Annotated in this window: 42 protein-coding genes and 1 rRNA gene (1 of these 43 cut by a window edge); 31 read left to right on the forward strand and 12 right to left on the reverse strand. The window is 66.1% G+C overall.

Features of this window, described 5'->3' with window-relative positions:
• The 4 genes in view from J2S97_RS12700 to J2S97_RS12715 are tightly spaced (at most 58 nt apart) and all read left to right on the forward strand, a layout consistent with a single transcriptional unit that may run on beyond the window.
• Positions 1–124: the 3' portion of a hypothetical protein gene (locus tag J2S97_RS12700; RefSeq protein ID WP_307050023.1), read on the forward strand. The gene continues 17 nt to the left of window position 1, outside the view; 124 of the gene's 141 nt are visible here — the last part of the coding sequence; the start codon falls outside the window, past its left edge; it ends in the stop codon at positions 122–124.
• 55 nt (positions 125–179) lie between these two features.
• On the forward strand, positions 180–926 hold the full coding sequence (gene priA, locus J2S97_RS12705; RefSeq protein WP_307049904.1) for a bifunctional 1-(5-phosphoribosyl)-5-((5-phosphoribosylamino)methylideneamino)imidazole-4-carboxamide isomerase/phosphoribosylanthranilate isomerase PriA: 747 nt from the start codon (positions 180–182) through the stop codon (positions 924–926).
• A 13-nt stretch (positions 927–939) separates the two neighbouring features.
• The gene (locus J2S97_RS12710) at positions 940–1,860 is read left to right on the forward strand and encodes an SseB family protein (protein WP_307049906.1); all 921 of its coding nucleotides are present in this window, start codon (positions 940–942) and stop codon (positions 1,858–1,860) included.
• Positions 1,861–1,918: 58 nt separating this feature from the next.
• Entirely contained in the window at positions 1,919–3,217 is a 1,299-nt protein-coding gene (locus J2S97_RS12715) for an MFS transporter (RefSeq protein ID WP_307049908.1), read from the forward strand.
• Between the two features lie 84 nt (positions 3,218–3,301).
• Here the strand turns inward: J2S97_RS12715 and J2S97_RS12720 are convergent, their stop codons facing one another.
• Positions 3,302–3,700 carry a DUF1844 domain-containing protein gene (locus J2S97_RS12720; protein WP_307049910.1) on the reverse strand — a complete coding sequence of 133 codons (399 nt, stop codon included), beginning with the start codon at positions 3,698–3,700 and terminating at the stop codon, positions 3,302–3,304.
• Between the two features lie 387 nt (positions 3,701–4,087).
• On the opposite strand from J2S97_RS12720, the gene infC reads away from it, so the two are divergent.
• From infC to J2S97_RS12740, 4 genes are all read left to right on the forward strand, one after another.
• Positions 4,088–5,131: a translation initiation factor IF-3 gene (gene infC, locus J2S97_RS12725; protein ID WP_373460553.1), complete on the forward strand. Its 1,044-nt coding sequence runs from the start codon at positions 4,088–4,090 to the stop codon at positions 5,129–5,131.
• A 113-nt stretch (positions 5,132–5,244) separates the two neighbouring features.
• Positions 5,245–5,439 (forward strand): 50S ribosomal protein L35, encoded by a 195-nt coding sequence (gene rpmI, locus J2S97_RS12730; RefSeq protein ID WP_009358635.1) that lies wholly within the window; start codon positions 5,245–5,247, stop codon positions 5,437–5,439.
• A 119-nt stretch (positions 5,440–5,558) separates the two neighbouring features.
• Positions 5,559–6,074: a 50S ribosomal protein L20 gene (gene rplT, locus J2S97_RS12735; protein WP_307049914.1), complete on the forward strand. Its 516-nt coding sequence runs from the start codon at positions 5,559–5,561 to the stop codon at positions 6,072–6,074.
• Positions 6,075–6,123: 49 nt separating this feature from the next.
• Complete coding sequence (locus J2S97_RS12740) at positions 6,124–7,020, forward strand: TrmH family RNA methyltransferase (RefSeq protein ID WP_307049915.1); 897 nt, start codon at positions 6,124–6,126, stop codon at positions 7,018–7,020.
• Between the two features lie 109 nt (positions 7,021–7,129).
• On the opposite strand, the gene J2S97_RS12745 is transcribed toward J2S97_RS12740, so the two are convergent.
• Positions 7,130–7,399 (reverse strand): GlsB/YeaQ/YmgE family stress response membrane protein, encoded by a 270-nt coding sequence (locus J2S97_RS12745; RefSeq protein ID WP_307049917.1) that lies wholly within the window; start codon positions 7,397–7,399, stop codon positions 7,130–7,132.
• Positions 7,400–7,633: 234 nt separating this feature from the next.
• Here J2S97_RS12745 and J2S97_RS12750 point away from each other — a divergent pair, with 234 nt between their 5' ends.
• On the forward strand, positions 7,634–8,551 hold the full coding sequence (locus J2S97_RS12750) for a cation diffusion facilitator family transporter (protein ID WP_307049919.1): 918 nt from the start codon (positions 7,634–7,636) through the stop codon (positions 8,549–8,551).
• 62 nt (positions 8,552–8,613) lie between these two features.
• Here J2S97_RS12750 and J2S97_RS12755 read toward each other — a convergent pair whose 3' ends face one another.
• Positions 8,614–9,825 carry an MFS transporter gene (locus J2S97_RS12755; RefSeq protein WP_307049921.1) on the reverse strand — a complete coding sequence of 404 codons (1,212 nt, stop codon included), beginning with the start codon at positions 9,823–9,825 and terminating at the stop codon, positions 8,614–8,616.
• 210 nt (positions 9,826–10,035) lie between these two features.
• On the opposite strand from J2S97_RS12755, the gene J2S97_RS12760 reads away from it, so the two are divergent.
• From J2S97_RS12760 to J2S97_RS12770, 3 genes are all read left to right on the forward strand, one after another.
• Entirely contained in the window at positions 10,036–10,488 is a 453-nt protein-coding gene (locus J2S97_RS12760) for a (deoxy)nucleoside triphosphate pyrophosphohydrolase (RefSeq protein ID WP_307049923.1), read from the forward strand.
• A gap of 160 nt (positions 10,489–10,648) precedes the next feature.
• Positions 10,649–10,948: an ATP-binding cassette domain-containing protein gene (locus tag J2S97_RS12765; protein WP_307049925.1), complete on the forward strand. Its 300-nt coding sequence runs from the start codon at positions 10,649–10,651 to the stop codon at positions 10,946–10,948.
• Positions 10,878–11,279: a MetQ/NlpA family ABC transporter substrate-binding protein gene (locus J2S97_RS12770; protein WP_307049927.1), complete on the forward strand. Its 402-nt coding sequence runs from the start codon at positions 10,878–10,880 to the stop codon at positions 11,277–11,279. The genes J2S97_RS12765 and J2S97_RS12770 overlap by 71 nt, the downstream gene beginning before the upstream one ends.
• 264 nt (positions 11,280–11,543) lie before the next feature.
• Here J2S97_RS12770 and J2S97_RS12775 read toward each other — a convergent pair whose 3' ends face one another.
• On the reverse strand, positions 11,544–12,713 hold the full coding sequence (locus tag J2S97_RS12775) for an Rv2578c family radical SAM protein (RefSeq protein WP_307049929.1): 1,170 nt from the start codon (positions 12,711–12,713) through the stop codon (positions 11,544–11,546).
• Positions 12,714–12,793: 80 nt separating this feature from the next.
• On the opposite strand from J2S97_RS12775, the gene pcp reads away from it, so the two are divergent.
• The gene (gene pcp / locus J2S97_RS12780; protein ID WP_307049931.1) at positions 12,794–13,444 is read left to right on the forward strand and encodes a pyroglutamyl-peptidase I; all 651 of its coding nucleotides are present in this window, start codon (positions 12,794–12,796) and stop codon (positions 13,442–13,444) included.
• 45 nt (positions 13,445–13,489) lie between these two features.
• Here pcp and J2S97_RS12785 read toward each other — a convergent pair whose 3' ends face one another.
• Positions 13,490–14,134 (reverse strand): SIMPL domain-containing protein, encoded by a 645-nt coding sequence (locus tag J2S97_RS12785; RefSeq protein ID WP_307049933.1) that lies wholly within the window; start codon positions 14,132–14,134, stop codon positions 13,490–13,492.
• Between the two features lies 1 nt (position 14,135).
• Positions 14,136–14,657, reverse strand: a complete 522-nt coding sequence (locus J2S97_RS12790; RefSeq protein ID WP_307049935.1) for a DUF4157 domain-containing protein — start codon at positions 14,655–14,657, stop codon at positions 14,136–14,138.
• A gap of 283 nt (positions 14,658–14,940) precedes the next feature.
• On the opposite strand from J2S97_RS12790, the gene pheS reads away from it, so the two are divergent.
• Genes pheS through J2S97_RS12805 form a run of 3 tightly spaced genes read left to right on the forward strand, consistent with a single transcriptional unit; the run spans position 14,941 to position 19,259 of the window.
• On the forward strand, positions 14,941–16,002 hold the full coding sequence (pheS, locus tag J2S97_RS12795; protein ID WP_307049937.1) for a phenylalanine--tRNA ligase subunit alpha: 1,062 nt from the start codon (positions 14,941–14,943) through the stop codon (positions 16,000–16,002).
• Positions 16,003–16,004: 2 nt separating this feature from the next.
• The gene (gene pheT / locus J2S97_RS12800) at positions 16,005–18,548 is read left to right on the forward strand and encodes a phenylalanine--tRNA ligase subunit beta (RefSeq protein ID WP_307049939.1); all 2,544 of its coding nucleotides are present in this window, start codon (positions 16,005–16,007) and stop codon (positions 18,546–18,548) included.
• Between the two features lie 30 nt (positions 18,549–18,578).
• Positions 18,579–19,259: a 4'-phosphopantetheinyl transferase family protein gene (locus tag J2S97_RS12805; RefSeq protein ID WP_307049941.1), complete on the forward strand. Its 681-nt coding sequence runs from the start codon at positions 18,579–18,581 to the stop codon at positions 19,257–19,259.
• A gap of 30 nt (positions 19,260–19,289) precedes the next feature.
• Here the strand turns inward: J2S97_RS12805 and J2S97_RS12810 are convergent, their stop codons facing one another.
• From J2S97_RS12810 to J2S97_RS12825, 4 genes are all read right to left on the reverse strand, one after another.
• Positions 19,290–20,657, reverse strand: a complete 1,368-nt coding sequence (locus tag J2S97_RS12810; protein WP_307049943.1) for a M1 family metallopeptidase — start codon at positions 20,655–20,657, stop codon at positions 19,290–19,292.
• A gap of 56 nt (positions 20,658–20,713) precedes the next feature.
• Positions 20,714–24,667 carry a Pls/PosA family non-ribosomal peptide synthetase gene (locus J2S97_RS12815; protein WP_307050021.1) on the reverse strand — a complete coding sequence of 1,318 codons (3,954 nt, stop codon included), beginning with the start codon at positions 24,665–24,667 and terminating at the stop codon, positions 20,714–20,716.
• Between the two features lie 166 nt (positions 24,668–24,833).
• Entirely contained in the window at positions 24,834–25,799 is a 966-nt protein-coding gene (locus J2S97_RS12820) for a quinone oxidoreductase family protein (RefSeq protein WP_307049945.1), read from the reverse strand.
• 153 nt (positions 25,800–25,952) lie between these two features.
• Positions 25,953–27,041: a fatty acid desaturase family protein gene (locus tag J2S97_RS12825; RefSeq protein WP_307049947.1), complete on the reverse strand. Its 1,089-nt coding sequence runs from the start codon at positions 27,039–27,041 to the stop codon at positions 25,953–25,955.
• A 185-nt stretch (positions 27,042–27,226) separates the two neighbouring features.
• On the opposite strand from J2S97_RS12825, the gene argC reads away from it, so the two are divergent.
• The 10 genes from argC (at position 27,227) to J2S97_RS12875 (ending at position 37,335) form a co-directional block, all read left to right on the forward strand.
• A complete protein-coding gene (gene argC, locus J2S97_RS12830; RefSeq protein ID WP_307049949.1) occupies positions 27,227–28,258 on the forward strand; it encodes an N-acetyl-gamma-glutamyl-phosphate reductase in 1,032 nt (343 codons plus the stop codon).
• Entirely contained in the window at positions 28,255–29,421 is a 1,167-nt protein-coding gene (gene argJ / locus J2S97_RS12835) for a bifunctional glutamate N-acetyltransferase/amino-acid acetyltransferase ArgJ (protein ID WP_307049952.1), read from the forward strand. Before argC ends, argJ begins: the two co-directional genes overlap by 4 nt.
• 30 nt (positions 29,422–29,451) lie before the next feature.
• Entirely contained in the window at positions 29,452–30,411 is a 960-nt protein-coding gene (gene argB / locus J2S97_RS12840; protein WP_307049954.1) for an acetylglutamate kinase, read from the forward strand.
• The gene (locus J2S97_RS12845) at positions 30,408–31,676 is read left to right on the forward strand and encodes an acetylornithine transaminase (RefSeq protein WP_307049956.1); all 1,269 of its coding nucleotides are present in this window, start codon (positions 30,408–30,410) and stop codon (positions 31,674–31,676) included. The genes argB and J2S97_RS12845 overlap by 4 nt, the downstream gene beginning before the upstream one ends.
• Positions 31,673–32,668 carry an ornithine carbamoyltransferase gene (gene argF / locus J2S97_RS12850; protein ID WP_307049958.1) on the forward strand — a complete coding sequence of 332 codons (996 nt, stop codon included), beginning with the start codon at positions 31,673–31,675 and terminating at the stop codon, positions 32,666–32,668. The genes J2S97_RS12845 and argF overlap by 4 nt, the downstream gene beginning before the upstream one ends.
• Entirely contained in the window at positions 32,668–33,198 is a 531-nt protein-coding gene (locus J2S97_RS12855) for an arginine repressor (RefSeq protein ID WP_307049960.1), read from the forward strand. The genes argF and J2S97_RS12855 overlap by 1 nt, the downstream gene beginning before the upstream one ends.
• Before the next feature lie 43 nt (positions 33,199–33,241).
• Positions 33,242–34,447, forward strand: a complete 1,206-nt coding sequence (locus J2S97_RS12860) for an argininosuccinate synthase (RefSeq protein WP_307049962.1) — start codon at positions 33,242–33,244, stop codon at positions 34,445–34,447.
• A 5-nt stretch (positions 34,448–34,452) separates the two neighbouring features.
• A complete protein-coding gene (gene argH / locus J2S97_RS12865; protein WP_307049964.1) occupies positions 34,453–35,880 on the forward strand; it encodes an argininosuccinate lyase in 1,428 nt (475 codons plus the stop codon).
• 147 nt (positions 35,881–36,027) lie between these two features.
• Positions 36,028–36,567: a pyridoxine/pyridoxamine 5'-phosphate oxidase gene (locus J2S97_RS12870; protein WP_307049966.1), complete on the forward strand. Its 540-nt coding sequence runs from the start codon at positions 36,028–36,030 to the stop codon at positions 36,565–36,567.
• 30 nt (positions 36,568–36,597) lie between these two features.
• On the forward strand, positions 36,598–37,335 hold the full coding sequence (locus J2S97_RS12875; RefSeq protein ID WP_307049968.1) for a maleylpyruvate isomerase family mycothiol-dependent enzyme: 738 nt from the start codon (positions 36,598–36,600) through the stop codon (positions 37,333–37,335).
• Between the two features lie 21 nt (positions 37,336–37,356).
• Here J2S97_RS12875 and J2S97_RS12880 read toward each other — a convergent pair whose 3' ends face one another.
• Both J2S97_RS12880 and J2S97_RS12885 read right to left on the reverse strand, forming a co-directional pair.
• Complete coding sequence (locus J2S97_RS12880; RefSeq protein WP_307049970.1) at positions 37,357–37,851, reverse strand: methylated-DNA--[protein]-cysteine S-methyltransferase; 495 nt, start codon at positions 37,849–37,851, stop codon at positions 37,357–37,359.
• Between the two features lie 45 nt (positions 37,852–37,896).
• The gene (locus J2S97_RS12885; RefSeq protein ID WP_307049972.1) at positions 37,897–39,417 is read right to left on the reverse strand and encodes a DNA-3-methyladenine glycosylase 2 family protein; all 1,521 of its coding nucleotides are present in this window, start codon (positions 39,415–39,417) and stop codon (positions 37,897–37,899) included.
• A 94-nt stretch (positions 39,418–39,511) separates the two neighbouring features.
• Here J2S97_RS12885 and J2S97_RS12890 point away from each other — a divergent pair, with 94 nt between their 5' ends.
• The 5 genes from J2S97_RS12890 to J2S97_RS12910 all read left to right on the forward strand — a co-directional run bounded on the left by J2S97_RS12890 (position 39,512) and on the right by J2S97_RS12910 (position 46,650).
• Complete coding sequence (locus J2S97_RS12890) at positions 39,512–40,165, forward strand: DNA-3-methyladenine glycosylase (RefSeq protein ID WP_307049974.1); 654 nt, start codon at positions 39,512–39,514, stop codon at positions 40,163–40,165.
• 60 nt (positions 40,166–40,225) lie between these two features.
• A complete protein-coding gene (locus tag J2S97_RS12895; RefSeq protein WP_307049976.1) occupies positions 40,226–40,783 on the forward strand; it encodes an adenine phosphoribosyltransferase in 558 nt (185 codons plus the stop codon).
• A 146-nt stretch (positions 40,784–40,929) separates the two neighbouring features.
• The gene (locus tag J2S97_RS12900) at positions 40,930–43,158 is read left to right on the forward strand and encodes a HelD family protein (protein WP_307049978.1); all 2,229 of its coding nucleotides are present in this window, start codon (positions 40,930–40,932) and stop codon (positions 43,156–43,158) included.
• A gap of 122 nt (positions 43,159–43,280) precedes the next feature.
• Positions 43,281–44,600: a tyrosine--tRNA ligase gene (gene tyrS, locus J2S97_RS12905; protein ID WP_307049980.1), complete on the forward strand. Its 1,320-nt coding sequence runs from the start codon at positions 43,281–43,283 to the stop codon at positions 44,598–44,600.
• 526 nt (positions 44,601–45,126) lie between these two features.
• Positions 45,127–46,650 (forward strand): 16S ribosomal RNA (locus tag J2S97_RS12910).
• The last annotated feature ends 52 nt before the right edge of the window (positions 46,651–46,702 follow it).

Consider the following 46,702-nt stretch of genomic DNA (forward strand, 5'->3'; position numbering starts at 1 on the left):
CCTGGTTGGCGGGGCGTTGTCCTTCAGGCAGCAGCACAAGCCGCTCTGGACCCAGATCGTTTTCTACGTACTGGCCGGAATGTCGCTGCTGGCTGCCTCCCTGCTTACCCTGCCGGCGAACTAGCCCGGCCGGCACTTCCCGATCAACGCAGCTCTACTAACAACCTGAGGACCCGAAGATGATCACCGAAACGCCGCTGCCCGTATTGGAACTGCTGCCCGCCGTCGACGTCGTGAACGGCCAGGCGGTCCGCCTGGTCCAGGGCGAAGCCGGCAGCGAGACGAGCTACGGCACCCCGCTGGAAGCCGCGCTGAACTGGCAGGGACAGGGCGCCGAGTGGGTGCATCTGGTGGACCTGGATGCAGCCTTTGGCCGCGGCTCGAACGCCGAACTGCTCCGCGAAGTAGTGGGCCGGCTGGACATCAAGGTGGAGCTCTCCGGTGGCCTGCGCGATGACGAGTCACTGGAAAAGGCCCTGGACCTGGGGGTTGCCCGAGTGAACCTGGGGACTGCCGCCCTGGAAAACCCCGAGTGGACTGCACGCGCCATCGACCGCTTTGGCGACCGGATCGCCGTCGGCCTCGACGTGCGCGGGACCACTCTGGCGGGCCGCGGCTGGACCAAGGAAGGCGGCGACCTGTGGGACGTGCTGGGGCGGCTCGAAGAAGCCGGATGCGCACGTTACGTCGTCACCGACGTCACCAAGGACGGCACGCTTCAGGGGCCCAACGTTGAACTGCTCCGCCAGATGGTGGAGAAGACCGGCAAACCGGTCGTGGCCTCCGGCGGCATCTCCAGCCTTGAAGACCTCAAGGTCCTGCGCTCCCTCGTCCCCCTGGGCGTCGAAGGCGCAATCGTCGGCAAGGCGCTATACGCCGGAGCCTTTACGCTGCCGGAAGCGCTGGACGTAGCAGGCCGCCGCTAGGCCGGCAGCCACCATGGATCAGCGACCTTCATCGCCTGCCGGCGGCCCGTCCGAGCCAGCACCGCGGCCGTCCCGCCAGCTTCCGGGGCACATCGCCGCCGCGCTTGCCGGGTCCGGCGGCGCCACGGATTCCGCCGGTCAGCCCTGGGCCGGCCGCAGCCTCGCCGGTGAAGACGCGAAGATCCACAACTTCGAGGACGACGACGGCACGGCCGACGCCGGGTACGTCGCCGCTGTTGCGGCTCTTCGTTCGGCTACAGGCGACGAGAGCGCCGTGGTCGCGTCGCTGGCTGCGGCCCGGGTATTCGTTCCGATCGTTGCCCAGCTTGCCGAGGAAGGCGAAGCCGCGGCAGCGCACACTGACACGCTCCACGGTGACAAGCAGGCGGATATGGCACTCGTGACGCTCAAGGCCCCGGACGGACGGACGGCGATGCCGGTGTTCACATCGGCGGCGGCGTTGGAATCGTGGCACCCGGAAGCCCGGCCGGTGGCAGTCTATGCCGCGCGGGCGGCGCTGTCCGCGGTGGCCGAAGGAGCGGAACTCCTGGTGGTGGACCCCGGTTCGGAGTACACGTTCGTGGTCCGCCGGCCGGCGGTGTGGGCCCTTGCCCAGCAGCGCGACTGGCTGCCGTCCTACGCGGATCCCGAGCTTGCCGAGGCCATGGGCGAGGCGACGGCGGGCTATCCGCCGGTACGGCGCGTGGAACTCGAACCGGGCGGCGGCGTGGCCTCGGCTACGGCAAGCGGCGCCGTCGTCCCCGGCGGCGGCCCTGGCCCGGAGCTCAGGGTGGTGCTGTATTTGGAAGACGGCCTCGATGCTTCCGGTGTCCAGTCCATCGTGGCAGGACTGAACGCCGAGTGGTCCCGGAATGCGGTGTTCGCCGAGCGCGTTGACTCGATCGAGGTAAAGTTGCAGCGCGCAGCAGAATAGCTGACGGTAAGGGGGACACGTCCTCGCCTTGCCGCCGGCAGGATGAAGGACGTAACCCGTGAATTTCGCTCTCTACAAAGAGCTCCTGGCCATCAAGCCCGTACGGCGGCTGCTGGTCGTGGGAATGATAGCCCGCATACCGCACTCCGCGGCGGGCGTGCTGCTGACCCTGCATATCGTCCTCACCCTGGGTGAGGGATATGCCGCAGCCGGCGCAGCTGCCGCCGTCATGACCATCGGCATCGCCGTGGGCGCGCCGTGGCGCGGACGCCGGGTCGACACCGTGGGCCTGCGGAGGGCCCTGATTCCCTCCGTGATATCCGAGGCGGTCATCTGGTCCGTCGTGCCGCACGTTTCGTACGAGTGGCTCCTGGCGCTGGTGTTCGTCGGTGGACTCCTCACACTGCCCATCTTCAGCGTGGTGCGCCAGTCCCTGGGCGTACTCGTCAACGGGGACCAGCGGCGTACGGCATTCGCCCTGGACGCGATTACCACGGAACTGGTCTTTATGATCGGCCCGGCTGCCGGCGCCATTGTGGCCACGACCGGATACTCCGTCATCGGGCTGACCGTGGTTGGCGTGTCCACATCAGTGGCCGGACTCTTCCTGATGTGGTTCAACCCTCCCACCCGCAGTGCGGCGGCGGATGCAGATTACGAAGCGGACCAGCAGGAAGGCGCTGAAGTGGCAGTGGTTGCAGCGGCGCCGGCGCATCTGCAGGAAGCTGCGGCAGAGCTCGCCCCCGTGGCGGCCGGCGGGCTACGGCGTACGGGACTGCGGGACAAGGCGGCGCACAACTTTGCCTGGTTCACTGCAGCGGTGGCCGCGGTATTTGCCGTGGCGGCCGGCGCCGGGATGGTGCTCAGCGGAACGGATGTGGGCATTGTGGCCGCATTGGAGATCGGCGGGCATCAGGCGGAAATCGGCCTGGTCTTCATCTTCTGGTGTGCGGCTTCAGTGGTAGGAGGGCTGCTCTACGGCGCTATGCACCGGCCCGTTTCCCCGATTCTCCTGCTGCTCGGCATGGCCGCCCTGACTATCCCGATGGGTTTTGCCCAGGACACCCTGACCCTGTGCCTGCTTTCGCTGCTACCCGGGCTGCTGTGCGCGCCGGTCCTGTCCTCCGCCTCGGAAAAGGTGGCGGACCTGGTGGAGGAGGACCGCCGCGGCGAGGCCATGGGCTGGTACGGGTCCGCGCTCACTGCCGGAGTGGCACTCGGTGCTCCGCTGGCCGGCGTGTTCATCGACGGCATCGGGCCTTCCGCCGGGTTTGTCTCGGTGGGAACCGCCGGCGTCGTCCTCTGCCTCGTGGGCCTGGTGCTGCAGTACCGACGCCGCCGCCGGATTGCCGCCTGAAGGCGGTCCTGAGACCGGCCCAAACGACGACGGCGGGCGGACCTTCGTTGGTCCGCCCGCCGTCGCGTTCTGCCTGTGAATCGTTTAGTTGACCGGACCCGTGTACTTTTCGCCCGGTCCCTTGCCCGGGGCGTCCGGGATGGTGGACTCTTCCCGGAACGCCAGCTGCAGGGAGCGGAGTCCGTCGCGCAACGGACCGGCGTGCTGGGAACCGATCTCCGGCGCGGCAGCGGTCACGAGTCCGGCCAGCGCCGTGATCAGCTTGCGGGCCTCGTCCAGGTCCTTAAGCTCTTCGGCGTTCTCCTCGGCGGCGAGGCCGAGCTTAACGGCCGAGGCGCTCATGAGGTGAACAGCGGCGGTGGTGATGACCTCGATGGCGGGGACCTCGGAGATGTCGCGGATCTGCTGCGACACCTGTTCCTGCCCGCCGCCCTGGCCGGTCGAGGGCTCGAAAACGTGTGAATTACTGTCTGAAGTGCTCATACTGGTAAGCTTGTCACAGACCGACTGAATGTCGTTATTTTGCTATGTGAAACTCGTGGCTGCCAATGTGCAGCATTCGGGGTTTCTTCTGTAGAATTGATTTTCAGTTTGCAAGCGGAGTTCTCTCCCACCCGCGTCAGCCGTTTTCCCAGGATGCAATTCCCATGGAAGCAAGGTTGCCGGGTACCTGGTCGGGCATTCCACGGCGGCGTCAGCCGGGTGGAACGCGTACAGCCTCCCCGGAGGCGCCGTACATCCGATCTTCGAGGCCTTCGATTGCTCCGGCAATTGGGGGCCTTCTCTATTTGCCGGTGGAATACTCACCTCAACCACAGGAGTTCTAACATTAGCGAGCCAAGAATCAATGAGCGTATCCGCGTCCCCGAGGTGCGGCTGGTCGGCCCTGCAGGCGAACAAGTAGGAATTGTCCGTATTGAGGACGCCCTGCGTTTGGCTGCCGAGTCCGACCTTGATCTCGTTGAAGTTGCACCGCAGGCCAAGCCTCCGGTGTGCAAGCTGATGGACTTCGGCAAGTACAAGTACGAAGCCGCCGTCAAGGCACGCGAGGCCCGGAAGAACCAGACCAACACGGTTCTGAAGGAAATCCGTTTCCGGCTGAAGATCGACACCCACGACTACGAGACCAAGCGTGGCCACGCCCTCCGCTTCCTCGGTGCCGGGGACAAGGTCAAGGCCATGATCCAGTTCCGAGGCCGCGAGCAGCAGCGTCCGGAAATGGGCATCCGCCTGCTCCAGCGCTTCGCCGACGACGTCGCCGAAGTGGGAGTTGTCGAGTCCAGCCCCCGCATCGACGGCCGCAACATGGTCATGGTCGTGGGTCCGCTGAAGAACAAGGCTGAAGCCAAGGCCGAAGCACGCCGTGCGACGCAGCGCGCTGAAGCAAAGGCACAGAACGAAGCCAAGGCCACCGGCCGGGTGGATGTCAGCCGCGACCAGCCCGCGATGACGCAGTCCCTCGCGGACCTGCTTCCTGAGGGTTATGTTGTTTCGACTGAAGCGGCATCGCCCGAGGCTGACGCCGAGGCCGCTACGCCGGCAACGAGCGTCGAGGCACCTGCCGAAACGGTCTCTGCACCGGAAGCCGAGGCTCCGGCCAAGGAAGCTCCGAAGCAGGAAGCCCCGGCTGAAGAAGCACCCAAGCAAGAAGCTCCCAAGCAGGAGGCTCCGAAGGCAGCGAAGCAGGCTGCGCCGAAACGCGAAGCCCCCAAGGCTGCAGAAGCACCGCGTCCCGCGGTCAGCAAGCCGGTGGCCAAGGCGCCTGAAGCGCCGAAGCCCGCTGCGGCCGCCCCTGTGGCGCCGAAGCCAGCTGGCGTTCCCGCGCCGCCGCCCAAGCCGGTAGCACGGCCCGCCGCGCCCAAGCCTGCAGCACGGCCGGCCGCTCCCAAGCCGGGCAGCAAGAAGACCAACTAGTTCAAAGCTGCGCGAAGTGCCTTCACGCAGCAAGCAACCAGCACGCCGCCCGCAGGGGTGGCTGCACGAAAGACTGCAGACTTGTCTGCGGATACGTAAGGAGATCGGTTCCCATGCCGAAGATGAAGACCCACAGTGGTGCTAAGAAGCGCTTCAAGCTGACCGGCAGCGGCAAGCTGCGCCGCCAGCAGGCCAACCGCCGCCACTACCTCGAGCACAAGTCCTCCAGGCTGACCCGTCGCCTTGCCGGCGACAAGATCGTCTTCAAGGGCGACGCCAAGGTCATCCGGAAGATGCTCGGCATCTAAGTTCCAAGTTCTCTGACTGTTAGCCACCTGGCAGCAGTCAACTACCAAAAAGGCTTCTCAGGCCAGCCGGTTGTTCCGGCAGTAGTTGCTTGGGATCAGAATTCTGAAGGAGTACGCACGTGGCACGTGTGAAGAGGGCGGTCAACGCCCACAAGAAGCGCCGGGTTATCCTTGAACGCGCAAAGGGCTACCGTGGACAGCGTTCACGCCTGTACCGCAAGGCTAAAGAGCAGCTGCTGCACTCGTTTGTGTACAGCTACGGCGACCGCAAGAAGAAGAAGGGCGACTTCCGCCGCCTGTGGATCCAGCGCATCAACGCTGCATCCCGCGCCAACGGCCTGACCTACAACCGCCTGATCCAGGGCCTGAAGGCCGCTGAGGTCGAGGTCGACCGCCGCATGCTGGCAGAACTGGCCGTCTCTGACGCCAACGCATTTGCCGCCCTGGTGCAGATTGCCAAGGACTCGCTGCCTGCTGACACCTCCGCTCCGGCCGTCGCTGCCGAAGCCGCTCCGAAGGCAAAGGCCCCGAAGGCTAAGGCTGCCAAGGCCGCCAAGGCAGAGGAAGCTCCGGCTGAGAAGGCCCCCAAGGCCAAGGCTGCTAAGAAGCCGGCCGCCGAAAAGGCTGCCGAGTAGCATCCCCTCCCGTTCAAAGACTGGTGGCAACAGCCACTAAAGTTCTTATATGAACGAAACCGGGCGCCCGCAAGACTTTCCACTTTCCAACCCCCGAGCTGATCGGGTAAGGAAGGTGGCACAACTTGCCGGGCGCCCGGCCCGTTTAAAACGCCGCGAGTTCCTGGCGGAGGGTCCGCAGGCCGTACGCGAGGCCCTGACACTGCATCAGAAGCGGATTGCCGCGGGGGATCCCGGCATCGTCTATGAGGTCTACGCGAGCGAGTCGTGCCTGGACCGGCACCCGGACCTCGAGACACTCGCGGAGGGCACCACCGCCTACCTCGCCACCGACGAAGTGCTCGCCGCTATGGCGGACACGGTTACCCCGCAGGGCATTCTCGCGGTCTGCGGTTTCCTGGACGTGAGCCTTGAGCAGGTACTCGACGCCGGTCCGCAGCTGGTTGCCGTCCTGTGCCAGGTCCGCGACCCCGGTAATGCAGGAACCGTGCTCCGCGCGGCCGATGCCGCCGGCGCCGACGCCGTCGTCCTGACCGCGTCCAGCGTGGACATCTACAACCCCAAAGCTGTCCGCTCGACGGCGGGATCCCTCTTCCATCTGCCGATCGTCCTTGGCGCCGACGTGGCCGAGCTGGTAGCACGGTGCAAGGAACGGGGGATCGGGGTCCTCGCTGCCGACGGTTACGGCCAGCTGAACCTGGACCGGCTCCAGGACGAGAACGCGGCCCGCCGTCTGGGGGACTCCGCCGCGGAATCGATCTACGCACTGGAGAAGCCCACAGCGTGGCTCTTCGGCAACGAGGCCCAAGGCCTGTCCGAGGATGAAATCGCGCTGGCCGACCACCGCGTGGCCGTACCCGTCTACGGGAAAGCGGAGAGCCTGAACCTCGGAACCGCCGCCACGGTCTGCCTCTACGCCAGCGCCCGCTCGCAAAAGCACAGCTGACCAGCCACCACAACCACGACGCAAAGGCGGGGGCCCACCTTCCGGTGAGCCCCCGTCGTCGTATCTTCACCATGGGGCGCCTCTGCGCCCTCAGCGGTGGTGAGTGTAGTTATGTGGTGGTCTTGTTACGGCCGGTGATGAAGCCGTAGATGCCAGCTACGACCAGGCCGCCGACGATGGCCAGAAGCCAGGAACCGAGGTTCCAGAATTCCATCCTGCCGCCGCCAAACAGAAGGTCACCAATCCAGCCGCCGACGATGGCGCCGACGACACCAAGCACGAGGCTGGTGACCCAGCCGCCGCCGACCGATCCAGGCATGATTGCCTTGACGATTGCTCCTACAATGAGTCCGAGAATGATCCAGCCAAGAAAGCCCATGTCTCCTCCTACATATTCGTCGGAACTCACTACGGGTCCCGATTATGGCTTCAAGCTAACACACGGTGCGTTTCCTTGTCAGCAGGCTTAGTTTCATTGTTTTTGGTGTCATCCGCCGTGACGTGTGGTGCAACCGGCGGCAGCGGGCGGGTACGGTATTCATTGCGGGCATCAGCGTTGTGCGGTGATCGCACGTGCAAATTTTCCGGCAATCCCTGAAGAGGTGAAGCTCACTTGGCTGCAAATGGCGGTACCAAGGCGATCGTCGCGGCTCTGGCTGCAAACCTGACCATCGCTGTACTGAAGTTCGTCGCTTTTATCCTGACGCTGTCGTCGTCAATGCTGGCTGAGGCGATCCACTCTGTTGCCGACTCCGGCAACCAGATCCTCCTGCTGGTGGGCGGCAAGCGCGCCCGGCGTGCCGCGAGCCCCGAACACCCGTTTGGCTACGGACGCGAACGGTACATTTACGCGTTCATCGTCTCGATTGTGCTGTTCAGCGTGGGAGGCCTCTTTGCGCTGTACGAGGCATGGGAGAAGATTCAGCACCCCCACGCCATCGAAGGCGACTTCTGGTGGGTTCCGCTGGCAGTACTGATCGGGGCAATCGTCGCCGAATCGTTCTCATTCCGGACGGCAATCATCGAGTCAAACCATGTGCGCGGTAAGCAGAGCTGGGTGCACTTCATCCGCAACGCCAAGCAGCCGGAACTCCCCGTCATCCTGCTCGAGGACCTCGGCGCGCTGCTGGGCCTGGTGTTCGCATTGTTCGGCGTGAGCCTGACCCTGATTACCGGAGACGGCATCTGGGACGCCATTGGCACCGCGATGATCGGCTTCCTGCTGGTGGTCATCGCCATCGTGCTGGCCCTGGAGACCAAGTCGCTGCTGCTGGGCGAATCCGCCACGAAGGCTGACTCCGAAAGGATCAGCACCGCCCTCGAGGCCGACGGAACAAAAATCATCCACCTGAAGACCCTGCACCTCGGCCCCGAGGAACTGCTGGTCGCGGCCAAGATCAGCGTCGGCGCCGCCGCCACCGGCGCGGAGATCGCCAAGGTCATCGACGACGCCGAAAGCCGCATCCGCGAGGCTGTGCCGATGGCGCGGGTCATCTACCTGGAACCCGATGTGGAGCGCGCGCACGTCTGATCCAACCCGCCGGGCTGCCATGCCCCGTCGAAGGCCGCTGGACCGAACCTGCTTGAGGCAGGCTAGGAAACCAGCGGCCTTTTGCGTTCCAGCAGGCCGCTGATGACGGCCACACCGAGGCCCAGGATTGCCAGGACGGCACCCACGAGGGCCGGCGCAACAAAGCCCCAGCCCCAGGCGATGACCAGGCCGCCCAGGAAGGCGCCGAGGGCGTTCGCCACGTTCAGGGCCGCGTGGTTGAGCGAGGATGCCAGGGACGGGGCATCGGGGGAGGCGTCCAGCAGCCGCGTCTGCAGGGCCGGGACAAGGAGGGAGCCTGCCCCGCCCACCACAAACACCATCACAAAGGCAGACCACGGCCAGTGGACCGCCACTGCATAGACGACCAGCGCGACCGCGATTCCGGGCAGGACCCAGTAGATGGTGCCCATGACTGACTTGTCCGCAATGCGCCCGCCGACGATGTTTCCGGCCACCATGCCCAGCCCGTACAGCGCGACGACAAGCGGCAGCCAGGCCGCGGGGATGCCCGCTACGGACGTCATGGTGTGCGCGATGTAGGTGTAGGTGGCGAAGAAGCCGCCGAAGCCCACAATGCCGATAAGGATGGCGAGCCAGACCTGCACCCGCTTCAGGGCACCGAGTTCCCGGCGGATGCTGGCGTCAGGGTGCGCTGGCTGGAACGGGACAAACTTCCACAGCATGGCGAGAGTCACCAGCCCGATCACGCCCACGAGCACGAACAGCAGGCGCCAGCCGAAGGCCTGTCCAAGCCACGTGGCGAACGGAACCCCGATGACATTCGAGATGGTCAGCCCGGCCATGACCATGGATATCGCCCAGCCCCGTTTGGTCGGCGCGACCAGCGACGCCGCGATCACCGCGGCCACACCGAAGAACGCCCCGTGAGGCAGGCCTGCCGCGAACCGGGACAGCAGCATGGTGCCGTAATCCGGTGCGATGAACGACGTGAGGTTGGCCAGGCTGAAGAACAGCATGAGGCCAAGGGCGAGATGCTTGCGGGGAAGCTTGGCGCCGACGGCTGCCAGGAGCGGCGCCCCGATGACGACGCCGAGCGCGTAGGCGGAGATGAGGTGGCCGGCTTCCGGGGTGCCGATGTTCAGGCCCTGCTCCACCTCCTTGAGCAGTCCCATCATGGTGAATTCAGTGACGCCGATGCCGAAACCGCCCATCGCTAGGGACACGATGGCCAGGGCGAGGTGCTGTGTTACGGCCTTCGGCTTGGCGGGGCTGAGGGTGGGCGTGGAGGTCATTGGCCTGCTCTTCGAAAGTCTTGGTTCTGGCGGGTCCGCTTCAGGCGCTCAGCGTTTCCGCGGTGCGGGCAACCCAAGAGAGGGCCGAGGCGCGATTGAATAAATCTGATTACTGTAACGACGGGGGGAGTGGTCCGTATTCCGGTGCGACGGCCATTTCGGGGCTGCGGGGGAATCGTCCTGAACCATTGTCCCCCATAGACTGTTGCGGTGACTGGACTCATCAATGTTGTGGGGGGAGCTGTTGTGGACTCCCTGAGCGCCCCTGCCCGGCTCCTCGTGGCGCGGCGGACGGCGCCGCCCCAGTTCGCCGGGATGTGGGAGTTCCCCGGCGGAAAGGTGGAGCCCCTGGAATCCGCGGAAGGCGCCCTTCACCGCGAACTCCGTGAAGAGCTGGGCATCGGCGTCCGGCTGGGCGCTGAGTTGCAGGCGGAAGGCCCTTCCGGCTGGCCGCTCAATGCCAAGGCCTCGATGCGCGTCTGGTTTGCCGAGATTGCAGATGGCGAGCCCCGCCCGCTGGAAGACCACGACGAACTGCGCTGGATCAGCCTGACGGAAAGTGACGAAGCTCTCACGCTCCCCTGGATCCCTGCCGACTTCCCGATTGTCCGGGCCCTGCTGGCTGCCGTTGCCGGATCAGGGCGGGTTGCGCTCGAAACGTAAAATTTATCCGAGTGGTGAACCCCGTTTCGGCGGGACAAATTCGGATTGGCGGCTCTCTGTGGGTTCTTGGCAGAATTCCTAAGTTGGGTGCGGACGATGTCCGCGCCCCGCTTTTGCGGAAAATCGTTCCGCGAGGATTTGAGCCACCACAGGGAGCCCCATGATTTCCGTAGACCGGGTGTCGAAGAGCTATGGCTCCGGGGAGACAGCGGTCCGGGCACTTGACGACGTTTCGCTGACCGTAGGCCGCGGTGAGATTTTCGGCGTTGTGGGCCAGAGCGGTGCCGGCAAGAGCACCCTGATCCGGACCATCAATTCGCTGGAACGCCCCGACTCCGGATCTGTCACGGTGGACGGCCGAGACGTCACACCTTCCCGACGGCGCTTCGGTGGCCATCCCCAGCGACCCCACCAACGAATCCCGCGCCCTCAAGCTGCTGGCGTCGAAGGGACTCATTGAAGTCACCGATAACCCGATCACGCTCAAGGACGTCAAGGCGAACCCGAAGAACCTCAAGTTCACCGAGATCGAGAACGCCAGCCTGCCGCAGGCGCTCAACGACAAGGATGCCGCGATCGTGACGCTGGCATTCGCCCTGCCCGCCGGGCTGAGCGCCGACAAGCAGCTGCTCGTGGAGGGCAAGGACAGTGCGTACTACAACGTCCTCGCCGTCAAGGCTGAAATGAAGGACGACCCGCGCGTGCAGAAACTGTTCAAGATCCTGACCTCGCAGGAGATGAAGGACTTCATCAACACCAAGTTCAAGGGCCCGGTCACCCCGGCCAGCTAAGCGCCAGCTGACGGCACCAGTATGCCCGGCCAACCAATCCGGCCAACCAATCCGGCCAACCAATCCGGCCAACCAATCCGGCCGGGAACCCTGGCCGCGAACTCCGGTTCCGGTCCTGCCCATGGCAGGTGCCGGAGCCGGTGTGGTTAAGCCGCTGCTGTAGCAGGCGTGCTAAGCCGGAGTTCTTAAGCCGGTGCCCCTAAGCCGCCCGGGATCCGAGGGCTGCTACCTGCGGACTCATTCGCCGAGCGTCAGACCCGAGCGTCAGAACAGCGTGGGCTGGGCGGAATCCTCAGTCGAGGCATGGCCTGCGCTGCCAGCCGTTGCTGCGGCGCCCCGGGGGCCCGGTGTTCTCCCGGGGCCCGTTCCCACTTCGGGCATGCTCCCGGCGGGATACTGCGCTTCTTCTTCCCGGGGATCCTGGGCCAGGTCACGGTGGCTGAAGCCGTGCGAACCGGCAAAACCGTGCCGGGACTTGAAGTAGCGGATCCGCCCCGCGAGCCATTCGCGGTACTCCTTGGACGCGTAGGAACCGGTGCCGTACAGCCGGCGGTAACGGCCCGCCAGTTCGGGGTGGCGGGCAGCGATCCACTGCATAAACCATTCTCGCGTACCCGGCTTCAGGTAAAGGGCGCCCGCCGTGACACCCGTGGCGCCTGCCGCAGCGAGGGAGCCGAAGAGGGAGTCCAGTGCTTCGTCGCTGTCGGAAAGCCAGGGCAGGATAGGCATGGCCATGACGCCGCACGGCAAACCGGCTTCGCGGAGCCTCGAGACGAGCTTGAGCCGCGCCCGCGGCCCCGGCGTGCCGGGCTCGACTGCCTCGGACAACTGTTCGTCAGTCATGGCCAGCGAAATCCCGATCCCCACCGGCACCTGTGCGGCGGCGTGCTTCAGCAGCGGGATGTCCCTGGCCAGCAGGGTCCCCTTGGTGAGGATGGACAACGGCGTTCCTGAATCGGCAAGCGCGCCGATGATGCCGGGCATCAGCTGGTAGCGGCCCTCAGCGCGCTGGTACGGATCCGTGTTGGTGCCCAGGGCGACGTGGTGGTGGCCCCAGGACGGTTTGGCAAGTTCCTTCCGCAGGACTTCGGCGGCGTTGATTTTGACCACCACCTGGCTGTCAAAATCCAGGCCGGCATCAAAGTCCAGGTAGGTATGGCTTTTGCGGGCAAAGCAATAAACGCAGGCGTGGCTGCAGCCGCGATAGGGATTGACGGTCCATTCGAAGGGCATGCGGGAACCGGCGGCCACTTTGTTGAGCACCGATTTGGCGGTGACCTCGTGGAAAGTGACGCCGGCGAATTCGGGGGTAGAGACGGAACGCACAAGCCCGGCCAGCGGCAGCAACGCGTCAACGGCTGGGGCGGCTGCTGTTGCGTTGCTCGCAGTGTTGTCTGCAGTCGCCGGCCGGAGTGCTTGTGCGTCCCATCTCATGGTTACCATTCGAAGGTATGTTCGAATTTAAGTCAAGAGCCCTGACGCCCGGGTGCAGCCGCTGTTGCTACGCTGGGGCCATGATTCTCCTGACCGGGTTCGAACCCTTCGGCGGGGAGGCAACCAACCCGTCCTGGACCGCCGCGAAGGCGGCCACCGGAATCCTGCAGGGTGAAGGCCACTCCGTTGCTGCTGTGGAACTGCCGTGCGTTTTCGGGCAGTCCGTCACGGTGCTGGAGGAAGCACTGCAGCGCCATCGCCCGGAGCTCGTGATCTGCGTCGGCCAGGCCGGCGGGCGGCCGAGGATCTCGCTGGAGCGGGTCGCCATCAACTGCGACGACGCCCGTATCCCGGACAATGCCGGAAACCGACCCGTGGACGAGGAAGTGGTCCCCGGGGGACCGGCGGCCTATTTCAGCTCGCTGCCAGTGAAGGCGGCGCTCGAGGCCTTGCGTGCGGCCGGGATCCCGGCCGAGGTCTCCCAAAGCGCCGGCACGTACGTCTGCAACCACATCTTCTACGCCCTGATGCACTCGCTGAACACGGGGCCTGGCGCGCCCGCAACGCGGGGCGGCTTCATCCATGTCCCGTATGGGACGCAGCAGGTGCCCAAGGGCAGCGGTACGCCGTCGCTGCCTGTCGCCGTGATGGCGGAGGCGCTCGCCGTCGTCGTCCGCACTGCCTTGTCCACGACGGCGGACATCAAGCTGTCCGCCGGTACCGTCCACTAGCGGTACCGTCCACCAGCCGGCCGCGGGCGCCCGCCGGTGGGGCCGCTAGCTGGGTTCGCGGAGCTCCCAGACAACGCCGACCGTTGCCGAGACGCTCGACTGCCCGGCCTCGATCCCTACGGAATCCGTGGCCATGGCGCGCTGCATTTTCGCCACGGGGATCGGTCCCGGGGGTGCGGGCTGCTGGGTGACGGAGACCACCGGACCGAGGTCAGCGCCCGCCAGGGACGCGAACTGCCCGGCGGTGGCCAAGGCATCCTGCCAGGCGGCTTCGCGTGCCTGTGCCGTGACGGCGGCCGGGTCCGCGAAGCCGAGGTCCAGCCCGTTCAGCCTGACGTCGTTGCCGCCGGCGGCCACCGCCTTGGCGATGACCTCCGAGGAGCCGGAGACATCCCGCAGGCGGACGGCCAGGGTGCTTGAGGCCACATACCCCGCCACGGTCTGGCCTTGGCCTTCCTTCCAGACGACGTCGGCGCGAACGTTGAGGCCGGAAGTGCCGATGTCGGGGTCGCCCACACCGTGCTCCCGCAGTACCGCCGAAATCGCGGCCGAAGCCCTGCCGGCGGCCGCGTACGCGGCGCCGACGTCCTCCCGGCGGCACTCGACGCCGATGGAAACAGTCAGGAGGTCAGGCACCGCCTCAGCAGTCCCCGAGCCCGTCACCGTGATGGTCCTGGCGATTTCGGTCATGTCATGCCTCGATTCCATCGTGGGCAGGGTTGCCCGTTCGGCGTTTGTCCCTGCGTCGTTTTCCCGTTCGGCGTTGGTCCGTGTGGTGTTGGTCCGTGCGGTGTTGGTCCGTTTCACGGGTGGGCATATCCACGTATCCGCCGGCCTCCAGTCCCGCCAGCCGTTCGAAGAAGTTTGCCGACCCCGGGTTTCCCGTCCGCAGCTGCGACCAGCCGGCGGCGATGAAGTACAGCGGCAGGAACGGCAGCCCACAGCACCAGGCATATTGGCTGCTGTGCCGTTCCTCGTGGCTGAGCAGTACCGGATTGGACAGGGCCTCCGGCGCCTCGGCACGGAACAGCACCACGTTTCCCACGGTGAATGCCTGTGCAAAGGGGAGCCTCCACCGCCAGCCCGTGGCGACCAGCAGGCCTCGGGGGCCGGTGCGGACGTCCGTGCGGGCACACCAAGCCAGCAGAAGGCCCAGAAGCGTCGACGCATTCAAGGCATTGGCTATCTGCCGCAGCCGCTGTCCGGAGGTCATGAGGCCATGGTAGCGGGAGGCGATGATCCCCGCTCCCGCCCGCCGCTTCGCCCGGCAGTACCGTCACCTTGAGCCCTGTGGCACGTTCAGCCGGGCGCCTTCAACTAGACTGGGGGAGAGTGCCCGCCGGACGAATTCCGGCGAGCCCTGCCCTTTGTCACTTCACGCGTCCGCTGAAAACGGCCGCGCGGAAAGACAAGTCAGTGACGGACACGCTGCCGGTGGACCCGAATGCAGCTGGACAGCTCGCTGGCGATACCCGACTCGTAGCTAAGAACAGTAGATGACTGAAACTTTGCCGGGCGCTGCCATCCCGAACCCTCTGGATGAAGCCGCCATTACTGCCGCCGTAGACCACGCCGTAGCCGCCATTGCCGCCGCCTCCTCGCTCGATGAGCTCAAGGCCGTGCGGCTTGCGCACACCGGGGAGAAGTCGCCGCTGAGCCTCGCCAACCGTGAAATCGGCGGCCTGGCGAAGGACCAGAAGGCCGCCGCCGGAAAACTTATGGGTGCCTCCCGCGGTCGCGTCAACAAGGCGCTCGCGGACCGCACCGCCGAGCTGGAAGCCGAAAATGATGCACGGATCCTCGTCGAGGAGACCGTCGACGTCACCGCCGCCCCGCGCCGCCGCCGTGCCGGTGCGCGCCACCCGCTGTCCACGTTGCAGGACCGTGTGGCGGACATCTTCGTCGGGATGGGCTGGGAAATCGCCGAAGGCCCCGAGGTCGAATCCGAGTGGTTCAACTTCGACGCTTTGAACTTCAAGCCGGACCACCCTGCCCGCGAAATGCAGGACACCTTCTTCGTGGAGCCTCCCGAGGCCCACCTCCTGATGCGCACCCACACCTCCCCGGTACAGGTGCGCTCCATGCTGGAACGCGAAGTGCCGATCTACGTGCTGTGCCCGGGCAAGGTGTTCCGCACCGACGAACTGGACGCCACGCACACGCCGGTGTTCCACCAGTTCGAGGGCCTGGCCATCGACAAGAAGCTCAGCATGGCGGACCTCCGCGGAACGCTGGAGCACTTTGCCCGTCAGATGTTCGGTGATGAGGCTCAGATCCGCCTTCGGCCCAACTACTTCCCGTTCACTGAGCCGTCCGCGGAGCTGGATATCTGGCACCCCGGCGCCAAGGGCGGTCCCCGCTGGATTGAATGGGGCGGCTGCGGCATGGTCAACCCCAACGTCCTTCGGGCCGCCGGCATCGATCCGGACATCTATTCAGGTTTTGCCTTCGGCATGGGCATCGAGCGCACCCTTATGTTCCGCAACGAGGTGGGCGACATGCGCGACATGATCGAAGGCGATGTACGTTTCAGCGAGCACTTCGGGATGGAGATCTAACAGTGCGTATCCCACTTTCCTGGCTGCGTGAGTTCGCGCAGGTACCGGCCGGCGCAACGGCCGAAGACGTGATGGCCGAACTGGTCAAGGTCGGTTTTGAAGAAGAGGCGGTCCACCGCCCCACTGACGCGCTCAGCGGTCCCATCGTGGTGGGCCAGGTCCTGAGCCTGGTCAAGGAGCCGCAGACCAACGGCAAGACCATCAACTGGTGCCAGGTCCGCGTGGTCCCCGAGGGCCAGGAGCAGACCCTCACCGGCAAGGGCATTGACCCCTCCGGTGTCCAGGGCATCATCTGCGGAGCCCACAACTTCGTGGAAGGGGACAAAGTCGTAGTCACCCTTCCCGGGGCCGTGCTGCCCGGAGACTTCCACATTTCCGCCCGCAAGACCTACGGCCACCTGTCCGCAGGCATGATCGCCTCCGTCCGCGAACTCGGCATCGGCGAGGACCACGACGGCATCCTGGTGCTGTCCAGGATCGGCCTGGACCCGGAAATTGGCACCGACGCCATGGAACTGCTCGGTCTCTATGACCAGGCTGCCGAGATCAACGTGACGCCGGACCGTGGCTACGCGTTCTCCATCCGCGGCGTTGCCCGCGAATACGCCCACGCCACCGGAACGTCCTTCACGGACCCGGCGGCAAAGGTGCAGGCACCGGCTGAACTGGCCGGCGGCTATGGCGTCAAGCTCAACGACGACGCCCCGATCTACGGCAAGCCCGGCTGCGACCGCTTCGTGGCCCGCACCGTCCGTGGCGTGGACGCAACGAAACCGACGCCGCTGTGGATGGTTTCACGCCTCCGGCTTGCCGGCATCCGCTCCATCTCCCTCCCAGTGGACATCTCGAACTACGTCATGCTGGAACTAGGCCAGCCCACGCACTGCTACGACCTGGACAAACTCTCCGGTGACATCGTGGTCCGGCGCGCCGTGGCGGGGGAGAAGATCACCACCCTGGACGACAAGGAGCGCAAGCTCGACGTCGAGGACCTCCTCATCACGGACAGCTCCGGAGCGATCGGCATCGCCGGCGTTATGGGCGGTGCCGCCACCGAAGTCTCTGATTCCACCACGAACGTCCTGGTTGAGGCGGCACACTTCGACGAGGTGTCGATTGCCCGGTCACGCAGGCGGCACAAGCTGCCCTCCGAAGCGTCCAAGCGGTTCGAACGCGGCGTTGACTGGCAGGTTGCGGGCATTGCCGCGCAGCGGGTGGTTGACCTCCTGGTCGAGCTGGCCGGCGGCACTGCCGACGACGCCGGCACCGACGTCGGCACTGCGCCCGACGCCGTGACCATCGAGCTGCCGGCTGCTTTCGCCGCAGCGCGGATCGGCATCGACTTCACCGACGAGCAGATCGTCACCTCGCTCGAGGACCTCGGCGCTGCCGTGGTGAAGAACGACGCCGGCTGGACCGTCACTGCCCCAAGCTGGCGGAACGACCTCGAAACCAAGGAAGACCTTTCCGAGGAAATCGCCCGGCTGGTGGGCTACGACAACATCCCCGCCACGCTTCCCGTGGCGCCCCCCGGACGCGGCCTCACCCGAGTGCAGCAGCAGCGCCGTCGCCTGGTCCAGGCCCTGGCCGATGCGGGGCTCACCGAGGTCCTGGCCTACCCGTTCGTGTCCAAGGCTGCCAACGACACCTTCGGCGTGGCCGGGCAGGGATCCGCCCGCAAAGCCGTCAAGCTGGCCAACCCGATCAGCGAGGAACAGGGCTACCTGCGGACCTCCATCCTCCCCGGCCTGATCGAGGTGGCCAAGCGCAACCACTCACGCGGCTTCCGCGACCTGGCGGTCTTCGAGGCCGGCCTGGTGTTCCTGCCGGGTGAGACCGTGGGGACCCCGTCCATCCCGCCGCTCGGCGTCAAGCCCTCCGACGAGGTGCTGGATGCCCTGTACGACGGCGTTCCGGACCAGCCGCTGCACATCGCAGCGGTCCTGACAGGCCACGACTCGCCCGCTGCCGCAGCCCACACGCCGCGTGCCTGGGACTGGGCCGACGCCGTGGACATTGCCCGCCTGGCCGGAGACGTCCTCGGCGTCGAAATCGTGGTCAGCCAGGGCCACCACCAGGCCTACCACCCCGGACGCGCGGCCCAGCTGGCCCTGCGTTCGGGCGAGGTTGTTGGCTACGCCGGGGAACTGCACCCCAAGCTGCTGGCCGCGCACGACATGCCGGCACGTTCGGTGGCGCTCGAGTTCAACGCCGACGCCCTGTTCGAAGCGGCAGCAGACGTCATTGTGGCGAAGCACATCTCCGGGTTCCCGGTGGCCACACAGGACGTTGCCCTGGTGGTTCCCCAGGAAATCCCGGCCGACGACGTCCTGGCCGCCCTCCGCGAAGGCGCCGGCGAGCTGCTCGAAGACGTGGCACTGTTTGACGTGTACTCAGGAAAGGGCATCGAGGACGGCAAGAAGTCGCTGGCCTTCGGGCTCCGCTTCCGTGCCGCGGACCGGACGCTCACGGCAGACGAGGCGTCTGCCGCCCGCGAGAGCGCCGTCGCCGTGGCTGCCGAGCGCTTCGGAGCCGTCCAGCGCTAAGTGTCCAGCGCAAGACCGGAAGGGCGGGTCATGGCATCAGAGCTTGTTGTGCGTGCCTGCCCGCCCTTCCGTGTACCCGGGCAGGATCCAGCACCGGCTGCAGCGGAGCTGGAACGCGAAGCCCTGCAGTTCCTGGACCCGCCGGAGCTGGAGCGCGCCCGCGCCATGATGCCCCTGCCACGGCAGGACTTCCTGGCCGCAAGGATGGCCCAGCGCCGGTTCGCTGCAGAACTGCTGGAAGTGCGCGCACAGGACCTGACCGCCAGCTACAGTTGCCCGCAGTGCGGCAGCGGTCCGGGCATCACCCACGGGAGGCCCGGTTACGCTCTTGAGGGAGCGCCGGCACCCCTGCTGCTGAGCCTGTCGCGGGCAGCAGGATGGACCTTGCTGGCCGCCGTGACGGCACCCGAGCCCGGGCAGCGGCTGGGCGTCGACGTCGAGGATCCGCTGGGGCTGGACTTTGACGGCTTCGACGCAGTGGCGCTGACGCCGGCGGAACGCCGGGCTGTGGCTTCGCTGCGGGAGGACAACCTCCTGCGCGCCCGCGCCCGGCTGTGGGCGCGGAAGGAGGCCTTCCTCAAGATGACAGGCGAGGGCCTCAGACGGCCGCCCGAGACGCTTGACGTGCTTGACCGGCCCGGTGTCACGGACCTGGCCGCCCCCGCGTCAGGGCTGCCGGACGACCTGGTGGCCGCCGTCGCCGTCGGGTGACGCCCGCCCTACTTGGATGTCCTCAGGCAGCTAGCGGACCGGCAGGGCCGGAAGTGCCTCTTCGAACAGCCAGGGATGGAGCAGCGCTTCCGAATCGATTCCGGCCACGCGGTCCGCGGTCTGGATGAACCCGGCGGTGGAGACCGAGGCGTGTCGGTTGTTAGCCGCCCAGTCGTGCAGCAGCGCGAAAAAGGCGAGGTCGCCGCACCGGTTCCGCAGCGCGTGCAGCGCGAGGGCGCCGCGCTTGTACACCCGGTCATCGAACATCAGCTCAGGCCCGGGGTCGCCAACCACGATGTCCTGGCTCCCGGCGGCGAGCTTCCGCCAGGCGGCCGCGGCGCGGTCCGCGACGCTCATGACACCGGCCGCCTCGGACCAGAGCCACTCCGCGTAGCAGGCGAACCCTTCATGCAGCCAGATGTCGCTCCAGGCAGCCACGGTCAGTGAATTGCCGAACCACTGGTGGGACAGCTCGTGGGCGATCAGCCGCTGCGATTCCCAGTCGGTGTTGAGATGGTTGGGGCCAAAGATTGAGAGCGTCTGGGCTTCGAGGGGTATTTCGAGCTCGTCCTCCGCCACCACCACGGTGTACTCCTGGAAGGGATAGGGGCCGAAGCTGTTGACGAACGTCCGCATCATCTCCGGCTGGCGGGCCAGGCCGCGGCGCGCGGCGTCTGCCAGGGCGCCGGGCACCGCGACATGCTGGGGGACGCTGCCGGGAACGGGCGTTGTATCCAGGGTCAGGACGTCGTACCGGCCAATCTGAACAGTGGCCAGGTAGGTCGACATCGGTTCGTCCTGTTCGTACGTCCAGGTCTCACGGCTGGACCCGGTCCTGCGGGAGATCAGCAGTCCGTTGCAGACGGCACGGTAATTGACGTCCGTGGTCACTGCGATCCTGTAGCTGGCTTTGTGCTGCGGGTGGTCGTTGCACGGAAACCAGGACGCGGCGCCGTTGGGCTGGCCCGCCACCAGCACTCCGTCGGTGAGTTCCTCCCAGCCCACTTCGCCCCACAATCCGCGGCGGGGAGCCGGATTTCCCTCATACCTGATGTCCAGGGTGAAGCGGTCTCCCGGCAGCAGGGCGGCGTCGGGGACCACCACCAGCTGCTCAGCGCGCTGGCTGAATTTCCGCACGCGTTTCCCGTTGAGCGAAATTTTGACGGCGCGCATTCCCGCAAGGTCCAGGACGACGGCCGACGCAGCCCGGTCCGCCTCTGCGTGCAGGACTGCCCGGCCGTTCAGCCGGTTGCTGGCCAGTTTGTAGTCCAGGTCCAGTTCGTACCTCGTGACCCGGTAGGCGTTCGTGCCGTGCCCCGGGACGTAGGGATCCGGGGATCCTGACGGCTCGTCCGGCCGCCGCACGCCGTCGGGGCTGGATGTTGCTGCAAAACTCATTGAGCGGGCCTTCGTATTGCGTACGGTGCGGATCCGGGGGACATGTCGTGCTGGAGCTACTTGAGCCTCGGGGCCGGCACTGCCGGGCCTGCCCACGGGCTGACCGGATTGCCCATCCAATAGGTCGCGGCGGGAACGGTTTCCCCGCGCATGACCAGGGATGCCGGCCCCACCGTGCCGCCCCTCGCGATGCGTGCCCGCGGAAGGATGACGCCGTGCGGTCCCATCGTGGCTCCGTCTTCGAGCGTAACAGTGTCAATGCTCATGATGCGGTCGTGGAACAGGTGCGTCTGGACCACGCAGCCCCGGTTGACCGTAGAACTCTCTCCCAGCGTCACAAGATCCGCTTCGGGCAGCCAGTAACTCTCGCACCACGTGCCACGGCCGATCTTGGCACCCAGGCCCCGCAGCCACCACACAAGGGCCGGTGTTCCCGAAGCCGACCGGGCGAACCACGGCGCGCTGACCATTTCGATGAAGGTATCCACCACCTCGTTCCGCCAGATGAATGAACTCCACAGGGCATGTTCGCCTGCCTTGATCCTGCCCACCAGCAGCCATTTGGCCGCAACGGCACTGGCCGCGGCAACAGCACCTGCTGCAAGGATCACGAGGCCGCCCAGCAGGGCTGCCACCGCGTAACCGGACAGCGTGGCGAGCCAGTCAAAGGCGAGCATCACGCCGGCGGCCAGGCCCACCGTGAGCACCACCGGAATGAACCGGCAAAGCTCCCACAGGGCGCGCGCCAGCTTCAGCCGCAGGGGCGGCTGGTAGGTCAGGGTGTTGTCGGTGGCGATGGCGGTGCGCCGCAGCCGGACCGGAGGGCTGCCCAGCCAGGAAGTGCCGGATTTGGCCTTTGCCGGGGTTGCCGAGAGGACGGCCACCAGGGAGTTCTTGGGGACGCTCCGCCCCGCACCTGTCATCCCCGAGTTGCCGAGGAAGGAACGCTTGCCGATCTTTGCCGGGGCAATCCGCATCCACCCGCCGCCAAGTTCGTACGAGGCAACCATGGTGTCGTCCGCGAGGAAAGCGCCCTCGCCCACGGTTGTCATCTTCGGGAGCAGCAGGACAGTGGACGCCTCCACGTTCTTGCCCACCTTGGCTCCGAGCAACCGCAGCCAGACCGGGGTGAAAAGGCTGGCGTAAATGGGAAACAGGACATCGCGGGCCAGGTCCAGCACCCGTTCAGTAGCCCAGACCTGCCAGCCGATCCGGCTCCGCACACGGAAGTAGCCCTCCGTGAGCCCCACGCCCAGCAGGCGGGTCGTGCCGAGGATCAGCAGGAGATTGGTGACGAACCAGGACAGCGCCGCCAGCGGCAGCGAGGCAAGGACCTGGGGAGCTGCCGCCGAGAGGGATTCGTGGCCGCGGATGAACAGGAACACCACGAACGCCCCCGCGAAAGCGGACACGTAGGGAATGGTGGCCAGCACGGCGGAGGCCGCCGCAAACGCCCCGAACCAGAGCCTGCCGATCAGCGGATGGACGGTCGGCGTCTCCGGCCAGGCGTGCTTGGCCTTGCCGATCCGCTCGGCGGGGGAGCCTGCCACCAGCTGCCCGGCCTTCACCTTCCCGAGCACGGCCGATCCCGGTTCCACCTGGCCGCCAGCTCCTATGCTTGTACCGGGCATGAGCGTACTGCGTGCGCCTACGGTGGCGCCGGCCCCGACGTGGACGGAGCCGATGTGGACGGTATCGCCGTCGATCCACCACCCGGAGAGATCCACCTCCGGTTCGATGTTGCAGCCCCGCCCCAACGACAGCATGCCGGTGACCGGCGGCAGCGAATGCAGCTGCACGTCATCGCCGATCTTCGCCCCTAGGGCTTTCGCGTAGTAGGGAACCCAGGGCGCGCTGGCCAGGCTGATGGCGCCGGACAGGTCCTGGATCTGCTCGGCCAGCCACAGGCGCAGGTGCACCTTGCCGGACCGTGGATAGGTTCCGGGGACCACGTTCCGGAGCAGGGTCCTGGCGGCCAGGACGGAGATGGCCATCCGGCCTGCAGGGCTGACGAACACCAGCCAGGAGACAGCTACCCACCACCACGAAACCACGGGAGCGGCCGCGAACCCGGCAAAGGCCGCGAGGAGGTTGTTGGCTGCTATCACATAGGTGAGCCAGCGCATCCCCACGAGGATGTGCAGGGGGACGCCCATCAGCGTCTGGAAAATCTGCGATTTCAGGGCTGTGGGACGGACTTCCCGCTCGGGCGCAGGCCCGGCTATGCCTTCAGGCAGGGATTGACGGGCTGCGTCGATCAGCGCGCCTACCCGGGGAGTGGCGTAGATGTCAGCCACGGTGATGGTGGGGTAGCGGACCCGCAATGCGGAGACGAGCTGCGCGGCGGCAAGGGATCCGCCGCCGTGGGCGAAGAAGTCCGCATCCAGGGTCGACGCCGGTGTCCCCAGGACGCTGCCCCACTGTTCGACAATCCAGCTGGCGTCGTCCGGCAGGTTCAGCGGGGCATTGTCCGCATCAGCCGCCCCTGCTCCGGCCAGCGGCCAGGGCAGGGAGTGGCGGTCCACTTTTCCGCTTGTCTTGGTGGGCAGCGATTCCACCACCGTCAGAAGGGGTATGAGCGCTGCCGGAAGGCTGGCCGCCAGCAGTTCACGGGCGCCGGTGAGGTCAACATCCGCGGTGCCCGAAGGCGCAAGGTAGCCCACCAGGATTTGGTTACCGGCCGCCGTCGTGCGGACAGCGGCCGCCGCGCCGGCGACACCCGGCAGTGCCTGCAGCGCAGCGTCGATCTCGCCGAGTTCAATCCGCCGGCCCCCGAGCTTCACCTGCTCATCGGCGCGTCCCATGAAGACCAGGCCCTCCGGTTCATAGCGGACCAGGTCGCCGGAGCGGTATGCCCGGGCCCAGCCAAGGGACGGCATCGGCGCGTACTTTTCCGCATCCTTGGCGGGGTCGAGGTACCGGGCCAGACCCACGCCACCGATGATCAGCTCGCCCACTTCGCCCTCTGCCACCGGAACGCCGCCCGCATCAACTACGGCAAGGTCCCAGCCGTCCAGGGGGAGGCCGATCCGGACGGGACCGGGCAGGCCCAGCGGCGCCGCGCACGCCACCACGGTGGCTTCCGTAGGGCCGTAGGTGTTCCACACTTCACGGCCGTCCACGGCGAGGCGCTCCGCAAGCTCCGGGGGACAGGCCTCGCCGCCGAAAATCAGCAGCCGCACGTTTTCCAGGGCTTCGGCAGGCCAGAGCGCGGCAAGGGTGGGAACGGTCGAAACCACCGTAATCCCGTGGCTGATCAGCCACGGACCGAGGTCCATTCCGGTCCGGACCAGCGACCGGGGAGCGGGGACGAGGCATGCGCCGTAGCGCCAGGCCAGCCACATCTCTTCGCAGGAAGCGTCGAATGCCACGGACAGCCCGGCCAGGACCCGGTCCTGGGGGCCAATGGGTTCGTCCCGCAGGAAGATCCGCGCCTCGGCGTCCACAAACGCTGCCGAGGACCGGTGCTGAACCGCGACCCCCTTGGGAGTGCCGGTGGAGCCTGAGGTGAAGATCACCCAGGAATCGTCACCGGGCAACGGCATTCGCGGCTCCGGAAACGGCTGTGGCCGCTTCTCTTTTGTGGCGATCTCGCCATCGGTCTTCAAGATGGCCGCCACACGGGCTTCGCTGAATACCAGCCTTGCACGTTCGTCGGGGTCATCAGCATCCACCGGGACGTAGGCGGCCCCGATCAGCAGGATCGCCAGGATGGAGACGTAGAGCCTGTTGGTGCCGGAAGGGATGCGGACGCCGATCTTGTCGCCGGCCCCGAGGCCCGCCTGATGCAGCTCACGCGCCGTTGCCCGGACCTCGGCCATCAGCTGTGCATAGCTCAGCCGCCGGTGGCCGTCGTCCAGGGCCGAGGCCTCCGGATACGTCCTGGCCGTCTCCTGGAGGATGTCGATCAGCGTCCGCTCCGGCGGCGCGGCAGCGGCGCCCGGGAGTTGCGGCAGATACACGTTCCGGACCGCCGGACGTGCATCGGGGCCGGTCTCCGGCGCGGGCACGGATCCGGGAGCTAGCGGTAGTTCAGTCACGGGGTGATTCTTTCCGCTCAAGATGAACAGAAGGTGTCGCAGTTCGCCGGGGGTTTGCCCGGCGTTTGTGCCGCGTTTACCGGACCCGCTCTGCCTACCCTTTTGCCGGCCCCTCGACCGGCCCTCTCCTGACGGGTCAGGGGACCAGGATGACCTTGCCGGTGGTGCGGCGCTGTTCGAGGTCGTCGTGCGCCTGGGCTGCCTTCGCCAGGTCGTAGCGTCCGCCGATCAGGACCTTGAGGCTGCCGTTGGCGGCGGCCGCGAAGATCTCGTCGGAGCGCCAGCGGCGTTCCTGGGCGTTGCGCAGGAAGTGGCTTATGGTCGGCCGGGTCAGGTACAGGGAGCCGCCGGCGTTTAGCCGCTGCGGATCGAACGGCGGAACCGGCCCGGAGGCGGCACCGAACAGCACCAGCGTGCCGCGGACACGCAGGGCAGCCAGGGAACCGTCGAAAGTGTCCTTCCCGACGCCGTCGTACACCGCGTCCGCGCCGGTTCCGTCGGTCAGCTCCCGGACCCGGGCGGAAAAGCCTTCGTAGCGCAGTACATGGTCGGCACCGGCTTCGCGGGCCAGCTTCTCCTTCTCGTCGGTGGAGACGGTGGTGATGACGCGGGCGCCCTTCGCCTTGAGCAGCTGGATCATCAGCAGCCCCACGCCGCCGGCGCCGGCGTGGACCAGTATGGTGTGGGCCGGTTCGACGCGGAAAGAGGAGTTGATCAGGTAGTGCGCGGTGATCCCCTGGAGCGGCAGTGCGGCCGCAGTGAAGTCGTCGACGCCGCGGGGGACAGGGAGTGCCTTGTCCTCGTCGATGAGGATGTAGCCGGCATAGCAGTTGGTGCCTTCAGCGGTGGCCACCCGGTCTCCGAGGGAGAACACCGTTACCCCGTCTCCCACTTCCTCCACCGTTCCGGCTGCCTCGGACCCCGGAGTGAACGGATACGACACCTTGTAGGTGCCGCTGCGCTTGTAGGTGTCGATGAAGTTCACGCCGGTGGCGGCGACCTTGACCAGAATCTGGCGGGGACCGGGGACGGGCCGCTCAACCTCGGCCAGTTCCAGGACGTCCGGACCGCCCGCCTGGCGGGCGACGATTGCATGCATCATATGTCTCCTTCCCTGGGCTGGGATTTCCAGGCCCGGATACTGGGTCCATCCTAGGGATACCGCTGCCAACGACGAAGTGACGGCCGGTAACCGGCCGTCACTTCGGGTCAAACGTGGATTGCGGAGGTGTGCCTGCCTGGCAGGCGGGGGTGCCTAGTAGCGGCGGGTGACGGTAGCCATGGGGCATTCGAAGTGGCGGCCGGCGGAGAGCCCTACGTCATTGAGGTAGCGGACGATGATGCCGTAGGACTGCAGCAACGTGGTCTCCGTGTAGGGGACCTGGTGCTTGGCGCAGAACTCCCGGACAATCACGGCGGCCTTGTCCAGCTGCGGGCGGGCCATGTCGGGGAAGAGGTGATGCTCGGCCTGGCGGTTGAGGCCGCCAAGCAGGATGTCCATGAAACGGCCGCCGGAGATGTTCCGGGACGTCAGCACCTGGCGGCTGAAGAAGTCCACGCGGCTGTCCGCGGGCAGGACGGGCATGCCCTTGTGGTTCGGGGCGAAGGAAGCGCCCATGTAGAAACCGAAGACGGCGAGCTGGACGCCGATGAATGCCAGGGCCATGCCCCAGGGCAGGAAGGTGAAGGTGAGGACCGGCAGCAGGCTCAGGCGTGCCACGAGGATCGGGATTTCAACCCAGCGGTGCGTGACCTTGGCGCGGCGGAAGATGAACTTGACCGAATCGATCTGCAGGCCGAGGCCCACCAGGAACAGCAGCGGGAAGAAGAACCAGCCCTGCTTGCGCGTAAGGAAGGAGAACCGTCCCTGCCGGGCTTCAACAGCTTCGGTGTGGAAAGCGATGGGTCCGGGGGCGATGTCAGGGTCCTTGGAAATGACGTTCGGGTGATTGTGGTGGGCGCCGTGCTTCTGCTCCCACCAGGAATAGCTCATGCCGGCCACGGAAGTGGCGAGCAGCCTGGCGGCCCAGTCGTTGGCACGGCGGGAGGCAAAGATCTGGCGGTGCCCGGCCTCGTGGGCCAGGAAGCTCAGTTGGGTGCACAGGACGCCCAGGGCGGCGGCGATGAGGAGCTGGAACCAGCTGTCACCGATGAGCGCGAAACCGAACCAGGTGGCGGTCATCAGGAGTACCAGGACGGAGAAGACCGTGATGTAGAACCCGACGCGCCGTTCGAGGAGGCCCGCGGCCTTAACGGTCTTCAGGAGTTCTGAGTAGCTCAAGACAACCGCATTGGGCTGCCGGACACGCGACTGGGGGCGCTCCGAAGTAATTGTGGGGGACATGGACTCGGGGCCTCGTAACTGTTACGGGCAACGCTGCAGCCGACATTCGGACCGCACGGTCAAGATCACCCTTCTTCCAGCATACGCTGGCCCTCCTAACCCCGAAGCGCTGGCTATTACGGGCAGGCCCCATCGCATGCATAAATATCGGCCTCTATGCATAGTCTTGCTGTATAGTCGTTTCCATGACTATTTCTGTTGCCGTTTCCGGTGCGAGCGGTTACGCCGGCGGTGAGGTGCTTCGGCTCCTGGCCGGACATCCCGACGTCACCATCGGCGCCATCACAGCGCACAGCAACGCCGGTTCCAGACTAGGCGAATTGCAGCCGCATCTCCATGGGTTGTCCAGCCGCATCCTTGAGGACACGACCGTGGCGAACCTCTCGGGCCACGACGTGGTGTTCCTGGCACTTCCGCACGGAGCCTCCGCCGAGATTGCGGCCCAACTGCCGGAGGGCACGGTAGTGATCGACGCCGGTGCCGACCACCGCCTGGAAGATCCCGCCGCCTGGGAGAAGTTCTATGGTTCTGCGCACGCCGGAACGTGGCCCTACGGGCTGCCCGAGCTGCCGGGCCAGCGGGAGAAGCTCAAGGGGGCCAAGCGGATCGCCGTACCGGGCTGCTACCCGACGTCGGCTCTGCTGGCCCTGACGCCCGGGTTCGCCGGCAGCCTCCTCCAGCCCGACGACGTCGTGATCGTCGCCGCGTCCGGCACATCGGGTGCCGGGAAAGCCGCGAAGGTCAACCTCATCGGCTCCGAGGTCATGGGATCCATGAGCCCCTACGGCGTGGGCGGCGGCCACCGGCACACCCCCGAAATCGAGCAGGGGCTCGGCAACGCCGCGGGCGAGCCGGTGACGGTGTCCTTTACGCCAACCCTTGCCCCGATGAGCCGCGGCATCCTCACCACCGCAACAGCCCGGGTGAAGCCCGGCGTCACGGCAGCGGAGCTGCGCAGCGCGTGGGAAGAGGCTTACGACGACGAGCCGTTCGTGCACCTGCTCCCCGAGGGGCAGTGGCCCGCCACCAAGTCCGTGCAGGGTTCCAACCACGCCGTAATGCAGCTGGCCTTCGACGCCCACACCGGCCGCGTCATCGTCACCTGCGCCATCGACAACCTGACCAAGGGGACTGCCGGCGGCGCCGTGCAGTCCATGAATATCGCCGTTGGCCTGGCGGAAACCGCCGGCCTCAACCTGCAGGGAGTTGCTCCGTGACCGTTACCGCCCCCAAGGGATTCCGCGCCGCCGGCGTCAAAGCCGGACTGAAGGCGTCCGGCAACCCGGACCTCGCCCTCGTGGTCAACGACGGCCCATCAAAAGCGGCGGCGGCGGTGTTCACCTCGAACCGGGTGGCCGCGGCACCCGTCCACTGGTCCCGCCAGGTGGTCAAGGACGGCCGCGTTGACGCCGTCATCCTCAACTCCGGCGGCGCCAACGCCTGCACCGGCCCGCAGGGCTTCCAGAACACCCACACCACGGCGGAAAAGACCGCCGAAGTGCTGGGCGTCTCCGCCACGGACATTTTTGTCTGCTCCACAGGCCTGATCGGCGAGCAGCTGCCCATGGACAAGATCATCCCGGCCATCGGCGCAGCAAAGTCAGCCCTGAGCGCAGACGGCGGCCCTGCTGCCGCCACGGCGATCATGACCACGGATTCGGTGTCCAAGGAAGCCGTCTTCACCGGCAAGGACGCCGAAGGCAACGAATACACCATCGGCGGTATGGCCAAGGGCGCCGGGATGCTTGCTCCCGGGCTGGCCACCATGCTGGTGGTCATCACCACCGACGCGGACGTCCAGCCTGAAATGCTCGACGTCGTGCTCCGCGACGCCACCCGGGTCACCTTTGACCGGGCGGACTCGGACGGCTGCATGTCCACCAACGACACCGTGGTTCTGCTGGCCTCGGGCGCGTCGGGCGTCGTACCTTCGGCCCGGGACTTCGGTGCGGGACTGACCCAGGTCTGCGCCGAACTGGCCCGCAAGCTGATCGGCGACGCCGAGGGCGCCAGCCATGACATCGCTATCCGCACCTTCAACGCTGCCAGCGAGAAGGACGCGGAGATCGTGAGCCGGGCCGTGGCACGCTCCAACCTCTTCAAGGCGGCCATCTTCGGCAAGGACCCCAACTGGGGGCGGGTACTCTCGGCCGTCGGCACCACTGACGCCGTGTTCGAACCGGACCAGCTGAACGTTTCCATGAACGGCGTGCAGATCTGCCGGAACGGAAGCATCGGCGAGGACCGCAGCCTTGTGGACCTGGAGCCCCGCGAAGTCCTGGTGGGGATCGACCTGCAGGCCGGAGAGGCCGAAGCCACGATCTGGACCAACGACCTCACGCACGACTACGTCCACGAAAACAGCGCCTACTCAAGCTAGGCTGCGCACCCATTCTCCGGGGGAGACAGCATGAACACCCAGACACGCGAGACCACCTCAATGAGTGACGCCCAGGACAAAGCCGGCACGCTGATTGAGGCCCTTCCGTGGATCCAGCGTTTCGCCGGCTCCACCATGGTGATCAAGTACGGCGGCAACGCCATGGTCAACGATGAGCTCCGCCGTGCGTTCGCCGAGGACGTGGTGTTCCTGCACCATGTGGGAATCCACCCCGTTGTGGTGCACGGGGGAGGTCCGCAGATTAACGCCATGCTCAACCGCCTGGGCATCGAGTCCGAATTCAAGGGCGGCCTGCGCGTCACCACCCCTGAGGCCATGGACGTGGTCCGCATGGTTCTGACCGGCCAGGTCGGCCGCGAACTCGTGGGCCTCATCAACTCCCATGGCCCTTACGCCGTCGGCATGTCCGGTGAGGACGGCGGCCTGCTGCGCGCAGTCCGCACGGGAACGGTCGTGGACGGCGAAGAAGTGGACCTGGGCCTGGTCGGCGAGGTCGTGGGCGTCAACCCGGAAGGCATCGTCGATATCCTCGCGGCAGGCCGGATCCCGGTGATTTCAACTGTCGCCCCGGAAATCATTGATGAGGGCAGCAGCGACGAAGGAACCCGGCGGTTCCAGACCACCGGCCAGGTGCTCAACGTCAACGCGGACACCGCGGCGGCTGCCGTCGCGGCGGCCCTTGGCGCCTCCAAGCTGGTCATCCTGACCGACGTCGAGGGCCTCTACGCGAACTGGCCGGACAAGTCATCGCTCATCTCGTCCCTGACGGCGTCAGAGCTGCGGGAGATGCTGCCGCGGCTTGAGTCGGGCATGATCCCCAAAATGGCCGCCTGCCTGAAAGCGGTCGACGAAGGCGTGGAGCGCGCGCACATTGTGGACGGGCGCCTGCCGCACTCCATGCTGCTGGAAACATTCACTGCTGCGGGCATTGGCACGCAGGTTGTCCCGGACGAGGAAACGAACGCATGAGCCAGATTGAAAAGTCCCCGGTGGTCGAGCTGGTGGAGACCCGCGGCCACACAACCGGAGCCGAGTGGCTGACCCGGTACTCCTCCTCACTCATGGGCGTCTTCGGCACACCGCAGCGTGTCCTGGTCCGCGGCGCCGGATGCCTGGTCTGGGATGCCGACGGCAAGGAGTACCTGGACCTGCTGGGCGGCATCGCCGTGAACGCCATGGGCCACGCCCACCCGTTCGTGACGTCGGTGATCTCCAGCCAGCTGGCCACGCTGGGCCACGTCTCCAACTTCTTCACCAGCCCCACGCAGATCGCACTGGCCGAAAAGCTGCTCGAACTTAGCAAGGCGCCGGCCGGTTCCAAAGTGTTCTTCGCGAACTCCGGAACCGAAGCCGTCGAAGCCGCGTTCAAGCTGGCGCGCCGCAACTCAGGCGCAGGCGCGGATGGGACCGGGAAAACAAGGACCAAGATCATCGCGCTTGAGGGCGCTTTCCACGGCCGGACCATGGGCGCCCTCGCCCTGACCGCCAAGGAAGCGTACCGGGCGCCGTTTGAACCGCTGCCCGGCGGCGTTGTGCATATCCCGTTCGGGGACGTCGACGCCCTCGTGGACGCCATCGACGAAACGACGGCGGCTGTCTTCCTCGAACCGATCCAAGGCGAAGCCGGTGTCCGGCCGCTGCCCGCCGGCTACCTGCAGGCCGCGCGCGAAGCCACCACGAAGGCGGGCGCACTGCTGATCCTCGATGAAGTCCAGACCGGCATCGGGCGGACCGGCAAATGGCTGGCCAGCGAAGACGCCGGGATCGTCCCGGACGCGGTGACCCTGGCCAAGGGCCTGGGCGGCGGTTTCCCGATCGGGGCGCTGCTCACCTTCGGCCCCGAGACGTCCGCGCTCCTCACGGCCGGTCAGCACGGCACCACTTTCGGCGGGAATCCGGTGGCGACGGCTGCTGCGCTGGCAACGCTGCACGCGATCGAGAGCCAGCGCGTCCTGGACAACGTCCGCAGCGTGGGGGAACGCCTCCGCTCGAAGCTGGCGGCAGTCGACGGCGTCACGGAAGTGCGCGGCGAAGGCCTCCTGATCGGCTTTGACCTGGACGCGGAAGTCGCTCCCGCCGTCGTCACCGCAGGACTCGATGCCGGGTTCATCATCAACAGCCCCGGCCCGCGCACCATCCGCCTTGCCCCGCCGCTGATCCTGACCGCCGAACAGGCGGACAGCTTCATCCAGGCACTGCCCACGCTCCTCCAGACCGCAAAGGATGCCCAGTGACCAGCTCCGCAACCACCCGTCACTTCCTCAAGGACACCGACCTCACCCCCGCTGAGCAGGCCGAGGTCCTGGACCTGGCCGTCCGCATGAAGGCCGCGCCCTACAGCGTCCAGCCGTTCGCCGCCGAACGCAGCGGGCGCAAGACCGTCGCCGTCATCTTCGATAAGACCTCCACCCGGACCCGGGTCTCGTTCGCCACCGGCGTGGCGGACATGGGCGGAAACGCCCTGATCATCAACCCTGGCGAAGCGCAGATCGGCCACAAGGAATCGGTGGAGGACACCGCCAGGGTCCTGGAGCGCATGGTCTCCACCATCGTCTGGCGTACCGGCGCACACGCGGGACTCGTGGCCATGGCGGAGAACTCCAAGGTCCCGGTCATCAACGCCCTGTGCGACGACTACCACCCCTGCCAGCTGCTGGCTGACCTGCTTGCCGTCAAGGAACACAAGGGAGAGCTCAAGGGCCTCACCATGAGCTACCTCGGCGACTCCGCCAACAACATGGCGAACTCTTACCTGCTGGCCGGAGTGACCGCCGGGATGCACGTGCGCATCGCGGGTCCGGACGGCTACCTGCCGTCCGCCGATATCGTGGCCGCGGCCGAAGAGCGTGCAGCGGAAACGGGCGGCTCGGTCCTGATCACCACGGACGCCACGGAAGCGCTCAAGGGCGCCGATGTGGTCGCCACCGACACCTGGGTGTCCATGGGCCAGGAGGCCGAAAAGGAAGCCCGGCTCCAGCTGTTCCGCGACTACTCCGTGGACGAGGCGGCGATGCAGCTTGCGGCGCCGGACGCCGTCGTGCTTCACTGCCTGCCGGCGTACCGGGGCTATGAGATCTCCGCGGGAGTCATCGACGGCCCGCAGTCGATCGTCTGGGACGAGGCGGAAAACCGCCTGCACGCCCAGAAGGCGCTGATGGCCTGGCTCATGCACCGGTCGGGGCTGGCCGTTGTTGACGGACTGGCGCCGGTCGGAGGACTCGGATAATGTCCGTCCCTCCGGCGGCGCAGGGCGCGAGTCCGGCCACCAAAACGGCCAGGCTGGCGCGGATTACCGCGATCCTGACCGGCGAGTCGGTCCGTTCGCAGGCGGAGCTTGCAGCGCTGCTGGCGGACGACGGCGTCCAGGTCACCCAGGCCACGCTGTCCCGCGACCTCGTGGAACTCGGCGCCGTCCGGGTCCGCGGCAAGGACGGCGTGCTCGTCTACGCCGTTCCGGGGGAGGGCGGCGAGCGTGCGGCCAAGTCCGGCGTCACGCAGGAGATCCTGGATGCCCGGCTCGCACGGCTGTGCGGGGAACTGCTCGTCACCGCGGAAGCTTCGGCGAACATCGTGGTACTCAGGACCCCGCCGGGAGCGGCGAACTTCCTGGCCCTGGCCATCGACCATTCAGTCATGCCGTCCATCCTGGGGACCATCGCCGGGGACGACACCGTCCTGCTGGTCACCCGCGACCCGCTGGGCGGCGCGGACGTGGCCGCCCGCTTCCTGCATTTTGCAGAAGAAGCGGGCCAATAAGCTTGAAAACAACCAAGAACCAAACAACTAAGGAGCATTTGACGTGACTGAGCGTATTGTTCTGGCCTACTCCGGTGGCCTCGATACTTCCGTAGCCATCGGCTGGATCGGTGAAGCCACCGGTGCCGAGGTCATCGCTGTGGCGGTCGACGTCGGACAGGGCGGCGAGTCGTTGGAGACCATCCGTCAGCGCGCCCTGGGCTGCGGCGCCGTCGAAGCCTACGTGGCCGACGCCAGCGATGAGTTCGCCAACGAGTACTGCATGCCCACGCTGAAGGCCAACGCCCTCTACCAGGGCCACTACCCGCTGGTCTCCGCGATCTCCCGCCCGGTGATCGTCAAGCACCTGGTCAAGGCTGCCCGCGAATTCGGCGCCACGACCGTTGCCCACGGCTGCACCGGCAAGGGCAACGACCAGGTCCGCTTCGAGGTGGGCATCCAGACCCTCGGTCCGGACCTCAAGTGCATCGCACCGGTCCGCGACCTCGCCCTCACCCGCGACAAGGCCATCGCCTTTGCCGAGGAAAAGGGACTGCCGATCGAGACCACCAAGAAGAACCCGTACTCGATCGACCAGAACGTCTGGGGCCGCGCCGTAGAAACCGGCTACCTCGAGGACATCTGGAACGCCCCCACCAAGGACATCTACGACTACACGGCCGCCCCGGAGTTCCCGCCGGCGCCGGACGAGGTCACCATCTCCTTCGAAGCTGGTGTTCCGGTAGCGATCGACGGCGTCAAGGTCACCCCGCTGCAGGCCATCAAGGAACTCAACCGCCGGGCCGGTGCCCAGGGCGTGGGCCGGATCGACGTCGTCGAGGACCGCCTCGTCGGCATCAAGTCCCGCGAAATCTACGAAGCCCCGGGAGCAATGGCGCTGATCACCGCGCACAAGCACCTCGAGGACATCACCGTCGAGCGCGAGCAGGCCCGCTTCAAGGCCACCGTCGGCCAGCGCTGGTCCGAACTGGTCTACGACGGCCAGTGGTTCTCCCCGCTCAAGCGCTCCCTGGACGCCTTCATCGAAGACACCCAGAAGCACGTCTCCGGCGACATCCGGATGACCCTGCACGGTGGCCAGGCAGTGGTCAACGGCCGCCGCTCCGAGACTTCGCTCTACGACTTCGACCTCGCCACGTACGACACCGGCGACACCTTCGACCAGTCGATGGCCCGCGGCTTCATCGAGCTGTGGGGCATGTCCGCCAAGGTTGCCTCCGGCCGCGACATCCGCGTCGCAGGAAAGTAGCCCCTGTGGCTGAGCAGAAGGCGGAAGCCACGAACACGGGTGCGCTGTGGGGCGGCCGCTTTGCCGGCGGCCCCGCGGACGCCCTGGCGGCACTGAGCAAGTCCACCCACTTTGACTGGCGGCTGGCCCGCTACGATATCGCCGGATCCAAGGCGCACGCCCGCGTGCTGCACAAGGCCGGGCTGCTGGACGATGCCGAGCTCGAAGGCATGCTCGCTGCGCTGACGCAGCTGGACGAGGACGTTGCCTCCGGCGCCTACCTGCCGGCGGAGTCCGATGAGGACGTGCACGGCTCGCTGGAACGCGGGCTGATCGAGCGCGCCGGCACCCAGCTCGGCGGCAAGCTCCGCGCCGGGCGGTCGCGCAACGACCAGGTGGCCACGCTGGGGCGGATGTTCCTGCGTGACCACGCCCGGATTATTGCCCGCGGCGTGCTGGCAACGATCGAGGCACTGGTGGACCAGGCCAAGGCGCACCAGGGCGTGGCCATGCCGGGCCGCACCCACTTGCAGCACGCGCAGCCGGTCCTGCTCAGCCACCACCTGCTGGCCCACGCCTGGGCGCTGCTGCGCGATGTGCAGAGGCTGCAGGACTGGGACAAGCGCGCAGGGGTTTCGCCTTACGGCTCCGGTGCCCTGGCGGGCTCCTCGCTGGGCCTTGACCCGGAAGCCGTGGCCGCGGACCTGGGCTTCTTCTCGGCAACCCATAACTCGATCGACGGCACCGCCTCCCGCGACGTCTTCGCCGAGTTCGCCTGGGTCACCGCCATGATCGGTGTTGACCTGTCCCGGGTCTCGGAGGAAGTCATCCTGTGGGCCACGAAGGAGTTCTCCTTTGTCACCCTGCACGATTCCTACTCCACCGGTTCCTCGATCATGCCGCAGAAGAAGAACCCGGATGTGGCCGAGCTGGCGCGCGGGAAGGCCGGCCGGCTCATCGGCAACCTGACCGGGCTGCTGGCCACGCTCAAGGGCCTGCCGCTGGCGTACAACCGCGACCTGCAGGAAGACAAGGAACCGGTGTTCGACGCCGCCGACACGCTGGAAGTCCTGCTCCCGGCAGTCTCCGGCATGATCGCGACGCTGAAGTTCAACACCGAACGGATGGAGTCGCTGGCACCCCAGGGCTTCGCACTGGCCACGGACATAGCCGAATGGCTGGTCCGACAGGGCGTTCCGTTCCGCGAGGCGCATGAGCTCTCCGGTGCGGCCGTCAAGCAGGCCGAAGGCCGCGGCGTGGAGCTGTGGGACCTCACGGACGCGGAATACGCCACGATCTCGGAGCACCTGACGCCGGAGGTCCGCACGGTCCTCAGCACCGAAGGCTCGCTCAACAGCCGCAGCTCCCAGGGCGGAACGGCACCGGCCGCCGTCGAGCGCCAGCTCGTCGCGCTGGAAGCCGAGCTTGCCGGTGTCCGCGGGTACACCAGCTAGCAGCCGCACGCTCTCTCAGTTGTTGCAGCTTTTTGGCCAACGCTCTCTCACTTCCGCAAGAAAGTGAGAGAGCGTTGCCGGTATTCATGCAACAACTGAGAGAGCGTTGTGGGTTTACCGCTGAACGTTTCCCGCTAGCATGTCGCCATGACCGATGCCTTCCGCCAGCACCTCCGTGCCCTGCCGGACTTTCCCGAAAATCTGCCGGATTTTGACGCAGGGGCTGCCCCGGCGGACCCGGCCGAACTGTTCCGGCGGTGGCTCGCGGAGGCGCTGGCCGCAGGCGAGCCGCAGCCGCACGCGTGCAGCCTGTCCACCGTGGGGCCCGGGGCGCAGCCCTCGTCCCGGATGCTGATCCTGAAGGACATCGACGACGACGGCTGGCACATCGCGACGTCGCGCACCTCGCGCAAGGGGAGGGAACTCGCGGCCAACCCGAAGGCCGCACTGAATTTCTACTGGCCGCTGCAAGGCAGGCAGGTCCGGGTGGCTGGCCCCGTCGTGGCACTTTCCGCGGAGGCGTCCGCGGCGGACTGGGATGCCAGGCCCGCGTCGGACGGCAGCCGGAATCCGGACTGGCAGCTCTATGCCATCCAGCCGCTGGAGATCGAGTTCTGGCAGGCACGCCACGACCGCCGCCACGTGCGCCACCGCTATGGTCCGGGCCAGGAGCGCGGGCTGCGTTAAGTCGGATTAACCGTCCGCTACGATTGCCATATGACCGCAATCACACCGGACGCACTGCTCGCCGAACTCCACAAAGCTGCCGACGTCGTTGCCTCCCAAGCCGGCAAACTCACCGAAGAAGACGTCTCCGCACCCTCCACGCTGCCAGGCTGGACGCGCGGGCACGTCCTGGCGCACATCGCCGGGATCTCGAACGCCATGGCCCGGCAACTCGAATTCGCCAGCCGCGGCGAGACCGTGGATCTGTACGACGGCGGCTATGAAGGCCGCACCAAGGCTATCGAGATGGCCGCCGGACACAGCCTGGCGCAGCATCGTGCCGATCTGGACTCTGCGCTGGAACGGGCCCTGCGGGCCTTCGATTCTTTGGATGCTGCCGGCTGGCAGGTGCCTATTTCCTACCGCGGCGGAGTGGTGCTGGACGGAGGTTCCGCCCTGTGGCGGGAACTCGTGATCCATACCTCGGACCTCAACACCGGACTCGGTCCCGAGACCTGGAGCCGCACGTTCTGCGAGGAGCTTTTCGGATTCCTGGCGGCACGTGTTCCGGAGGGGCAGAAGTTCGTGCTCCAGCCCCTGGGCCTGCCGCCGGTGACTATTGGCACGGGAAACCGGTCCACTGTCATCAACGGAATGCTGACGGACATTGCCGCGTGGCTGGCGGGACGCGAACCGACACTGGGAAGCCTGCGCGCGTCTGCAGCTGCCGACGGTGTTGACCTCCCGGAGCTCCTGCCCTGGCCTTCGGGCGTTCCGATCACCAAATAGCCGCAGCGCACCCCGCTGGTGTCAGCGCTTTTCGCGTCCCAGCAAGCTTTCCTTGACCTTGAGCCCCCACCTGAATCCGCCCAGCGTGCCGTCCGTCCGTACCACGCGGTGGCACGGCACGAACAGGGCTGCCGCGTTCAAGGCACACGCACTGGCCGCGGCGCGGACAGCCTTCGGGTTCCCGGACAGCTCAGCGTATTCGGTGTACGTCACTGCCCTTCCGGGGCTGACCGTCCGGAGGACGTCCCAGGCATGGCTGCGGAACGGCCCGGACTTCTGCAGCACCCGCACCCGCATGGCAGGCTCCGGATCGCCGGCGTAGAAAGCATCCACGGCGTCAGAAATTTCGCCCAGCTCCAGGACCGGGACGAACTCGTCCGGCAGCAGCTCGGGATGGATCTGGCCGGTCAGCTCCGCCGGCTCCGCGGTCCAGCCGGACGCCAGGACGGCGCCGTCGCGGGCAATGATGGTGAACGGGCCGTCCGGAGTGGACATGGTCAGTAATTCGGCTTTCATGGCTTCGCTTTCTTGGGTCAAGTCTTCTGAGCTAGATCGTCTGGGTTAAATCGCCGGAACGGCAGACGGCGTGGTTACCGGGAGCTTGGGTTTGGGCTTGGAGCGCAGGGCCGCCGCACGCCAGAGGTGCATCGTGGCATACGAGCGCCAGGGGCGTACTTCGGTGAAATCCGCTGTGTGTTCGCCGGGCGGCCGGCCGTTCGCCTGTGTGCCGGCGTCGAGCGCAAGGATCCCGTTTCTCACCGCGGCATCGTTGGCCAGGAAAACGTCCGGGGCCCCGATCACCCGCATTGCAACGTATCCCACGGTCCACGGTCCGACGCCGGGGAGCGGGAGGAGCTTGGCGTGCAGCCCGGCGAGGTCGTCGCCGTAGCCGAGTTCGAGATCCCCGGAGGCTATGGCGGCAGCGGCGGTACGGACGGAATCGATCCGCCGCTGCGGACCACGCAGCAGGCCGAAGCCGGAGTCGGCGATCTCGGTGGCCGTCGGGAACAACCGGTGCAGGCCGTCCGCGGGCACCTGGCTCTCACTTCCGCAGCCGGACAGCTGGGTCAGCGCCGTCCGGGCGGCTGCGACGGTGATCTGCTGTCCGATCATGGCCCGAATCAGCAGCTCCTGCGGATCCACAGCCCCGGGCATCCGCATGCCGGGCAGGGCTTTGACGGCCGGCCCCAGCCGCGGATCGGCCGCCAGCGCGCTGTCGATGGCCACCGGGTCGGCATCGAGATCCAGGAGCCGCCGGACCCGGCTGAGCAGGGACGGCAGGTCCCGCAGGTCCACTGCACCGATGGTGAGGATCAGGGGCCGCCCCGGGGCGCCGGCGTCGTACTCAACGCTGAAGCGGGCATCGGCGTGGGGGAGCCGCAGGGTCCTGGCGTAGGAGGTCGAGGTACCGGTCTCGATTCCCGGAATGGACCGGACCGCGAGGAAGTCGAAAATGCCCGGGTCGAACGGTTCACGGTAGGGCAGGTTGAGCGTCAGTGCCGTTGTGGCGGGCGGTGCCCGGTGGTGGCGGGCGGTGCCCCGCAGCGCCGTGGGCGTCATGGCAAAGACCTCGCCGATGGTTTCGTTGAACTGGCGGACGCTGCTGAACCCGGCCGCGAAGGCCACGTCGGCGAGCTTCATCTGCGTGGATACCAGAAGGGTACGGGCGGTCTGCGCCCTGCTGGCCCGTGCCAGCGACAACGGACCGGCGCCCAGCTCGTGGCTGAGGATCCGGTTGAGCTGCCGTGACGAGTAACCCAGCCGCGAGGCAAGCCCCTCCACGCCGTCGCGGTTGATCACGCCGTCGTTGATGAGCCGCATGGCCCGGCCGGCGATATCGGAACGGATGTTCCACGCGGGTGTGCCCGGAACGGCTTCCGGAAGGCATCGCTTGCAGGCTCGGTACCCTGCGTCATGGGCGGCAGCGGACGTTTCGTAGAACGTGACGTTCTCCGCCTTCGGCGTCCTGGCAGGGCAGGACGGACGGCAGTAGATGCCGGTTGTCCTGACAGCCGTATAGAACTGCCCGTCGAAACGGGTGTCGCGGGCATCGATAGCCCGGTAGCGTTGCCAGAAGTCCATGGCTCCATCCTGTCAGCTCGCCACAGCCGGTGCTAGCGGAAATCGGACACGGCCGTGGCGGTATATATCAAGCCGGTCTTGTTAAAGTCGATGCATGAGCAGCAGCCCGCCACGAACCGGACACGAACATGCCGTGCGGCAGCTGCTGTCCGGGGACGCCCGGCACGTGGCGCCCCTGCTGCTCGGCGCGGTTCTTACCTATGACAGTCCCGAAGGTGCGGTCTCGGTCCGGATCACCGAGGTGGAGGCCTACCTCGGGCCGCACGACTCCCAGCACCCGGACCCGGGTTCCCACACGTTCCGCGGCCCCACCGGGCGCAATAAGCCCATGTTCGGACCGGCCGGGCATCTGTACGTCTACTTCACCTACGGAATGCACTACTGCGCCAACATTGTCTGCGGACCGCCCGGGGTTGCCTCGGCGCTGCTGCTCCGTGGCGGGGAAATAGTGGGCGGCCAAGAACTTGCACGGACGCGGCGTCCGACGTCGAAATCCCCCAAGGATCTGGCCAGCGGGCCAGCCCGGCTTGCCACGGCACTGGGACTGACGACGGCGGACAGCGGCCGGGACGTCCTCGGCGAACCGTTCCGGCTGGAGCTGCCGGTGTCACGGGCACGCGACATCAGCACGGGACCGCGCGTCGGGGTTTCAGGTGCGGGGGGCAGCCACGCCTATCCGTGGCGGTACTGGCTGACCGGTGACCCCACGGTCTCGCGCTATAAGGCCGCGAAAGCCCGTCCGGTTTAGGCGCCGCTGCCATACGGGGCGGACCGTGAAGAATGGCCGCCACCGGCATAGGGTGGATGCGTGAATCAATCCGAGCCGGGCCAAGCCAGAAGAACCGTCCCCGTGGACCAGCTGATCAACAGCCTGTGCGCCACGGTGCCGGACTACCCCAAGCCGGGCATCATCTTCAAGGACCTGACGCCTGTCTTTGCCAACGGTGCGGCGCTGCGCGCTGTCGTGGACGCACTGGTGGAGCCGTTCAAAGGACAGTTCGACGCCGTGGCCGGAGTTGAAGCGCGCGGCTTCCTGCTGGCGGCCGCTGCCGCCTACGCCACCAACACCGGCGTCGTCACAGTCCGGAAAGCCGGCAAACTACCTCGCAAGGTGGTCGCCGAGGACTACGCGCTGGAGTACGGCACCGCAACGCTGGAACTGCACACCACCGACCTGCCTGCCGGGAGCCGTGTGCTGATTCTCGACGACGTCCTGGCGACCGGCGGCACGCTCGGCGCCGCCACCAGGCTGTTTGAACGGTGCGGCGTCCATGTTTCCGGAGTGGGCGTGGTCATGGAGCTCGGCGAACTCCGCGGGCGTTCGGCGCTTACCGGCCACCGTGTCCGCTCGCTCATCCGGATCTGACGTGGGCCTCCGGGGATCGGTGCCGCCGGGATCGGTGCCGCGGGGAGTTTGGCACCGGAAAACGGCGAAACTGAAATGTTTCAGGCGCGTTCACCAAAATGGTTGTAGAATGGACGGTCCGTCTTTTGCGATAGGGGAAAGTCTCGATGTTCGACGCTGATTTGGCCCATGAACGGGACTACGTTGCTGGACTGTATGCCCGCCTCGATGAGTTGCGCGAGGAAAAGCGTACTCAACTGGCCCAGGTCCGCCGTGCCGGAGCCGTGGGAACCATGCAGAACGTTTCCGAACGGGACGCCTTCGCGGCCCTCTATGAGGACCGCCTGGCGCAGCTGGATGCTGTGGACGACCGGCTGGTGTTCGGCCGCCTCGACCTGGACTCGGGGGAGGCACAGTACATCGGCCGTATCGGCCTCACCACGGATGACCTCCAGCGGCTCATGGTTGACTGGCGCGCGCCTGAAGCCGGGCATTTCTACCAGGCCACGGCCTTCGACCGCCAGGGCGTGCGCCGCCGCCGCCATCTGATCCTGCAGGGCCGCGAGGTCAAGGCCATTGAAGACGACGTCCTTGACGCCGGCATGCTGGCCGACAATGAATCGCTGCAGGGGGAGGGGGCCCTGCTGGCGGCCCTGAACTCCAAGCGCACCGGACGCATGTCGGACATCGTGGGCACCATCCAGTCCGAACAGGACAGGATCATCCGCTCCTCCATCTCCGGAGCCGTCGTTGTCCAGGGTGGCCCCGGTACGGGCAAGACCGCCGTCGCGCTGCACCGCGCCGCTTACCTGCTCTATACCCACCGCGACCGGCTCAAGACTGCCGGAGTGCTCCTCGTGGGCCCGTCGTCGTCGTTCATGAAGTACATCGAACGCGTCCTGCCGTCCCTCGGCGAGACGGGCGTCGTCATGGCGAGCGTCGGCCGGCTGATGCCGGGCATCAACGCCGTACCGGAACAGGAAGCCGACGTCGCAGCCGTCAAGGGACGGCTTTCCATGGCCGAGGTGGTGGCCAATGCCGTGGCCAACCGGCAGCGCATTCCCGCCGAGAACCGGATCCTTGAAGTGGACGGCCGCAAGTTGCTCCTGACCCCGCGCCAGGTGCGCCGGGCACGGGAAAAGGCCCGCGCCACGCACAAGCCGCACAACGAGGCGCGCCTGACGTTCGTGAAGATCCTGCTCCGCGAACTGACCGAACAGATGACCGAGCTCGTTGAAACCGGCAGCATCGGCAACAATGCCGACCGCTCGTATCTGGCCGAGGACGTCCGCACGGCACGCGATGTGCGGATCGCGCTCAACCTCTGCTGGATGCCGATGACGCCGGAAAAGCTCATCTCCGAGCTGTTCAGCAAACCGGCCATCCTCGAAGCCTGCACCCCCGATCTCACCGACGCCGAACGCGCCCTGCTGAGCCGTCCGGCTGACAGCCCGTGGACCGAGGCGGATGTGCCGTTGCTGGATGAGGCCGCCGAACTGCTGGGCGAGCTTGATCCCGCGGCCGGCCGCGGACTGGCCCAGCAGGAGCATGACCGTGCACGGGACATCGCCAACGCGAAGCAGACCCTGGTGAACATGGAAACTGCCGGCGTGGACGTGCTGATGACGGCCGAGGAACTCGTCGACCAGAACCAGGAGCGCGAAGCGCGGCTCACCGCTGCAGAACGCGCCACGAGCGACCGCACGTGGGCCTTCGGGCACATTGTGGTTGACGAGGCCCAGGAACTGTCGCCCATGCAGTGGCGCCTGCTGGTCCGGCGGTGCCCGCTGAAGTCGTTCACGATCGTCGGCGACATCGCCCAGACCAGTTCCGTAGCGGGTGCCAATTCCTGGCAGAGCGCGCTGGAACCGATGTTCGGCAACCGCTGGCAGCTCGAGGAACTCACGGTCAACTACCGCACTCCGTCGCAGATCGCTGAAGCGGCGGCCAGGATGGCCACCGCTGCCGGGCTGGTCGTCTCGGCCCCCAAAGCAGTCCGCGAAGGCCGCTGGTCGCCGATCATTGACCGCGTGGATGACGGTACCGTGGTCAGCCGGCTCGTTGAGGTCCTCCCGGACGAACTGAATGCGCTCGACGGCGGTTTGCTCGCGGTGATTGCCGACGGCGACCTGTTGCCGCAGGCCACGTCGGCGCTGCGCGCTGCCTATGGCCGCCGCGTCGGTACCGGTGCCGGCAGCTACGAGCAGGACATTGTGGTCATCAGCCCAAGGGAAGCCAAGGGCCTGGAGTTTGACGGCGTGGTAGTGCTGGAACCGGCCATGATGCTCAACCACGAGCACGGACGGGTCGGTGACTTGTATGTTGCCATGACCCGGCCGACGCAGCGACTGCGGCTCATCGCGGCGGCCCCGGTGCCGGCAGGCATCGAACGCTAATCCCCGACGGCGGGGGACCGGACTCTACCGGCCTCCCGCCTGCCCGGCGGCACTGTCAGGCTGCGCTGGCCGGACTTGTCACGCTGCGCTGGAGGCCGGCCAATCCTGCTAACTTAGATCACGTGTCCCAACTAAATGATCTCGAGTCCCAGCAGAACGATCCGAGCTTTGCCAACATCTGGCAAGAGCTCAACTGGCGCGGCCTTGTCCACGTGTCCACTGATGAAGTGGAACTGGAGAAGCTGCTCGCCGGGGACCCGATCACCTATTACTGCGGGTTCGACCCCACCGCGCCCAGCCTGCACCTGGGCAACCTCGTGCAGTTGCTCCTGATGCGCCGACTCCAGCTGGCGGGGCATAAGCCCCTGGGCCTCGTCGGCGGGTCGACGGGCCTGATCGGTGATCCGCGTCCGACGGCGGAACGCACCTTGAACACCAAGGACACCGTTTCCGAGTGGGTCGGATACCTCCAGGCGCAGGTCCGCCGCTTCCTGAGCTTCGAAGGCGAAAACGCCGCCAGGATGGTCAACAACCTGGACTGGACCGCCCCGCTGAGCGCGATCGACTTCCTCCGCGAGATTGGAAAGCACTTCCGTGTCGGCACCATGCTCCGCAAGGACGCCGTCGCCTCCCGCCTCAGTTCCGATGAGGGCATCAGCTACACCGAGTTCAGCTACCAGATCCTCCAAGGCATGGACTACCTTCAGCTCTTCCGCGACTACGGCTGTGTCCTGGAGACCGGGGGATCGGACCAGTGGGGCAACCTCACCAGCGGCACCGAACTCATCCGCAAGGTTGAAGGCAAGCACGTGCACGCACTGGGCACGCCGCTCATCACCAATTCGGACGGCACCAAGTTCGGCAAGAGCGAAGGCAACGCCATCTGGCTCGATCCGGAGATGTGCAGCCCGTACGCCTTCTACCAGTTCTGGCTCAATACGGCCGATGCCGACGTTGCGGCGAGGCTCAAGGTGTTCACGTTCCTGACCCGCGCCGAGATCGAAGCCTTGGAAGTTTCCATTGCCGAACGTCCCTTCGCCCGGGAAGGCCAGCGGAGGCTCGCGTTCGAAGTGACCTCGCTTGTCCATGGCGTAGAAGCCACGGAGAAGGTCATCGCCGCCTCCGCGGCACTGTTCGGTGGCGGGGATCTCGCGGCTCTGGATGAGCGCACCCTCACGGCCGCAACTGCAGAACTGCCTTCAGCCCGTATTGACGCCGACGGCCTTGGCATCGTTGACCTGCTCGTGGCCTCCGGGCTCTCGGACAGCAAATCGGCTGCCCGCCGGACCGTCGGTGAAGGTGGCGCCTATGTCAACAACACCAAGGTGACCGATCCCGACGCAGTCATTCCAGGCAGCGAACTGTTGCACGGGCGCTACCTCCTGCTTCGCCGGGGGAAAAAGAACCTCGCAACCGTGGAAGTAGCAGCGTCCTCGAACTAGAAGTGCCTCCGGAACCAGCACTGTCCCGGAGTCAACCGCACGCTCCTTTCCGGCCGATTTGCACGGCCGGGGAGGAGCGTGTATTGTTTTCTGAGTCGCCGCCGCTGAGTGGTGACAAACCCCCTACAAATGAGAAGCAATTCTTCATGCGCAAGGCGCAGAAATGAAAAGTTGCTTCACGTTTTGCTGGGCGGATTCATTCCATCAAGTGAATTTCGAGAGAATATCCGGATTTGCAAAGTGGAAATGAATGAAATAAGCTAGAAACATCGCAGCGAAGAAATACTAACAAAGAATTCATATGAATTCAAAATTTGTTTGAGAAGTATTCGAATGTGTCTGTTGTTTGAGAACTCAATAGTGTGCCAAGTTTGTTGATACCAATTTGTTTATATGGATTGGTTGGATTGACTGGGTTGTGCCACCCCGTGGTGTGATCCGGTTGTTTTTCAGCTGGTTTCAAATTTTGTGCAGTCTGGTTCCGCGTTTTCCCGTGGTTCCTGGTTGTGTCTGTTTTTGTTTTACTTCAACGGAGAGTTTGATCCTGGCTCAGGATGAACGCTGGCGGCGTGCTTAACACATGCAAGTCGAACGATGAACCTCACTTGTGGGGGGATTAGTGGCGAACGGGTGAGTAACACGTGAGTAACCTGCCCTTAACTCTGGGATAAGCCTGGGAAACTGGGTCTAATACCGGATATGACTCCTCATCGCATGGTGGGGGGTGGAAAGCTTTTTGTGGTTTTGGATGGACTCGCGGCCTATCAGCTTGTTGGTGAGGTAATGGCTCACCAAGGCGACGACGGGTAGCCGGCCTGAGAGGGTGACCGGCCACACTGGGACTGAGACACGGCCCAGACTCCTACGGGAGGCAGCAGTGGGGAATATTGCACAATGGGCGCAAGCCTGATGCAGCGACGCCGCGTGAGGGATGACGGCCTTCGGGTTGTAAACCTCTTTCAGTAGGGAAGAAGCGAAAGTGACGGTACCTGCAGAAGAAGCGCCGGCTAACTACGTGCCAGCAGCCGCGGTAATACGTAGGGCGCAAGCGTTATCCGGAATTATTGGGCGTAAAGAGCTCGTAGGCGGTTTGTCGCGTCTGCCGTGAAAGTCCGGGGCTCAACTCCGGATCTGCGGTGGGTACGGGCAGACTAGAGTGATGTAGGGGAGACTGGAATTCCTGGTGTAGCGGTGAAATGCGCAGATATCAGGAGGAACACCGATGGCGAAGGCAGGTCTCTGGGCATTAACTGACGCTGAGGAGCGAAAGCATGGGGAGCGAACAGGATTAGATACCCTGGTAGTCCATGCCGTAAACGTTGGGCACTAGGTGTGGGGGACATTCCACGTTTTCCGCGCCGTAGCTAACGCATTAAGTGCCCCGCCTGGGGAGTACGGCCGCAAGGCTAAAACTCAAAGGAATTGACGGGGGCCCGCACAAGCGGCGGAGCATGCGGATTAATTCGATGCAACGCGAAGAACCTTACCAAGGCTTGACATGGGCCGGACCGGGCTGGAAACAGTCCTTCCCCTTTGGGGCCGGTTCACAGGTGGTGCATGGTTGTCGTCAGCTCGTGTCGTGAGATGTTGGGTTAAGTCCCGCAACGAGCGCAACCCTCGTTCCATGTTGCCAGCGCGTAATGGCGGGGACTCATGGGAGACTGCCGGGGTCAACTCGGAGGAAGGTGGGGACGACGTCAAATCATCATGCCCCTTATGTCTTGGGCTTCACGCATGCTACAATGGCCGGTACAAAGGGTTGCGATACTGTGAGGTGGAGCTAATCCCAAAAAGCCGGTCTCAGTTCGGATTGGGGTCTGCAACTCGACCCCATGAAGTCGGAGTCGCTAGTAATCGCAGATCAGCAACGCTGCGGTGAATACGTTCCCGGGCCTTGTACACACCGCCCGTCAAGTCACGAAAGTTGGTAACACCCGAAGCCGGTGGCCTAACCCCTTGTGGGAGGGAGCTGTCGAAGGTGGGACTGGCGATTGGGACTAAGTCGTAACAAGGTAGCCGTACCGGAAGGTGCGGCTGGATCACCTCCTTTCTAAGGAGCACCTACAGTCACCTTGCCCCGTGTATGCGGGTGTGGAGGGATT

The sequence above is a fragment of the Arthrobacter oryzae genome (assembly GCF_030812315.1).
GTDB lineage: Bacteria > Actinomycetota > Actinomycetes > Actinomycetales > Micrococcaceae > Arthrobacter > Arthrobacter oryzae_B.

Excerpts from the sequence above, each read along its gene's own strand:
- priA (WP_307049904.1), top strand. The coding sequence starts at position 180 with ATGATCACCGAAACGCCGCTGCCCGTATTGGAACTGCTGCCCGCCGTC.
- J2S97_RS12710 (WP_307049906.1), top strand. The coding sequence starts at position 940 with ATGGATCAGCGACCTTCATCGCCTGCCGGCGGCCCGTCCGAGCCAGCA.
- J2S97_RS12720 (WP_307049910.1), bottom strand. The coding sequence starts at position 3,700 with ATGAGCACTTCAGACAGTAATTCACACGTTTTCGAGCCCTCGACCGGC.
- rpmI (WP_009358635.1), top strand. The coding sequence starts at position 5,245 with ATGCCGAAGATGAAGACCCACAGTGGTGCTAAGAAGCGCTTCAAGCTG.
- J2S97_RS12740 (WP_307049915.1), top strand. The coding sequence starts at position 6,124 with ATGAACGAAACCGGGCGCCCGCAAGACTTTCCACTTTCCAACCCCCGA.
- J2S97_RS12745 (WP_307049917.1), bottom strand. The coding sequence starts at position 7,399 with ATGGGCTTTCTTGGCTGGATCATTCTCGGACTCATTGTAGGAGCAATC.
- J2S97_RS12755 (WP_307049921.1), bottom strand. The coding sequence starts at position 9,825 with ATGACCTCCACGCCCACCCTCAGCCCCGCCAAGCCGAAGGCCGTAACA.
- J2S97_RS12765 (WP_307049925.1), top strand. The coding sequence starts at position 10,649 with ATGATTTCCGTAGACCGGGTGTCGAAGAGCTATGGCTCCGGGGAGACA.
- J2S97_RS12775 (WP_307049929.1), bottom strand. The coding sequence starts at position 12,713 with ATGAGATGGGACGCACAAGCACTCCGGCCGGCGACTGCAGACAACACT.
- pcp (WP_307049931.1), top strand. The coding sequence starts at position 12,794 with ATGATTCTCCTGACCGGGTTCGAACCCTTCGGCGGGGAGGCAACCAAC.
- J2S97_RS12785 (WP_307049933.1), bottom strand. The coding sequence starts at position 14,134 with ATGACCGAAATCGCCAGGACCATCACGGTGACGGGCTCGGGGACTGCT.
- J2S97_RS12790 (WP_307049935.1), bottom strand. The coding sequence starts at position 14,657 with ATGACCTCCGGACAGCGGCTGCGGCAGATAGCCAATGCCTTGAATGCG.
- pheS (WP_307049937.1), top strand. The coding sequence starts at position 14,941 with ATGACTGAAACTTTGCCGGGCGCTGCCATCCCGAACCCTCTGGATGAA.
- J2S97_RS12805 (WP_307049941.1), top strand. The coding sequence starts at position 18,579 with ATGGCATCAGAGCTTGTTGTGCGTGCCTGCCCGCCCTTCCGTGTACCC.
- J2S97_RS12810 (WP_307049943.1), bottom strand. The coding sequence starts at position 20,657 with ATGAGTTTTGCAGCAACATCCAGCCCCGACGGCGTGCGGCGGCCGGAC.
- J2S97_RS12820 (WP_307049945.1), bottom strand. The coding sequence starts at position 25,799 with ATGATGCATGCAATCGTCGCCCGCCAGGCGGGCGGTCCGGACGTCCTG.
- J2S97_RS12825 (WP_307049947.1), bottom strand. The coding sequence starts at position 27,041 with ATGTCCCCCACAATTACTTCGGAGCGCCCCCAGTCGCGTGTCCGGCAG.
- argC (WP_307049949.1), top strand. The coding sequence starts at position 27,227 with ATGACTATTTCTGTTGCCGTTTCCGGTGCGAGCGGTTACGCCGGCGGT.
- argB (WP_307049954.1), top strand. The coding sequence starts at position 29,452 with ATGAACACCCAGACACGCGAGACCACCTCAATGAGTGACGCCCAGGAC.
- J2S97_RS12845 (WP_307049956.1), top strand. The coding sequence starts at position 30,408 with ATGAGCCAGATTGAAAAGTCCCCGGTGGTCGAGCTGGTGGAGACCCGC.
- J2S97_RS12855 (WP_307049960.1), top strand. The coding sequence starts at position 32,668 with ATGTCCGTCCCTCCGGCGGCGCAGGGCGCGAGTCCGGCCACCAAAACG.
- J2S97_RS12870 (WP_307049966.1), top strand. The coding sequence starts at position 36,028 with ATGACCGATGCCTTCCGCCAGCACCTCCGTGCCCTGCCGGACTTTCCC.
- J2S97_RS12875 (WP_307049968.1), top strand. The coding sequence starts at position 36,598 with ATGACCGCAATCACACCGGACGCACTGCTCGCCGAACTCCACAAAGCT.
- J2S97_RS12880 (WP_307049970.1), bottom strand. The coding sequence starts at position 37,851 with ATGAAAGCCGAATTACTGACCATGTCCACTCCGGACGGCCCGTTCACC.
- J2S97_RS12885 (WP_307049972.1), bottom strand. The coding sequence starts at position 39,417 with ATGGACTTCTGGCAACGCTACCGGGCTATCGATGCCCGCGACACCCGT.
- J2S97_RS12890 (WP_307049974.1), top strand. The coding sequence starts at position 39,512 with ATGAGCAGCAGCCCGCCACGAACCGGACACGAACATGCCGTGCGGCAG.
- J2S97_RS12900 (WP_307049978.1), top strand. The coding sequence starts at position 40,930 with ATGTTCGACGCTGATTTGGCCCATGAACGGGACTACGTTGCTGGACTG.